Source organism: Streptomyces sp. NPDC048278 (genome assembly GCF_040652195.1).
In the GTDB taxonomy this organism is placed as follows: domain Bacteria; phylum Actinomycetota; class Actinomycetes; order Streptomycetales; family Streptomycetaceae; genus Streptomyces.
The window spans coordinates 113927-171597 of sequence record NZ_JBEZLP010000004.1; the positions used below are offsets into that span (position 1 = coordinate 113927).

48 protein-coding genes and 2 tRNA genes (2 of these 50 running past the window's edge) are annotated in these 57671 nt (G+C 71.2%); 10 read left to right on the forward strand and 40 right to left on the reverse strand.

Going from position 1 to position 57671, the window contains the following annotated elements:
• Both AB0D74_RS09175 and lepA read right to left on the reverse strand, forming a co-directional pair.
• On the reverse strand, positions 1-416 hold the start of the coding sequence (locus AB0D74_RS09175) for an AMP-dependent synthetase/ligase (protein ID WP_362582180.1). It extends 1459 nt beyond the left edge of the window; 416 of the gene's 1875 nt are visible here — the first part of the coding sequence; the start codon lies at positions 414-416; its stop codon lies off the left edge, out of view.
• Between the two features lie 273 nt (positions 417-689).
• Positions 690-2564 carry a translation elongation factor 4 gene (gene lepA, locus AB0D74_RS09180; RefSeq protein WP_362582183.1) on the reverse strand — a complete coding sequence of 625 codons (1875 nt, stop codon included), beginning with the start codon at positions 2562-2564 and terminating at the stop codon, positions 690-692.
• Positions 2565-2785: 221 nt separating this feature from the next.
• Between lepA and rpsT the strand changes: the two genes are divergently transcribed.
• Entirely contained in the window at positions 2786-3052 is a 267-nt protein-coding gene (gene rpsT / locus AB0D74_RS09185; protein ID WP_089106790.1) for a 30S ribosomal protein S20, read from the forward strand.
• Positions 3053-3255: 203 nt separating this feature from the next.
• Here rpsT and holA read toward each other — a convergent pair whose 3' ends face one another.
• From holA to leuS, 9 genes are all read right to left on the reverse strand, one after another.
• Entirely contained in the window at positions 3256-4248 is a 993-nt protein-coding gene (holA, locus tag AB0D74_RS09190) for a DNA polymerase III subunit delta (protein WP_362582187.1), read from the reverse strand.
• 88 nt (positions 4249-4336) lie between these two features.
• On the reverse strand, positions 4337-4582 hold the full coding sequence (locus AB0D74_RS09195) for a hypothetical protein (protein ID WP_362582190.1): 246 nt from the start codon (positions 4580-4582) through the stop codon (positions 4337-4339).
• 29 nt (positions 4583-4611) lie between these two features.
• Complete coding sequence (locus tag AB0D74_RS09200; RefSeq protein WP_362582193.1) at positions 4612-5493, reverse strand: YceI family protein; 882 nt, start codon at positions 5491-5493, stop codon at positions 4612-4614.
• Between the two features lie 174 nt (positions 5494-5667).
• Positions 5668-6531, reverse strand: coding sequence for an arylamine N-acetyltransferase (locus AB0D74_RS09205; RefSeq protein ID WP_362583043.1), 864 nt, complete (start codon positions 6529-6531; stop codon positions 5668-5670).
• Between the two features lie 13 nt (positions 6532-6544).
• The gene (locus AB0D74_RS09210; protein ID WP_362582196.1) at positions 6545-9184 is read right to left on the reverse strand and encodes a ComEC/Rec2 family competence protein; all 2640 of its coding nucleotides are present in this window, start codon (positions 9182-9184) and stop codon (positions 6545-6547) included.
• A complete protein-coding gene (locus AB0D74_RS09215) occupies positions 9181-10395 on the reverse strand; it encodes a ComEA family DNA-binding protein (protein WP_362582200.1) in 1215 nt (404 codons plus the stop codon). Before AB0D74_RS09215 ends, AB0D74_RS09210 begins: the two co-directional genes overlap by 4 nt.
• Positions 10396-10547: 152 nt before the next feature.
• A complete protein-coding gene (locus AB0D74_RS09220; RefSeq protein ID WP_362582203.1) occupies positions 10548-11393 on the reverse strand; it encodes a DegV family protein in 846 nt (281 codons plus the stop codon).
• A 72-nt stretch (positions 11394-11465) separates the two neighbouring features.
• Entirely contained in the window at positions 11466-12194 is a 729-nt protein-coding gene (locus AB0D74_RS09225; RefSeq protein ID WP_362582206.1) for a hypothetical protein, read from the reverse strand.
• 151 nt (positions 12195-12345) lie between these two features.
• Positions 12346-15225 carry a leucine--tRNA ligase gene (leuS, locus tag AB0D74_RS09230; protein WP_362582209.1) on the reverse strand — a complete coding sequence of 960 codons (2880 nt, stop codon included), beginning with the start codon at positions 15223-15225 and terminating at the stop codon, positions 12346-12348.
• Positions 15226-15652: 427 nt separating this feature from the next.
• On the opposite strand from leuS, the gene AB0D74_RS09235 reads away from it, so the two are divergent.
• A complete protein-coding gene (locus AB0D74_RS09235) occupies positions 15653-16954 on the forward strand; it encodes a cytochrome b/b6 domain-containing protein (RefSeq protein ID WP_362582212.1) in 1302 nt (433 codons plus the stop codon).
• On the forward strand, positions 16951-18564 hold the full coding sequence (locus AB0D74_RS09240) for an NADH-ubiquinone oxidoreductase-F iron-sulfur binding region domain-containing protein (RefSeq protein WP_362582215.1): 1614 nt from the start codon (positions 16951-16953) through the stop codon (positions 18562-18564). Before AB0D74_RS09235 ends, AB0D74_RS09240 begins: the two co-directional genes overlap by 4 nt.
• A 181-nt stretch (positions 18565-18745) precedes the next feature.
• Here AB0D74_RS09240 and AB0D74_RS09245 read toward each other — a convergent pair.
• Positions 18746-18818, reverse strand: a tRNA-Ala gene (locus AB0D74_RS09245).
• A 113-nt stretch (positions 18819-18931) separates the two neighbouring features.
• Between AB0D74_RS09245 and AB0D74_RS09250 the strand changes: the two genes are divergently transcribed.
• A complete protein-coding gene (locus AB0D74_RS09250) occupies positions 18932-20143 on the forward strand; it encodes a glycosyltransferase 87 family protein (protein WP_362582218.1) in 1212 nt (403 codons plus the stop codon).
• Here the strand turns inward: AB0D74_RS09250 and AB0D74_RS09255 are convergent.
• From AB0D74_RS09255 to AB0D74_RS09265, 3 genes are all read right to left on the reverse strand, one after another.
• On the reverse strand, positions 20122-20355 hold the full coding sequence (locus tag AB0D74_RS09255; RefSeq protein WP_006136074.1) for a hypothetical protein: 234 nt from the start codon (positions 20353-20355) through the stop codon (positions 20122-20124). The two genes, AB0D74_RS09250 and AB0D74_RS09255, sit on opposite strands and share 22 nt — an antisense overlap.
• 3 nt (positions 20356-20358) lie before the next feature.
• Positions 20359-20532 carry a hypothetical protein gene (locus AB0D74_RS09260; RefSeq protein WP_107483215.1) on the reverse strand — a complete coding sequence of 58 codons (174 nt, stop codon included), beginning with the start codon at positions 20530-20532 and terminating at the stop codon, positions 20359-20361.
• Positions 20533-20600: 68 nt separating this feature from the next.
• Entirely contained in the window at positions 20601-22070 is a 1470-nt protein-coding gene (locus tag AB0D74_RS09265) for an MFS transporter (protein ID WP_362582222.1), read from the reverse strand.
• A gap of 124 nt (positions 22071-22194) precedes the next feature.
• On the opposite strand from AB0D74_RS09265, the gene AB0D74_RS09270 reads away from it, so the two are divergent.
• Entirely contained in the window at positions 22195-23106 is a 912-nt protein-coding gene (locus AB0D74_RS09270; protein WP_362583046.1) for a helix-turn-helix transcriptional regulator, read from the forward strand.
• Between the two features lie 61 nt (positions 23107-23167).
• Here AB0D74_RS09270 and AB0D74_RS09275 read toward each other — a convergent pair.
• From AB0D74_RS09275 to AB0D74_RS09305, 7 genes are all read right to left on the reverse strand, one after another.
• Positions 23168-23240: transfer RNA gene (locus AB0D74_RS09275), tRNA-Ala, on the reverse strand.
• A 111-nt stretch (positions 23241-23351) separates the two neighbouring features.
• Positions 23352-24020: a histidine phosphatase family protein gene (locus AB0D74_RS09280; RefSeq protein ID WP_362582225.1), complete on the reverse strand. Its 669-nt coding sequence runs from the start codon at positions 24018-24020 to the stop codon at positions 23352-23354.
• Positions 24020-24463 (reverse strand): ribosome silencing factor, encoded by a 444-nt coding sequence (gene rsfS / locus AB0D74_RS09285; protein ID WP_362582228.1) that lies wholly within the window; start codon positions 24461-24463, stop codon positions 24020-24022. The genes AB0D74_RS09280 and rsfS overlap by 1 nt, the downstream gene beginning before the upstream one ends.
• A 101-nt stretch (positions 24464-24564) precedes the next feature.
• Entirely contained in the window at positions 24565-26307 is a 1743-nt protein-coding gene (locus AB0D74_RS09290) for an LCP family protein (protein WP_362582231.1), read from the reverse strand.
• A gap of 16 nt (positions 26308-26323) precedes the next feature.
• Positions 26324-27007, reverse strand: a complete 684-nt coding sequence (gene nadD, locus AB0D74_RS09295) for a nicotinate-nucleotide adenylyltransferase (RefSeq protein WP_093503106.1) — start codon at positions 27005-27007, stop codon at positions 26324-26326.
• Positions 27008-27076: 69 nt separating this feature from the next.
• Positions 27077-27244, reverse strand: coding sequence for a hypothetical protein (locus AB0D74_RS09300; protein ID WP_167450157.1), 168 nt, complete (start codon positions 27242-27244; stop codon positions 27077-27079).
• Between the two features lie 111 nt (positions 27245-27355).
• Positions 27356-27517 (reverse strand): hypothetical protein, encoded by a 162-nt coding sequence (locus AB0D74_RS09305; protein ID WP_089106806.1) that lies wholly within the window; start codon positions 27515-27517, stop codon positions 27356-27358.
• A 98-nt stretch (positions 27518-27615) separates the two neighbouring features.
• On the opposite strand from AB0D74_RS09305, the gene AB0D74_RS09310 reads away from it, so the two are divergent.
• Entirely contained in the window at positions 27616-28731 is a 1116-nt protein-coding gene (locus AB0D74_RS09310; RefSeq protein WP_362583050.1) for a M48 family metallopeptidase, read from the forward strand.
• Positions 28732-28830: 99 nt separating this feature from the next.
• Here the strand turns inward: AB0D74_RS09310 and AB0D74_RS09315 are convergent, their stop codons facing one another.
• From AB0D74_RS09315 to proB, 5 genes are all read right to left on the reverse strand, one after another.
• Positions 28831-29901 carry a hypothetical protein gene (locus AB0D74_RS09315; RefSeq protein WP_362582236.1) on the reverse strand — a complete coding sequence of 357 codons (1071 nt, stop codon included), beginning with the start codon at positions 29899-29901 and terminating at the stop codon, positions 28831-28833.
• Between the two features lie 100 nt (positions 29902-30001).
• Positions 30002-30586, reverse strand: coding sequence for a hypothetical protein (locus AB0D74_RS09320; RefSeq protein ID WP_362582239.1), 585 nt, complete (start codon positions 30584-30586; stop codon positions 30002-30004).
• 188 nt (positions 30587-30774) lie between these two features.
• Complete coding sequence (locus tag AB0D74_RS09325) at positions 30775-32061, reverse strand: glutamate-5-semialdehyde dehydrogenase (protein WP_362582241.1); 1287 nt, start codon at positions 32059-32061, stop codon at positions 30775-30777.
• Between the two features lie 62 nt (positions 32062-32123).
• Positions 32124-32552 (reverse strand): hypothetical protein, encoded by a 429-nt coding sequence (locus AB0D74_RS09330; RefSeq protein ID WP_293995677.1) that lies wholly within the window; start codon positions 32550-32552, stop codon positions 32124-32126.
• 123 nt (positions 32553-32675) lie between these two features.
• Positions 32676-33803: a glutamate 5-kinase gene (gene proB / locus AB0D74_RS09335; protein ID WP_362582244.1), complete on the reverse strand. Its 1128-nt coding sequence runs from the start codon at positions 33801-33803 to the stop codon at positions 32676-32678.
• A 246-nt stretch (positions 33804-34049) separates the two neighbouring features.
• Between proB and AB0D74_RS09340 the strand changes: the two genes are divergently transcribed.
• Complete coding sequence (locus tag AB0D74_RS09340) at positions 34050-35450, forward strand: polysaccharide pyruvyl transferase family protein (RefSeq protein ID WP_362582247.1); 1401 nt, start codon at positions 34050-34052, stop codon at positions 35448-35450.
• Positions 35451-35466: 16 nt separating this feature from the next.
• On the opposite strand, the gene AB0D74_RS09345 is transcribed toward AB0D74_RS09340, so the two are convergent.
• From AB0D74_RS09345 to rplU, 7 genes are all read right to left on the reverse strand, one after another.
• Positions 35467-36627, reverse strand: a complete 1161-nt coding sequence (locus AB0D74_RS09345) for a glycosyltransferase family A protein (protein ID WP_362583052.1) — start codon at positions 36625-36627, stop codon at positions 35467-35469.
• Positions 36628-37013: 386 nt separating this feature from the next.
• Positions 37014-39071 (reverse strand): hypothetical protein, encoded by a 2058-nt coding sequence (locus AB0D74_RS09350; RefSeq protein WP_362582251.1) that lies wholly within the window; start codon positions 39069-39071, stop codon positions 37014-37016.
• Between the two features lie 152 nt (positions 39072-39223).
• Entirely contained in the window at positions 39224-40723 is a 1500-nt protein-coding gene (locus tag AB0D74_RS09355) for a bifunctional cytidylyltransferase/SDR family oxidoreductase (protein WP_362582254.1), read from the reverse strand.
• Between the two features lie 344 nt (positions 40724-41067).
• On the reverse strand, positions 41068-42297 hold the full coding sequence (locus AB0D74_RS09360; protein WP_362582257.1) for a hypothetical protein: 1230 nt from the start codon (positions 42295-42297) through the stop codon (positions 41068-41070).
• Between the two features lie 135 nt (positions 42298-42432).
• Complete coding sequence (gene obgE / locus AB0D74_RS09365; protein ID WP_362582260.1) at positions 42433-43872, reverse strand: GTPase ObgE; 1440 nt, start codon at positions 43870-43872, stop codon at positions 42433-42435.
• A 153-nt stretch (positions 43873-44025) separates the two neighbouring features.
• The gene (gene rpmA, locus AB0D74_RS09370) at positions 44026-44280 is read right to left on the reverse strand and encodes a 50S ribosomal protein L27 (RefSeq protein ID WP_020940020.1); all 255 of its coding nucleotides are present in this window, start codon (positions 44278-44280) and stop codon (positions 44026-44028) included.
• A gap of 14 nt (positions 44281-44294) precedes the next feature.
• A complete protein-coding gene (gene rplU, locus AB0D74_RS09375; protein WP_007381993.1) occupies positions 44295-44615 on the reverse strand; it encodes a 50S ribosomal protein L21 in 321 nt (106 codons plus the stop codon).
• Positions 44616-44962: 347 nt separating this feature from the next.
• Here rplU and AB0D74_RS09380 point away from each other — a divergent pair, with 347 nt between their 5' ends.
• Positions 44963-47002 (forward strand): glycosyltransferase, encoded by a 2040-nt coding sequence (locus tag AB0D74_RS09380; protein WP_362582263.1) that lies wholly within the window; start codon positions 44963-44965, stop codon positions 47000-47002.
• A 97-nt stretch (positions 47003-47099) separates the two neighbouring features.
• The gene (rfbC, locus tag AB0D74_RS09385; protein ID WP_362582266.1) at positions 47100-47693 is read left to right on the forward strand and encodes a dTDP-4-dehydrorhamnose 3,5-epimerase; all 594 of its coding nucleotides are present in this window, start codon (positions 47100-47102) and stop codon (positions 47691-47693) included.
• 105 nt (positions 47694-47798) lie between these two features.
• Here rfbC and AB0D74_RS09390 read toward each other — a convergent pair whose 3' ends face one another.
• The 4 genes from AB0D74_RS09390 to AB0D74_RS09405 all read right to left on the reverse strand — a co-directional run bounded on the left by AB0D74_RS09390 (position 47799) and on the right by AB0D74_RS09405 (position 55136).
• Entirely contained in the window at positions 47799-48593 is a 795-nt protein-coding gene (locus AB0D74_RS09390; protein ID WP_362582269.1) for a class I SAM-dependent methyltransferase, read from the reverse strand.
• Between the two features lie 249 nt (positions 48594-48842).
• Positions 48843-53069, reverse strand: a complete 4227-nt coding sequence (locus tag AB0D74_RS09395; RefSeq protein WP_362582272.1) for an Rne/Rng family ribonuclease — start codon at positions 53067-53069, stop codon at positions 48843-48845.
• A gap of 276 nt (positions 53070-53345) precedes the next feature.
• On the reverse strand, positions 53346-54110 hold the full coding sequence (locus AB0D74_RS09400) for a TIGR03936 family radical SAM-associated protein (protein ID WP_362582276.1): 765 nt from the start codon (positions 54108-54110) through the stop codon (positions 53346-53348).
• A gap of 138 nt (positions 54111-54248) precedes the next feature.
• The gene (locus AB0D74_RS09405; protein WP_362582279.1) at positions 54249-55136 is read right to left on the reverse strand and encodes a hypothetical protein; all 888 of its coding nucleotides are present in this window, start codon (positions 55134-55136) and stop codon (positions 54249-54251) included.
• Between the two features lie 171 nt (positions 55137-55307).
• Here AB0D74_RS09405 and AB0D74_RS09410 point away from each other — a divergent pair, with 171 nt between their 5' ends.
• The gene (locus AB0D74_RS09410; protein ID WP_362582282.1) at positions 55308-55661 is read left to right on the forward strand and encodes a DUF805 domain-containing protein; all 354 of its coding nucleotides are present in this window, start codon (positions 55308-55310) and stop codon (positions 55659-55661) included.
• A gap of 75 nt (positions 55662-55736) precedes the next feature.
• Here AB0D74_RS09410 and AB0D74_RS09415 read toward each other — a convergent pair whose 3' ends face one another.
• Positions 55737-56252: a hypothetical protein gene (locus AB0D74_RS09415; protein ID WP_362582285.1), complete on the reverse strand. Its 516-nt coding sequence runs from the start codon at positions 56250-56252 to the stop codon at positions 55737-55739.
• A gap of 105 nt (positions 56253-56357) precedes the next feature.
• Positions 56358-57671: the end of an HAD-IC family P-type ATPase gene (locus AB0D74_RS09420; RefSeq protein ID WP_362582288.1), read on the reverse strand. It continues 1416 nt past the right edge of the window; only the last 1314 of its 2730 coding nucleotides appear in the window; its start codon lies beyond the right edge, outside the window; it ends in the stop codon at positions 56358-56360.

Below are 57671 nucleotides of genomic sequence, written 5' to 3' on the forward strand. Positions count from 1 at the left end.
TTCTCGACGGCCTTGGCGACCTGCGCCGCGTCCTCCGCGATCAGTACGCGGCTCTCGGAGTCGGAGAGGATGAACGCCGATTCCTCGGCGTTGGTCTGCGGATAGACGGTCGTGGTGGCCGCTCCGGCGCACAGGATGCCGAGGTCGGCGAGGATCCACTCGACACGGGTGGAGGAGGCGAGGGCGACCCGCTGCTCGGGCTGGATGCCGAGCTCGATGAGACCGGCCGCGATCGCGTAGACCCGCTCGGCCGCTTGGGCCCAGCTCAGCGACTTCCAGTCGTCGGGGCCCTGTCCGGAGGCCGCGGGCACCGGGTAACGGTAGGCCTCGGCGTCCGGTGTGGCCGCCACGCGATCCAGGAAGAGGGCCGCCACGGACGGCGGTCGGTTCTCGATCAGTGTCTGTGTGTCGGTCACGACATCCTCCGGGGCCCGCGACGGTGCGGCTGGCTCAGTGCGGCTGGGGTTTACTCACGGTGGGGTTCGCGCTGGTTGTTTAACTCGCGAGTAACTATCGAGCAGGGATCAGAGTAAGCCGCGACCGGCCTGTACGTAAGGGGCTTCGGCCTGTCTGTTTCGCCGCACGGTCCACGCAGAGCGACGCTACGCACGCGTAGGGGTCCGCCGCACTTTCGTACGGCGAACCCCCGTTGTACCCGATTTGCGGCCGCGACCGACTATTACCCGCGGTTACTTCTTGCTCTTGGCCGATCCCGCGCTGTCATCGCTGGACAGCACCGCGATGAAGGCCTCCTGCGGAACCTCCACGGAACCCACCATCTTCATCCGCTTCTTGCCTTCCTTCTGCTTCTCCAGCAGCTTCCGCTTCCGGGAGATGTCACCGCCGTAGCACTTGGCGAGGACGTCCTTGCGGATGGCGCGGATGGTCTCGCGGGCGATGACCCGGGAGCCGATGGCCGCCTGGATGGGCACCTCGAAGGCCTGCCGCGGAATGAGCTCGCGCAGCTTGGCGACGAGCCGCACGCCGTACGCGTAGGCCGCGTCCTTGTGGGTGATCGCCGAGAACGCGTCGACCTTGTCGCCGTGCAGCAGGATGTCGACCTTGACCAGGCTGGAGGTCTGCTCTCCGGTGGGCTCGTAGTCCAGCGAGGCGTAACCGCGGGTCTTCGACTTCAGCTGGTCGAAGAAGTCGAAGACGATCTCCGCGAGGGGCAGCGTGTACCGGATCTCGACCCGGTCCTCGGACAGGTAGTCCATCCCGAGCAGCGTGCCGCGCCGGGTCTGGCACAGCTCCATGATCGAGCCGATGAACTCGGTCGGCGCGAGGATCGTGGCCCGTACGACGGGCTCGTACACCTCGTTGATCTTCCCCTCGGGGAACTCGCTCGGGTTGGTGACCGTGTACTCGGTCCCGTCCTCCATGACGACGCGGTAGACCACGTTCGGCGCGGTGGCGATCAGGTCGAGCCCGAACTCGCGCTCCAGCCGCTCCCGGATCACGTCCAGGTGCAGCAGCCCGAGGAAACCGACCCGGAAGCCGAAGCCGAGGGCGGCGGAGGTCTCCGGCTCGTAGACGAGCGCGGCGTCGTTCAGCTGAAGCTTGTCGAGGGCCTCGCGCAGCTCGGGGTAGTCGGAGCCGTCCAGCGGATACAGACCGGAGAAGACCATCGGCTTCGGGTCCTTGTAGCCGCCGAGCGCCTCGGTGGCGCCCTTGGTCTGGCTGGTGACGGTGTCACCGACCTTGGACTGCCGGACGTCCTTCACACCCGTGATCAGGTAGCCCACCTCGCCGACGCCGAGGCCGTCGCCGCCCAGCATCTCGGGCGAGTTCGTACCGATCTCCAGCAGTTCGTGGGTGGCGCCCGTCGACATCATCTTGATCCGCTCACGCTTGTTGAGCTGGCCGTCGATGACACGGACGTAGGTCACGACACCGCGGTAGGAGTCGTAGACCGAGTCGAAGATCATGGCGCGGGCGGGCGCGTCGGCGACACCGACCGGCGCCGGGATCTCCTTGACGACCTTGTTCAGCAACGCATCGACGCCGACACCCGTCTTCGCGGAGACCCGCAGCACGTCGGACGGGTCGCAGCCGACCAGGTTCGCCAGTTCCTCGGCGAACTTCTCCGGCTGCGCGGCCGGCAGGTCGATCTTGTTGAGCACAGGGATGATCGTGAGGTCGTTCTCCATCGCCAGGTAGAGGTTGGCGAGGGTCTGCGCCTCGATGCCCTGGGCGGCGTCGACGAGGAGGACGGTCCCCTCGCAGGCCGCCAGCGACCGCGAGACCTCGTAGGTGAAGTCGACGTGCCCCGGGGTGTCGATCATGTTGAGGATGTGCGTGCTGCCCTGGTCCGGGCCCTCGGTCGGGGCCCAGGGCAGACGCACCGCCTGGGACTTGATCGTGATGCCGCGCTCGCGCTCGATGTCCATCCGGTCGAGGTACTGAGCACGCATCTGCCGCTGCTCGACCACGCCGGTCAGCTGGAGCATCCGGTCGGCGAGCGTGGACTTGCCGTGGTCGATGTGCGCGATGATGCAGAAATTGCGGATCAGAGCCGGGGCGGTACGGCTCGGCTCGGGCACATTGTTAGGGGTCGCGGGCACGCAGGGTCCTGTCTCTTGAGGCGCCTTATGCCTCGGGTCGGATCAATACGTAGCCTCCATGGTCCCATGGAGAGGGACCGGGGACCGGTTTGGGCCATTCTCCTGCCCGCTGGTAGTGTGGGCAGCTGTGTCTCATGCCCTCTCAGCGCGAGGCACGACTTCAAGAAATCATCGGCACGGGACCTTCGCGGCCCCGTACCAGAACCTGAAAAGGCTCATTCGTGGCGAACATCAAGTCCCAGATCAAGCGGATCAAGACCAACGAGAAGGCTCGGCTGCGCAACAAGGCCGTCAAGTCCTCCCTGAAGACCGCGGTCCGCAAGGCCCGTGAGGCCGCTGCCGCGGGTGACGTCGAGAAGGCCACCGAGCTGCAGCGCGCTGCCGCGCGTGCGCTCGACAAGGCCGTCTCGAAGGGCGTCATCCACAAGAACCAGGCCGCCAACAAGAAGTCGGCGCTTGCTTCCAAGGTTGCTTCCCTCAAGGGCTGAACACTTGATTTGACGCCGGAAGGACCCGGGCGGGCCCTCTCTCATCCGCCCCCGACCGGCACCCTAGGATCGACGCGCGGCCTGCGTTCGCCACGCGGGCGTCGATCGGCAGCTTGAACCGAAGGCCCCGGCCTCTCGCCCTTCCCAGGGCGGACGCCGGGGCCTTTCGGTATGTCCCGGTACCTGCTCCTACCCGCAACCCGCTACACACGGCCGCGTGACCGCGCCGCCCGCGCGATCGTCACCACGGCCTTCTCCAGGGCGTACTCGGGGTCGTCCCCGCCGCCCTTCACGCCGGCGTCCGCCTCGGCGACGGCCTGCAGCGCGACGGCGACCCCGTCCGGGGTCCACCCCCGCATCTGCTGCCGTACCCGGTCGATCTTCCAGGGCGGCATCCCGAGCTCCCGCGCGAGATCGGCGGGCCGCTGGCCGCCCCGCGCGCCCGCGAGCTTCCCGATCGCCCGGACGCCCTGCGCGAGCGCACTCGTGATCATGACGGGGGCCACCCCGGTCGCCAGCGACCAGCGCAGCGCCTCCAGCGCCTCCGCGGTGCGCCCCTCCACGGCCCGGTCGGCCACGGTGAAGCTCGACGCCTCGGCCCGCCCGGTGTAGTAGCGGCCGACGACCGCCTCGTCGATGGTGCCCTCGACGTCCGCGGCGAGCTGGGTGACCGCCGACGCCAGCTCCCGCAGATCGCTGCCGATGGCGTCGACGAGGGCCTGACAGGCCTCGGGCGTCGCGGACCGCCCGAGCGCCCGGAACTCGCCGCGCACGAACGCGAGCCGGTCCGCCGGCTTGGTCATCTTCGGGCAGGCCACCTCCCGCGCCCCTGCCTTGCGCGCCGCGTCGAGCAGCGCCTTGCCCTTGACCCCGCCCGCATGCAGCAGCACGAGCGTGATCTCCTCGGCGGGCGCCCCGAGATACGCCTTCACGTCCTTGACCGTGTCGGCGGACAGGTCCTGCGCGTTGCGTACGACCACGACCTTGCGCTCCGCGAAGAGCGACGGGCTGGTCAGCTCGGCGAGGGTGCCGGGCTGCAACTGTTCGGGGTTCAGGTCCCGTACGTCCGTGTCGGCGTCGGCGGCCCGGGCAGCGGCCACCACCTGCTGCACGGCACGGTCGAGCAGCAGGTCCTCCTGCCCCACGGCCAGCGTCACCGGGGCAAGCGGATCGTCATCAGCAGTCTTCTTGGCCATCGCGCCAAGCATCCCACGGCCCACTGACAACAGGCCCGACCCCACCTTCCCCGCCGGGGGCCGGCCGTGCTCCTACGGCTCCTCGCTCCTAAGGCTCCTCCCGCCAGCCGTCCCACTCGCCCGCGAACTCGTCCAGCTCCGCCGGGTCCAGCCGCCCCTGCTCGTCCCTCAGCAGCACCAGCCACTGCGCGTCCTCGGCGTCGTCCTCCCCCGCCAGCGCGTCCCGCACCAGCCGCGGCTCCTCGGCGACCCCGAACCGCGCCCCGAGGGCCTCGGCGGCCTCCTCCGCCGCGTCCCGGTCGGGCAGCACCAGCACATGTCTCACATCGCTCACGGCCCCATTCTCGGGCACCGCGGGCGGGCTCAGCCCTTGGGGACGATCTGCACGTCCAGGTCGACGCGGATGCTCGGCCCGACCACCGCGATCCCGCGCGCCAGCATGCTCTGCCAGCTCACGGTGAAGTCGTCCCGGTGGAGTTCGGTGGTCGCCCGGCAGGCGGCCCGTACCTCGCCCTCCATGCCGTTGCCGATCCCGAGGTACTCCGCGTCCAGGGTGACCGTGCGCGTCACGCCGTGCAGGGACAGCGCCCCGGTGACCGCCCACCTGGTGCCGCCCCGGTGCGCGAACCGGTCGCCGTAGAACTCCAGCGTCGGGAAACGCTGCACGTCCAGGAAGTCCGCCGAGCGCAGATGGTCGTCGCGCACCCGCACACCCGTGTCGATGGTCGCGGCGTCGATCACCACGTGCATCGCGGAGCGCTCCATCCGGTCGGCGATCCGCACCGCGCCCGCGAACGAGTTGAACCGCCCGTGGATCCGGGCGAGTCCGATGTGCCGGGCGGTGAAGCCGATCGAGGAATGCGTCGGCTCGATCTCCCAGTCGCCGGGGGCCGGGAGTTCGGGCGGCTGGGCCACCTGGAGGGTCACGTCACCGAGCGAGGCGAGGGAGTTCTCACCGACCTGCGCGGTGGCCCGGTACGGCGTGAACCCCTCGGCGGACACCGCCAGCCGGTACTCCCCGGCCGGCACGGTGGTCATGAACGACCCGTAGGGATCCGTGCCCCCGCTGACCACCGTGCGACCCATGGCGTCGCTGACCGCGAACTCGGCGTTCGGCACCGGTTCGTTGACCGGGTCGAGCACCCGGCAGCTGAGCACCCCCGCGTCGGGCGGGGTCCGGACCGCCGCGAGGGGGCCGGTCCGCTGCGCCCGGTTGGTTCGGTTTCCCATCACGCGGCCGAACATCCTCGCCACCCCTGTACGCCTCGCCATCATCCGTTACCGAAGAAGCATTCGATCACTGATGCGGCTTTCGGGGCAACACGGGCCCACATCGCGGGAATCCAGCACATGCGCCGGAACTACGCACGAGTAGCACGCTACGCGCCAGTAGAAACGCGTTCTCCCGCGAAACCCGAATTAACCATTCCGGTTGATTTTCCCCTGATTTCGCACAGTCGGCACACAGTCCAGCCCGATCCCGAACCGCTCCCGGTAGACCCCGAGCACCTCCTCGTCGTGCTCCAACTCCCTCACCGCACGGGTCCCGTCGGCCGCCGTCTCCGTCAACGTCCGCCCGCCGAGCGTGATCCGCCCGCCGTCCTCGGTGACCCGGGAACAGACCAGCGACTGCGTGAAATGCGACGACGGCGACGTGCTGTGCCACCACGCCCCGGCCGTGAAGTCCCCGAGCAGCCGCGGCCGGACCTCCAGCCGGTACTGCGGCTGCCCGTCACGCAGCACGTCCAGGTCCCCGCCCGCCCCTCGGCCGCCGCCCCCGACCCCGCTCCCGCCGGTCGCCCCCGCCGCGTCCGGCCCGGCCTCCGCGATCCGGAACGTCCCGCCGGGATCGTCCTGCTCACCCCGCTCCCCGAAAGCCAGCGGACAATGGCTGTGCGCCCCGAATCCCACGTCGGCCAGCCACTCGTCCCCGTCCACCGTCCGCACCCGCAGCGCGAGATGGTCGTACGGGATCCCGAGCCGCCCCTCCTCCCCGTACACCCGCCCCGCGAGCGGTGTCACCCCGAAACCGAGCGCGGTCAGCAACACCGAGAACGCGCCGTTGAGTTCGTAGCAGAACCCGCCCCGGCCCGCGCCCACCACCTTCTCCAGCAGCCGCTCCTCGGCCAGCACGATCTCCTCGCCGAGGTGGATCGACAGGTTCTCGAAGGGCACGGTCCGCAGATGCCGCAGATGCAGGTCGCGCAGGGCGTCGGCGGTGGGCCGGGCCGGGCGGGCGGCTCCGAGCCGGCGGAGGTAGGCATCGATCTGCGCGGGGTTCACCGGGTTCATGGCCTCAGTCTCGCGCCACGCGCAGTCCGCCCGCCTCCCCGCCCGTGCCGCCACCGGTCACCGCGAGCGCACCGTCCCGGTCGGTCCGCAGCACCACCGCCCCCACGGCCCGCAGCTCGGCCACCGTCCCCGGTGCCGGATGACCGTACGGGTTGTCCGCCCCGCAGGAGATCAGCGCGACCCTCGGCGCCACCAGCCGCAACAGCTGCGGATCCTGGTAAGCGGACCCGTGATGAGCGACTTTCAGCACGTCCACGTGGCCCAGTGCGACGGCGGCCGGTGATCTCAGCAGCTCCTGCTGGGCCGGGGGTTCGAGGTCCCCGAGCAGCAGCATCCGCAGCCCGGCCGAACGGACCAGCAGGGCGACACTGGCGTCGTTCGGTCCGTCCGGCTCCGGTGCCGGGCCCGGAGGCGGCCACACCACCCGCCAGTCCAGCGGCCCGGTCCTGCGCCGCTCCCCGGCGACCGCCCGCGTCACCGGAACGTGATGCCCGGCGGCCTCCCTTCTGACGAACTCGGCCTGGTCCGCGGGTTCCTCGAACCCGGTCGTCTCGATCTGCGCCACCTCACGGCCGCGCAGCACCCCGGGCAACCCCGCGACGTGGTCCGCGTGGAAATGGGTGAGGACGACGAGCGGGATCCGGGTGATGCCGAGTTCCCGCAAGCAGTGGTCGACCAGCGTCGGATCGGGTCCGGCGTCCACGACCACTCCCGTGCCCGGGCCCGCCGCGAGCACGGTCGCGTCCCCCTGCCCGACGTCGCACATCGCCAGCCGCCAGCCGGGCGGCGGCCAGCCCGTGACCACCCGCGCCAGCGGCACCGGACGCACCACCAGCAGCACGAGCAGCACTCCCAGCACCCCGCACCACCACGGATGCCGCAGCAACCGCCGCCCCAGCAGTACGGCGACCACCGTCACCCCGGCCAGCAGCAGCGCACCCGACCAGCTCCCGGGCCAGTCCACGCCCGCTCCCGGCAGCCCGGCCCCGGCCCGGGCGATCCCCGCGATCCACCCGGCCGGCCAACTCGCGCACCACGCCAGCACCTTGGCCACCGGCATCGCCACCGGCGCCGCCGCGAGCGCCCCGAACCCCAGGACCGTGGCCGGCGCGACCGCGATCTCCGCGAGCAGGTTGCAGGGCACCGCCACCAGACTCACCCGCGCCGACAGCACCGCGACCACCGGACCGCACACCGCCTGGGCGGCCCCGGCCGCCGCCAGCCCCTCAGCCAGCCGCTCCGGCACCCCGCGCCGCCGCAACGCCTCGCTCCACCCGGGCGCCAGCATCAACAGCGAACCGGTGGCCAGCACCGACAGCAGGAACCCGTAACTGCGGGCCAGCCACGGGTCGTACAGCACCAGCAGCAGAACCGCCGTGGCCAGCGCCGGGACCAGAGACCTGCGGCGGCCGGTCGCCAGGGCGAGCAGGGCGACCGCGCCGCAGGCCGCGGCCCGCAGCACGCTGGGGTCCGGCCGGCACACGACGACGAAGGCGAGCGTGAGCGCCGACGCGAACAACGCTGTCGCCCGCAGCGACAGCCCGAGGCGCGGAGCGAGGCCCCGCCGCTCGGTCTGCTGAGCCAGCCCCGGCGGTCCGATGAGCAGCGCGAGCAGGATGGTGAGGTTGCTGCCCGACACCGCGAGGGTGTGCGCGAGGTCGGTCGCCTCGAACGCCTCGTCCAGTTCCGGGCTGATCCGTGAGGTGTCCCCGACGACCAGCCCAGGCAGCAGCGCCCGCGCGTCCTCGGGCAGGCCTTCGGTCGCCTCCCGCAACCCGGCCCGCAACCGTCCGGCCAGCCGCTGCGGCCCGCTCGGCTCCCCCACCACCACCGGCGCGGGACGTTCCCGCACCCGCAGCATCGCCGCGACCCGGTCCCCGCCGGCGGTAGCCGGCGCCAGCCGCCCGCTCACCCTCAGCCGTGTGGAGGGCAGCAACCCGAGCCACCGCGCCCGGCCGCCGCCACCGGGCGCCGGTACCCCCGTGTCCACGGCCATCAGCACCGGTGAGCGCGTGGTCACCGCGGTCCCGTCGCTCTTCTCCACCCGCAGCACCTCGCCGCGCACCAGTACGGCGGCCGGAGTGGCGTGGTCCCCCCGCACTCGCGGCCTGGCGGCCCAGGGGTCGCCCGTGAGCTCCACCTCGGCGGTCACGGTGGCGTACGCGCGGGCCAGACCCGGAACCGGTCCACGGCGTACGTCCGCCCCGTGCAGCCCCGCGGAGGCAGCCGCCCCGGCGACACAGAGAAGCAGCGCACCGGCCGAGGCCCGCCGCCAGGCCGGCCGGGCGGACCCGGCACCGGCACCGGCACCGGCACCGGCATCGGCATCGGCATCGGCATCGGCATCGGCATCGGCATCGAGATCGCCGGTCGCCGTCACCTGCCGGGGACGCGTCCGGCCGAGCCGCAGCAGGATCACTCCGGCGGCCAGGCAGACGGCGGCGACCGCGGCCGTCTGCCCCGGCGGCGTGTCCAGTGCCAGGGCCGCCGTGGCCCACACGGCCAGCGCGGGCGGCACCAGCCGCAGGTCGGCGCGCGCGTCCTGCCGGGCGTGCGTTGAGTCGCCCCGCTGCCCCTGGCCGGCGCGCACCGACCGGCCCACGGCAGCGGGCCCTGGTGCCGCTCCGCCGGGTGCGTGGCTCATGGCCGAACCAGGTCCCGCAGGTCGGAGTAGCGGCGGTCGCCGATGCCCCTGACCTGGCGGAGTTCGTCGACCGACCGGAAACCGGCGTGCTGGGTGCGGAAGTCGAGGATGTGCTGGGCCAGTACCGGGCCGACCCCGGGCAGGGCGTCGAGCTGCTCGACGGTCGCGGTGTTCAGCGAGAGCGGGGCGGCCGGGCCCGCTCCCGTCGTGGCGCCACCCGCGGCCTGGCCCGGTGCGGCCGGCGGAGCGGGGCCCCCGACGACGATCTGTTCGCCGTCCGTCAGGAAACGGGCGCGGTTGAGTCCGTCGGTGTCCGTACCCGGCTGTACCCCGCCCGCCGCCCGCAGCGCATCGGTCACCCGGGAGCCGGCGGGCAGCGTGTGGACCCCCGGTTCACGGACCTTCCCGGTGACATCCACCACAATCTCCGCACCGGGCCCACCGGTTCCGGCGGTACCGGCGGCTCCGGCGGCTCCGGCGGCTCCCGCGGTCGTGCCGGAACCGTCGAGCGCACCGGGCGCCGCTGCGGTACCGGTTCCGGCGGCGGTACCGGCGGCCGGGGCCTGCTCCTCGTTCTTCCCGTACGGCGCCTCCGCCCGTACCACCTCCGGCGCGGCCACGGACTCGGTCCGGCCCGTCCAGAAGTGCTGCACGGCCACTGCCGCGGCCACGACGAGGACCACCCCCAGGGCAACCGCGCCCCGGCGTTCCAGCCCGCAGCGCGTCTGGAGCCACACCGGCATCCGCTCCCGTACCGCGAGCCCGACCCGGGAGCGCAGTCCGGGCAGCGCGGGCTCGCGGCGCGCGGTGGCCTCGCCGGCCAGTGCGCGGGCCGACGACATCACGGCCGCCGCCGTGGACAGCGCCGCCGCTGCGGTGCGCACTCCGGCCGTGGCCGTGCGCACCGCGGTCGTGGCCGCGGTCAGTCCGGTGGCCGCGCCGGTGCCGGCCACCGTTTCCGCGGCGGGCGGTCCCTGCCGTGGCTCCGGTCCCGGCCAGGGCCCCGGCCCCGGTGCCGGTCCCGGCCTGGCGACGGCGCCTGCGCCGAAGATGAGTTCCGCCCGGCGGCGCAGTTCGTCCGCCGGCGCGGGGCGGTGGCGGGCGCGGGCCCGGACCGGGGACCGCCGGTGCCGGGTGCGGCCGTCGGAGGTGGGGCCCCGGCCCGGGCCACTGGTCGCATGTGTCTCGTGTGAGCGTGATCGAAGTGCCATGCGACGAGGATCGGGCTTCCCGCCGATCCGCGACGATCTTGCTCAGTTTCCGTGGACGACGACCCGGTTGTGGAAAACTCCGTCACCCGCACGAGTGATCGTGCCGAGGCTCGTGCCCTCGGATCCACAGGTCACCGCGGTGGACCCCCGGGTCACCGCAGTGAGACGACCGCCCCGAGCAGCCCGGGTCCGGTGTGCGCGCCGATGACCGCGCCGACCTCGCTGACATGCAGCTCGGCCAGCCCGGGCACCCGCGCCCGCAGCCGGTCGGCGAGGGCCGAGGCCCGGTCGGGGGCGGCGAGATGGTGGACGGCGATGTCCACCTCGGCGCCGCCCGCACGCTCGGCGGTGAGCTCCTCGAGGCGGGCGATGGCCCGGGACGCCGTCCGTACCTTCTCCAGGAGCTCGATCCGGCCGCCGTCCAGCTGGAGCAGGGGCTTCACGGCGAGCGCGGAGCCGAGCAGGGCCTGTGCGGTGCCGATGCGACCGCCGCGGCGCAAATAGTCGAGAGTGTCGACGTAGAAGTACGCGGAGGTGCCGGCGGTCCGCTTCTCCGCCGCCGTGACGGCCTCGTCGACGGTGCCGCCCGCCTCGGCCGCCTCGGCCGCCGCGAGCGCGCAGAAACCGAGGGCCATCGCGACCATCCCGGTGTCCACCACCCGCACCGGGACGGGCGCCTCCCGGGCAGCGACGACAGCCGCGTCGTAGGTGCCCGACAGCTCGGCGGAGAGGTGGAGCGAGACGATTCCGGTGGCCCCCGACGCGGCTACCCTCCGGTAGGTTTCGGCGAACACCTCGGGGCCGGGCCGGGACGTGGTGACGGGCCGCCGCTTCTGCAAAGCCTGGGCCAGCGAACGGGTCGAGATCTCGGTGCCCTCTTCGAGCGCCCGGTCGCCGAGGACCACGGTCAGGGGCACCGCGGTGATGCCGTGGCGCTCCACCGTCCGCGGCGGCAGGTAGGCCGTTGAATCGGTGACGATCGCGACATGGCGGGACATGAGCTGGAGGTTACCTGGCGTAGCCCGGGCGCGGCAGCCCGCCCCCGGCCGCCCGGACCGGGACCCGCCGGATCAAGTGGTGCTCTCCGGCCGGGGCTTCTTCTGCCAGGGGTACGCCCGGGGCCGGCCGGGCGGGGTGATCGCGGACCGCACCGGGTCCTCGGCCGCGGCCGACCGGGGTTGTTCGGGCCAGGTCTGGCGGTCGCCGGGGCCGTCGGCGGCCTCGGGCCACGGCGGGGTCTGCGCGGCCGGGTCCGGCCGGGTCCAGTGCCGCAGAGCGTCCGCCTCGACGCCGATCTGGCTGCTCAGGGTGTCCAGGTCGTCGTCGGCGAAGCGGCGGGCCCGGTCGCGGGCCGCCCAGCGCAGCGCGTCCGCGGACTCCGTGATGCGCTCGGTGCGGCGGCGCAGCTCGGGCAGGCGGGTGGCGAGCGTGGCCCGGTCCGGTTCGACCTCCAGGCGCCTGAGTTCGCCGTCCAGTTCGTACCCGTGGGCGCTGAGACGCTGGAACAGGCTGAGGGACTCCTTCAGCGACTCGTCCTCGGCGACGCCCGCGTGCAACGCGTCCTGGGTGGCCCGCATCGAGGTGCGCAGGGCGAGCCGGAGCTGGGCGATCTCGCCCGCCGGCCCGATCTGGACCATGGACTTGGCGCGCAGCGTGTGGTCCTCGACGGTGCGCCGGGCCTGGGTGATCGTGCGGTCCACGCCGCGCTTGGCGGCACCGACCGCCTTGAACGTGACGTACGCCCCGCCGGCGACGAAGAGCAGGAAGAGCACGGCGAATACGGCGATCACTGTTTCCACGGTGCTCCTCCTCGCTGCCCGCCACCCCGGCCGCCCGCGGGCACGGCGTGGGTGGCCGTGCTCCTCAACGGTAAACGCAAAGGGCAGGCCCGGAGTTCCGGAAGAACCCCGAACCTGCCCGTAGGGGACCACTCGGAGATGGCCGTGGGTGTCACGCCGTGACGATGTTCACCAGCTTCGGCGCGCGCACGATCACCTTGCGGATCCCGGCGCCGCCCAGCGCCTTCACGACCAGTTCGTCGGCCAGTGCCGCCTTCTCCAGCTCCTCGTCGGAGATGTCGGGCGACACTTCCAGGCGGGACTTGACCTTGCCCTTGATCTGCACGACGCAGGTCACGGTCTCGTCGACGACGTACTCCGGGTCGGCGACCGGGAAGTCCCGGTGCACGACCGAGTCGGTGTGGCCCAGCTTGCGCCACAGCTCCTCGGCGATGTGCGGGGCCAGCGGAGCGATCATCAGCACCAGCGGCTCGGCAACCGGTCGCGGCACCGCGCCGCCCGCCTTCGTCAGGTGGTTGTTCAGCTCGGTGACCTTGGCGATGGCCGTGTTGAAGCGCAGCCCCTCCAGGTCCTGGCGGACCCCGTCGATCGCCTTGTGCAGGGCGCGCAGCGTCTCCTCGTCGGCCTCGGCGTCGGTCACGGTGACCGCGCCGGTGGCCTCGTCGACGATGTTGCGCCACAGCCGCTGCAGCAGCCGGAACTGGCCCACCACCGCGCGCGTGTCCCACGGCCGGGACACGTCCAGCGGGCCCATCGCCATCTCGTACAGGCGCAGCGTGTCGGCGCCGTACTCGGCACAGATCTCGTCCGGAGTCACCGCGTTCTTCAGGGACTTGCCCATCTTGCCCAGCAGACGGGAGACCTTCTCGCCCTGGTAGTAGTAGTCGCCGCCCAGTTCCTCGACCTCGGTGGCGGGCACCGGGAAGCCACGGCCGTCGCGGTAGACGTAGGCCTGGATCATGCCCTGGTTGAACAGCTTGTGGAACGGCTCGGCGGACGAGACGTGCCCCAGGTCGTACAGGACCTTCGACCAGAAACGGGCGTACAGCAGGTGCAGCACGGCATGCTCGGCACCGCCCACGTACAGGTCGACACCGCCGTGCGGCATGCCCTCGCGCGGGCCCATCCAGTACTGCTCGATCTGCGGGTCGACCAGCTGCTCGCTGTTGTGCGGGTCCAGGTAGCGCAGTTCGTACCAGCAGGAACCAGCCCAGTTGGGCATGGTGTTGGTCTCGCGGCGGTACTTCTTCGGTCCGTCGCCCAGGTCCAGGGTGACGTTGACCCAGTCCTCGTTGCGCGACAGCGGCGTCTCGGGCTGGGTGTCGGCGTCCTCGGGGTCGAAGGTGCGCGGCGAGTAGTCCTCGACCTCCGGCAGTTCCAGCGGCAGCATCGAGTCGGGCAGCGCGTGGGCGACGCCGTCCTCGTCGTAGACGATCGGGAAGGGCTCGCCCCAGTAGCGCTGGCGGCTGAACAGCCAGTCGCGCAGCCGGAAGTTGACGGTGCCCTCGCCGATGCCCTTGCGGGCCAGCCATTCGGTGATGCGGGCCTTGGCCTCGGCGACCGGCAGGCCGTCCAGCCTGATGTCGTCGTTGGAGGAGTTGATGATCTTCGCGTCGTACGAGGCGAAGGCGTCCTCCCACGTCGACGTGTCGGTGCCGCGGCCGTCGGTGGGCTCGACGATGCAGACGATCGGCAGCTCGAAGGCGCGCGCGAACTCGAAGTCGCGCTGGTCGCCCGCCGGTACAGCCATGATCGCGCCGGTGCCGTAGCCCATCAGCACGTAGTCGGCGATGAAAACCGGGACCTTGTCGCCGTTGACCGGGTTCGTCGCGTAGGCGCCCGTGAAGACGCCGGTCTTGTCCTTGGCCTCGGCCTGCCGTTCCACGTCGGACTTGGCGCCGGCCTGCGCGCGGTACGCGGCGACGGCGTCGGCGGGGGTGGCATGGCCGCCGGTCCACACCTCGTGGGTGCCCTCGGGCCAGGCGTCCGGGACGAACCGGTCGACCAGCGGGTGCTCGGGGGCCAGCACCATGTACGTCGCACCGAACAGGGTGTCCGGACGCGTGGTGAAGACGGTGATCTTCTCGCCGTCGATCGGGAAGTCGACGCGGGCACCCTCGCTGCGGCCGATCCAGTTGCGCTGCTGCAGCTTGATGGCCTCGGGCCAGTCCAGCTCGTTCAGGTCGTCCAGCAGCCGGTCGGCGTAGGCGGTGATGCGCATGTTCCACTGGCGCAGCTTGGCCTTGAAGACGGGGAAGTTTCCGCGCTCGGAGCGGCCGTCGGCGGTGACCTCCTCGTTGGCCAGCACGGTACCCAGGCCGGGACACCAGTTGACCGGCGCGTCGGAGGCGTAGGCCAGGCGGAACTCGCCCAGGACGTCGCCGCGCTCGGTCGCGGTCAGCTCGTTCCACGCGCGCGTGTGGCCCGGTACGGCACGTTCACCGGACTCGAACTGGGCGATCAGTTCGGAGATCGGGCGGGCCTTGTCAGCCTCGTCGTCGTACCAGGAGTTGAAGATCTGCAGGAAGATCCACTGGGTCCACTTGTAGTAGTCCGGGTCGATCGTGGCGAACGACCGGCGCTTGTCGTGGCCCAGGCCCAGCCGGCGCAGCTGGACCTTCATGTTCTCGATGTTGGCCTCGGTGGACACGCGCGGGTGCGTGCCGGTCTGCACGGCGTACTGCTCGGCGGGCAGACCGAAGGCGTCGAAGCCCAGGGTGTGCAGGACGTTGTGGCCGTTCATCCGCTGGAAGCGGGCGAAGACGTCGGTGGCGATGTAGCCCAGGGGGTGGCCGACGTGCAGGCCCGCACCGGACGGGTACGGGAACATGTCCATGATGAACTTCTTGGGCCGGGCGACCACCTCGGGGTCGCCGGCCAGGTCGCCCGTGGGGTTCGGCGCCGCGTAGGTGCCGTCGACGTCCCAGAAGTCCTGCCAGCGTGCCTCGATCTCGGCCGCCAGGGCGGCCGTGTAGCGGTGCGGCGCGGCCTCCGCCGACGTGGCGGCGGCAGCGGGGTTCGTCTCGCTCATGATCCTCAAAGCTCCATCGGTCGTCTCTGCCAGCGGCTGCGAACGTTCTAGAAACGAAAAATCCCCTCGCACAGGAGGGGACGCCGCGCCGATGCCGACCAGCCGTTTCGTGCGGCGGTCGGGACTGATCAGCGCGGCCCGCTAAGCAGAAGGCGTACGGCACGCATGGCGTCAGGGTACCGCAGCGCTTGAGCAAGCTGCGACGCGCTTACGTATCAATGGTTGACACGTGTGTCTGAGGCGACCATCGGGACGAGAGTTGAACCAGGTTCAAGAATTACTTCGCGTAACGTCCGCTAAGGGACACCGCTAGGGCTGTACGGCTCTTTGATAACAACGCAATAACTCAAACCTCGTACTGATCGGTATGGCGCCACTTAGGCTGCGGCACCGGGACCGCTTTCCCGAACTGCTCGGAGTTGCCCCCATGAACCCTCGTCGTAGTAACAGCTCGCTCCCCAAGCCAGGCCGTTCGGCCTGGGGGGTGGCGTCCGCTGTCGTTCTGTTGCTCATACCCGTGGTTGTGCTGACCGGAGGCAGCCAGTTCCAGTCGTTCCTGAACTTCGGCGCGGGCGTGCTCTCGCTCGTCTCGCTGAGCTGCTCGGTGATCTGGGGTCTGATCTCTCAGGACCGCATCTTCCTCAACACCCGCCAGCGGATCGTCGCCCAGGCGGTGCACCGGACGACCGCGGTCGCCTCGATCGCGTTCCTGCTGGTGCACATCGTCACGAAGATCGCGCTGGATCACACCGTGGTGATCGCCGCGATCATTCCGTTCTCTCTCGGCATCACCGGAAGCGCCGGCCTGATCGGACTCGGTTCGCTGGCCGGACTGCTGATGATCTTCGTAGGCGTCACCGGCGCCCTGCGCAGCAACTTCGCCGCCCCGGCCGTCGTCGCGGCCCGCTGGCGGGCCATGCACATGCTGGCCTACCCGGCCTGGTGCGCCGCGCTGATCCACGGCCTGTACGCGGGCCGCGCGGCGAAGCCGTTCTTCATGATCTCGTACGACCTGTGCCTGATCGGCGTGATGGCGGCGCTGGCGCTGCGCGCCGCCCCGCGCCCGTTCAAGCGGAGGGTCGCCGACCGTCTCGTCTCCGTCCTCGGCAGCTCGGAACGGCCGGAGCTGGACGATCTGGACGCCAGCCGCGCCCGGGTGGGCGAGTCCGGGCTGCCGGGCTACGAGTCCCTGCGGGAGCGCGAGCCGAGGCCGTCGCGCGCCGACACCGCCGCCTCGCAGCCGAACCCGCTGTTCCCGTCCGGGGCTGCCGCGGCCCCCGGCCCCGATCCGGCATCCGGCTTCGCCGCCGCCTACCGGGCGACAGCCGCGCCCGGCCAGCCCCAGTCGCCGTTCGCGGCCGGCCAGACCGCGCGCATGGAACGCCTGGACATGCAGGCCACCCAGGCCAACCCGCGTATGGACGGCCCGTCCAGCACCTCGGGCAGCTGGCCGATCCCGTCGCCGCCGCCGGTCGGCGAGGCGCCCCGGTCCACGTACGACCCGATGCAGGACACCGGATACAACATCCCGGCCTATGGCAATCCGGGCGCCGGCGGCGCGGGTGGACGTGATGTGTACGACACGGGTGAGACGAATGCCCGGTACGGGACGTACAACTCGAATGACACGTACAACAGCGGTCCCGCCAACGAACCACCGCCCGGTGCGTCCTTCGACGCCCCGGGTTCGGGCGAACCTTGGAACACGCCTTCCGGAGGCTATAGGTGAACGAGGCCCTGCCCGACGTCCCAGAAGTCCGCGTGGTCGGCCTTCCGCAGCTCACGTCGGGCTTCGACCTTGTCGAAAGACTCGATCTGCCCATGCACCTCAAGGTGCACGGGCCGCTCGAACCCCTGGGCGGTGAGCAGCTCGCGCAGCTCTCCGAACGCATCAACCTGAAGGGCCGCGGCGGCGCGGGCTTCCCCTTCCACAAAAAGCTGCGCTCGGTCGCCGAAGCGGCGATCAAGCGCGGCGTACGGCCGGTCGTCGTCGTCAACGGCAGCGAGGACGAGCCGGCCTGCCGCAAGGACACGGTGCTGATCAACCGTGCCCCGCATCTGATCCTGGACGGCGCGCTGCTGTGCGCCGAGGCGCTGGGTGCCCGCACGCTCGTGGTGGGGGTCACCCGGGAATCCACGCAGCGCTCCATGGAGCAGGCGCTCGCCGAGCGCGGTCTGAGCAACGGCCGGCGTTCGGCGTTGAAGGCGTTCGTCCAGCGCAACCCGGTCCGCATGGTCACCGGTGCCGCCGCGTCGCTGATCCGCTCGATCGACGGCGGCCCGGCGATCCCGCCCGGCCGCAAGACCAGTGCCTCGCAGAACGGTGTCGGCGGCGCGCCCACGCTGCTGTCGAACGCGGAGACGTTCGCGCAGCTGGCGATCGCCGCCCGTATCGGTCCGGAGCGCTACGGCAACACCGGCCTGTACGACGAGCCGGGCACCGTCATGCTGACGGTCTCCGGCGCGGTCGCCCGCCCCATGGTGATCGAGGTCCCGACGGGTGTGCCGCTGCGTTACGTCCTGCAGCTGGCCGGCGCTCCGCCGGTGCCGCAGGGTGTGCTGACCGGCGGCTACCACGGCAGGTGGATCGACGCGGCCACGGTCAACGAGGCGATCGTCTCCCGCAACTCGCTCGACGCGGTGGGCGGTGCGCTGGGCGCCGGTGCGATCCTGCCGATCACGCAGGAGACCTGTCCGCTGGGCGAGTCGCTGCGGGTCGCCCAGTGGCTGGCGGAGGAGAGCGCGGGACAGTGCGGTCCCTGCTACCTGGGTCTGCCCGCTGCCGCGCGCGGCATGGAGGACATCCTCAACGGCGGCGGACCGGCCGCCCTGGAGGCGCTGAAGCAAGTCGCGAAGAACGTGAAGCGGCGCGGGGCGTGCTCGCACCCGGACGGCTCCGCGATGTTCCTCGAGTCGACGATCAAGGCGTTCACCGACGACCTCGCCGCGCACGTGCTCGGAAACGGCTGCGGACGGCCCGTGGAGGGCGTTCTGCCGCTCTTCGAGGACGGCAAGATGCCTTCGGGCATCCCGGGTGGCGGAGAGCCCGAGGACAACGGCGGCGGCAGCCGGCAGAAGATCTACGTCGACTGGACGTTGTGCCGGGGGCACGGTCTGTGCGCGGACATCCTTCCCGAGGTCTTCGAGCTGGGCGCGGACGGGTTCCCGACGGTCGCGCAGGCGAAGGTGCCCAGGTTCGCGGAGGCCAAGGCGCTACGCGCGGTGCGCCGCTGCCCGGCGCTCGCCCTGCGCCTGGAGGAGGACACGCGCTCGCAGGCGCCGGCCAAGAACCTGCCGGTTCTCTCGCAGGGCCGCGGTCGCCGGGCGCTGGGCCGCTGATCGCACGTTCACGCATACGTGGGGCGGGCCGCCGAAGAGGGTGGCCCGCCCCACGCGCGCGTGAGGAGTGCGCCGCGGAGGGAAGTTCCGTGGAAGGGTTTCCGTGTGCTTTCGGGACAATGCCGACCGCGACAACGCCGAAGGCGGACCATCCGTTCGGATGATCCGCCTTCGACTTCTGTGGAGCTAAGGAGAATTGAACTCCTGACCTCCTGCATGCCATGCAGGCGCTCTACCAACTGAGCTATAGCCCCGTGTTTTGGTCCGCCCGGCTTCCCCGGCGGCTTCGCCAACATTACACGGTCGAAGGGGTGCACCACCAAATCGTTTCCGTTCTGTGCGGATACGGACGCTACTGTCGGACTTCGTGACCGTGATCGCGTTCTCCGAGACCCGGCGCCGGGTGCCGGTGGCCCTGGGGGCGTGTCTCCTGTCGTTCGCGGCGTTCTGGGTGGCCCAGCGGGCCGCGCACGTGTCGATGATCGACCTGATGGTCTACCGGGCGGAGGGGGCGACCGTCCGCGCGGGCGGCGACCTCTACGCGCTGCGTACGACGGCGGCTCATCTGCCGTCCACCTACCCCCCGTTCGCGGCGCTGCTGTTCGTCCCGCTGACACTGCTGGACGTCACGGGCATGCGGACACTGGCGACGGCCGGGAACCTGGCCCTGCTGCTGGTGTTCGTCGGGCTGTCGATGCGGCTCGTCGGGCACGCGCGCGTGGAGCACGTGCTGTGGGTCGCGGCGGCGGCGGTGTGGTGCGAGCCGGTGTGGACGACCGTGCGCTACGGGCAGGTCAATCTGCTGCTGGCCGTACTGGTGCTGTGGGATCTGTCACGTCGTCCCGCTGAACGCCCGGACCGCTGGGCGGGGGTGGGCGTCGGGCTCGCGGCGGCGGTCAAGCTGACCCCGGCCCTGTTCGCGGTGTTCCTGCTCGTCAGCGGCCTGGCCGCGCGGCTCGCCGGACGGGACGGCGGCCCGTGGCTGCGGCACGCGCGCGGGGCGGCCGTCGTCTTCGCGGGGACGACGCTGCTGGCGGCGGCCGTCCTGCCGTACGACTCGTGGCGGTTCTGGACCGGGATGGTGTTCCGGACGGGACGGGTGGGGCGGGCCGAGGAGACCGCGAATCAGGCCCTGCGCGGCGTTCTGGCGCGTCTGCTGCACACTCCCGACCCGGGAGCCCTGTGGGCCGCCGCGGCGGCCCTGACGGCCGTCCTGGGGCTCGCGGTGGCGGTGACGGCGGAGTTGCGCGGCCGGCGGGCCTGGGCGGTGGTCGCCTGCGCGGTGACCGCGCTGCTGATCAGCCCGGTGTCCTGGTCGCACCACTGGGTGTGGTGCGTGCCCGTGGTGCTGCTGCTGTGGACCCGCGGGCACCGGACGGTGGCCGCGGGCACGCTGCTGGTCTTCTGCTCGTACGCACTGTGGTGGGTGCCACACGGGAACGGGCGGCCCGAACTGCACCAGAACGCCGTCGCCTTGACCTTGTCCGCGCTCTACACGGCAACCGGGGTGCTGTTCCTCGCGCTGGCCCGGACGTCGTTGCCGAAGCCGGGCCCGGGTCAGGCCGTGACGAACGAATAGAACCGTTTGAGTGTGCAGTGCTCTTCGAGGAGACGGCCGTAGATCGGCTCGCCCTCCAGCTCACGGTAGGTCTCGATCGGGTCGCCTTTTATGATCAGCGCCCGTGCGCATTCCTCGCACCAGTACTGGTAGTCGGGATTGATCGGCTCCATGTCGCGGACGATGGGGGTACCACTCCCGCACCAGTCGCACTTCCGCCTGTGTGCACCCATCGATCAGCTCCAGCTGTGGCCGCAGGCCGTGCACACGTAGGAGATCCCGCCGTTGTCGCCGAGTACCTGGGCGACATGCACGGAACCGCAGGAAGGGCAGAGCAGCCGGGTGATCGTGTCCCGTATCAACGCCGCACCGAGGAGGTGGCCGCCCTCCTCAAGGATGCTCGCAGGCATCGCTACTCCTCCCGTCGGGCCGCGCCCCCTTCCGGCCGTTTGATTCTGCCACGGCCGGACCAATACGGTCAGCGACGCCTCAGTACCAGTCCGGACACGGCACCCGCGACGGACGTCGCGGCGAGCGCCCATGTGCAGGCTGACAGCGCCTCCGCAGAGGTATACGCCCGCGGGCCCCCAACTGACTCAAGCCGGTTCAAGAACAGTGTGCCGAACGCCGCGACCCCGATGAGCTGGCCGAGCTGGGTGACGGTGGCGAGGAGTCCGCTGGCGTCCGCCGCGTCCTCGGGGCGCACGGTTGCGAGCGCGCCGGTGAGGGTGGGACTGAACGCGAGCGCGAGCCCCGCGCCCACACCGGCGTACGCCACATAGAGCTGCGCGCCCCCGTCGCCGCCCCCGTGGAGGGCCAGCCCGACCCCGGCCACGCCCAGCGCGGTGAGCGCGAACCCGGCCGGGGGCAGTGCCCGCTGCCAGGCGGCCGGCCACCTGCGCCAGGTGAGGGCGACCGCACCGAAGACGACGGCGGTCGGCGCGAAGGTGAGGCCGGCGCGCAGCGCGCTGTAGCCGAGGCCGCTCTGGACGTGCAGGGTGAGCGTGAAGAGAAATCCGGCGTTGACGGCCATGACGGCGAGGATCCGCAGGACGGCCAGGCCCATGCCGGGGTGGCGCAGCACGCGGGGTGCGACGATCGGGGCGCCGCCGCGCCGGGCCAGCCTCGCCTCGTACCCGCAGAACAGCGCGAACAGGAGCACGGCGGCGGCCAGGGACAGCCAGGACCACAGCGGCCAGTCCTCCTCCTGGCCGAGCACCAGCGGGACCGTCAGCAGCGACACGGCGGCCCCCAGCAGGACCAGGCCGGGCAGGTCCAGGCCGCGGGCCCGTTCGGGACCGGATCCGCCGCCGGGCGGCAGGACACGCCGGCCGAGGACGAGGAGTACGGCCCCGACGGGCACGTTGACGAGGAACACCGGCCGCCAGCCGGTGCCGAACAGGTCGGCGCTGACCAGGACGCCGCCGATGATCTGGCCGGCGGCGGCGCCGACCGCGAGGACCGCGGAGTAGGCGCCGAGCGCCCGTATGCGGGCCTCGCCGGTGAAGGCGCGCTGGATGATGCTGAGGACCTGCGGGATCATCACCGCCGAACCTGCGCCCTGCACGAGCCGGAACACGATCAGCTCGGTGGCCCCCTGGGCCAGGCCACAGGCGAGCGACGCCGTGGTGAACAGGGCGAGGCCTGCGAGGTGGACGCGGCCGTGGCCGAGCCGGTCGCCGAGCCGGGCACCGGTGATCAGCAGCACCGAGTACGTGATGGCGTAGCCGGCCACGACCAGTTGCAAGTCGGCGCCCGAGGCGTGGAGTTCGGAACCCATGGTGGGGGCCGCGACGTTCACGATGAAGACGTCCAGCACGGCCATGAACAGGGCCGCGAGGACGACCGCGAGGAGCAGCCGGGGCTGGTTGTCAGTGCCGGGTGCTTCACTTTTCGCAGGGGTCGGAGCGGGTGCGGGACCTGGTCCGGTCCGGGATGTCGTCGTCATGCGACCGAGCGTGGCGGCGGTCCGGTACGGGTGCCGAGAGCCCGCCGATGCTGGTACTGGCAGCACCTGGCAGAGGACGGGGGCTGCGCCGACGATGGATGACGTGACGACGGGGGACGTGACGATGGCGACGACAGCACACCGCCGCAGGCCGGAGCTGGCCGCGTTCCTGCGCGGCAGGCGGGCCCGGGTGCAGCCGGCGGACGTGGGGATGCCGCCGGGGCTGCGGCGGCGCACGCCCGGGCTGCGCCGGGAGGAGGTCGCCCAGCTGTCCGGGGTCGGGGTGACCTGGTACACGTGGCTGGAGCAGGGCCGGCCGATCAACGCGTCGGCGCAGGTGCTGGACGCGGTGGCGCGGACCCTGAAGCTGGACCCGCCCGAGCGGGAGCATCTGTACCGGCTGGCGGAGGTGCCGTTCGCCCCGGTGCCGGAGGGGCTGTCCCGGACGGTCGGCGCGGAGGTGCAGGGCATCATCGACGCGCTCGACCCGCTGATGGCGGTGGTGTACACCTCGCGCTACGACGTGCTGGCCACCAATGCCGCCTACCGGGACCTGTTCCTGGTGCCGGAGACGGTGCGGATCGGCGTGCCGAACGTGCTGTGGACGCTGTTCACGGTCCCGGAGGAGACCAGCCCGGTGGTGCACGTGCAGCGTGAACTGCCGGTGATGGTGGCGACCCTGCGTTCCTCCTACGGCAGGCATGTCGGCGAGCCGGCCTGGGAGGACTTCATACGGGCGCTGTCCCAGGCGAGTCCGTACTTCGCCCGGTTGTGGGCGAGCGGGGCGGTAGCGCAGCCGGGCCCGCGGGTGAAGACGTTCCGTCACGGGGCGGTGGGCGAGCTGCGGATGACGTCGCAGTCGCTGTCGGTCGACGGGATGCCGGAGGCGCGGATCGTGGTCTACACCCCGGAGGACGAACGGACGCGGGAGCGGGTCGCGTTGCTGCGGGAGCGCAGGCAGCGGCTGTGGCCGGTGACGGAGGAGGAGGCCACCGAGATTCTCCGGGAGTGGAACACAAGAAATCCCGCCCTCTGAAGAGGACGGGATTCTCATCACCGATCTTTGACAACTCGACAGTGTGTGGAGTGTCGATCTGTGGAGCTAAGGAGAATTGAACTCCTGACCTCCTGCATGCCATGCAGGCGCTCTACCAACTGAGCTATAGCCCCGTGCGTTCTTCCCGTCTTTCCGCTCGGCGGGGTGAACAAGAAGAACTTTAGCCTGCGACCTGCCGGAAAGTGAAATCCGGGCTCCGGGCGGGCCGGGTGGCCGCAGGTTCCTCAGTCGTCGTCGCCGAGCACGGGTTCCGGGAGGGTGCCGGCGTTGTGCTCGAGGAGCCGCCAGCCGCGGGCGCCTTCGCCGAGCACGGACCAGCAGCAGTTGGTGAGACCGCCGAGGCTCTCCCAGTGCTGGGACTCCAGGCCGAGGAGGCGGCCGATGGTGGTGCGGATGGTGCCGCCGTGGCTGACGACCACGAGGGTGCCGTCCTCGGGGAGCTTCTCGGCGTGCCGGAGCACGACGGGGGCGGCCCGGTCGGCGACCTCGGTCTCCAGTTCGCCGCCGCCGCGGCGGACCGGCTCGCCGCGCTTCCAGGCGGCGTACTCGTCGCCGTGGCGGGCGATGATCTCCTCGTGGGTGAGGCCCTGCCACACGCCCGCGTAGGTCTCCCGCAGTGCCTCGTCGCGGATCACGTCGAGGCCGGTGAGGGCGGCGAGCTGGGCGGCCGTGTCGGCGGCCCGCTTCAGGTCGGAGGAGACGATCGTGTCCGGGCCGAGGGAGGCGAGCAGGCGGGCCGCGCGGCGGGCCTGGCCGATGCCGGTCTCGGTGAGCTCGACGTCGGTGGAGCCCTGGAAGCGGCGCTCCACGTTCCAGGCGGTCTGGCCGTGCCGCCACAGGATGACGCGGCGACCGCGGCCTGCGCGGTCGGTCACCTCGCCCGTGGCGCTCATCACCAGTCTCCGCCCGGCTCGCCGGAGTCCTCGGCGGCCTGCAGCGCGGCGTGGGCCGCCGCCTTGCCGCGGGTGGCCTTGGCGTCGGCGGGCAGCTCGATCTCGGGGCAGTCCTTCCACAGCCGTTCCAGGGCGTAGAAGACGCGCTCCTCGCTGTGCTGGACGTGGACGACGATGTCGACGTAGTCGAGCAGGATCCAGCGGGCCTCGCGGTCGCCCTCGCGGCGTACCGGCTTGGCGCCGAGTTCTTTCTGGAGGCGTTCCTCGATCTCGTCGACGATCGACTTGACCTGCCGGTCGTTGGGCGCGGAGGCCAGCAGGAAGGCGTCCGTGATCGACAGGACGTCGCTGACGTCGTAGGCGATGACGTCGTGGGCGAGCTTGTCGGCGGCGGCCTGGGCTGCGGCGGTGATGAGCTCGATGGAACGGTCGGTTGCGGTCACTGCGTGGCTTTCCGTCGGCGGTCGTTTGACCTCAAGGGTCTCACGGACCGCCGGGCGCACCCCACGTGATTACCGGGTCACGTGGGGTGCGGCGGGCCGCCTCAGGAGGAGGACGGCTTGTAGTCCTGGCCGAGGACGACCGAGACGTCCGCGCCGGAGCCGACCGTGCCCTTCCGGACGGCACCGGTGCCGAGGCCGAGGGTCTTGGCGACCTCGGTGGCGTTCTCCTTGTCGGCCGCGTCGGAGTAGAGCACCTCGGAGGTGGCCCGGGTGCTGGAGGCCGTGCCGCCCTCCAGGAAGGTGTAGCCGCCGTTGACGAGGACCACGCGGGCCTTCTCGGTGTCGTCCTTGACGCCGGTGGCGTTCTGGACGGAGACGCGCACCGCGGATCCCGCCGACGGGCTCTTGGCGGTGCCGCCGAGGATGTCCTTGACGACGCTGGAGCTGGTCTCGGCGCTGAGGGTGCCGTCGCTCTGGACCGGCAGCAGGGCGGTCTTGTAGTCGCCGTCCTTGGCGAGGTCGGCGAGCTTGGCGAGGAAGGTGCCGAGGTCCTTGTCGGTGAGGGACGGGTCGAGGATCTGCGCGAGGGTCTGCACGGTGGTCGTCGCGGCGGAGGCGTCGGAGGACAGCTTGCGCAGCACGCCCTGCATGACCTGCCCGAACCGCTCCAGCTGGGCGTTCTGGGCCTCGCCGGAGGCGCGGTAGGTGGCGTAGGCGACGGCGGCCTTGCCCCCGAGGGTCTGGCCCTTGCCCTTGTTGACGAGGGGTTCCGCGCCCTTCTTCTTGGTGTCCGGGTCGGGGACGTCGGCGTTGGTGTCGATGTCGATGTTGCCGACGAGGTCGACGAGGTTCTGCAGGTAGGGGGTGTCCAGGCGCCAGGTGCCCTCGATGCTGGTGCCGAGGACGGTGTCGAGCTGGTCGCGGGTACCGGAGGAGCCGTCGCCGTCGACGGACTTGGCGAGGGTCGTGGTGGTGCCGTCGTCGTCGCTGAGGGCGAGGGAGTTGGGCAGCAGGACGGTGCTGCCCTGCTTGGTGGTGGTGTTGTCGACGAGCAGCACGGTCGAGGTGCCGCCGCCACCCGTGTTGTGCAGGTGGACGACGACCACGTCGCGTTTCTGGGCGGCTGCCGGGGTCGTCGTGCCGCTCTTGGCGGCGGTGGAGGACAGGCCGGGGATCTTTCCGGCGTACCAGAGGTAGCCGGCGCCGCCGACGGCGACCAGGGCGAGGACGACGACCAGGGCGACCATCCGGCTGCGGGCGCGGCGCTTGGCCTCCTCGCGGCGTTCGGTGCGGTTCTCGGTGAAGTTCAGCCAGTCGATGACGTCCTCGGAGTCGCCGTCGGGCTGTTCGACGAACGCGAACTGGGCGGTGTGGTACTCCCGTTCGTCGCCGTCCTGCCCGGGACCGGCGGCCTGCCCGGGACCGGCGGCCTGGTCGGCCGGCTTGGCCTGCCGCGGGATGTGCGCGGTCTGCTCGGCGACCCGGGGCTGCCGGCCGCTCGTGGCCGCCTGCCCGTAGGGGTCGTAGGCGGCGTGGCCGCCGGTGCCGTACGGGTCGTACGCGGGCGTGACCGGCTGCCGGCCGGTGTCGTGGACGGGAGCCTGCTGCCCGGTGTCGTACGACGGCGCGGCCTGCTGCCCGCCGCCGGCGTACGGGTCGTAGCCGTAGCTCTGCCCCTGCCCCTGCCCCTGCCCCTGCCCCTGCCCCTGCCCGGCGTACGGGTCGTACGTCTGCTGCTGCTGCTGTTGTGCGGGGATCTGGCGGTACACCGGCTGCCCGTACTCGTCGTAGCCGACGAGTACGTACTGGTCGCTTCCGTATCCCGCGTCGTATCGGTCGTTCACCGGTGCCCCTCTCGGCTCACTCGCCGCGGTACAGCTCGCGCTTGTCGATGTAGCGCACGACTCCGTCCGGCACCATGTACCAGATGGGGTCGCTCTTGGCGACTCTCGCACGGCAGTCTGTGGAGGAGATGGCGAGCGCGGGAACCTCCACCAGCGAGACTCCACCCTCCGGGAGACCGCGGTCGGTCAGGTGGTGGCCGGGCCGGGTGCAGCCGATGAAGTGGGCCAGGGAGAAGAGTTCCTCCGAGTCCCGCCAGGTGAGGATCTGGCCGAGCGCGTCGGCGCCGGTGATGAAGAACAGGTCGGTGTCGGGGTTGAGGGCGCGCAGGTCGCGCAGGGTGTCGACGGTGTAGGTGGGGCCGCCGCGGTCGATGTCGATGCGGCTGACGGAGAACTGCGGGTTCTCGGCGGTCGCGATGACCGTCATCAGATAGCGGTCCTCGGCCGGTGAGACGGCGCGGGAGGTCTTCTGCCACGGCTGCCCGGTGGGCACGAAGACAACCTCGTCGAGGTGGAACTGGGCGGCGACCTCGCTGGCCGCCACGAGGTGCCCGTGGTGGATCGGGTCGAACGTTCCGCCCATGACACCGAGGCGGCGTTTGCCCGTGTGCGCGGGGCCCGCCGGCGTGTACCGGGGCCGTGTCGCCATGTCGTCGGCCTCGTCAGCTGCCGGACCGGTAGGCATGTCCTGCTCTCCCATGCGTGCAGACCCTACCGGCCCGGCCCGTGGGCCCTGCCCCGAGGACCGGTGCCGGGCTCGGCGTCCGGCTCAGCGGTCGCGGTTGAAGCGGGTGGTGATCCACAGCAGGAGCAGCAGGATGACGAAGGCGCTGCCGCCGGTGACGGCCGGGTTGAGGCTGTTGTGGTTGCCGCCGTGCTCCTCGCCCTCTGCGGCGAGGGTGACCAACTGGGCAGCGGCGCTGTGGAGATTCATCATCTGCGGCAGGACCAATCGCGTGTGGGCGGGATAAAAGATGTCGGCTCATCGTATGCGGGCGCCCCGGCGGCGATCACGCCGACTCCTCCATCGGGGAACGATCCCGGCGGCTCAGTCGTCCTTCTGTTTGTACCCGCGCAGCAGGAACCAGGCGGTCAGTGCGCAGCCGACGAACATGACGACGATGACGACCCGGAGCAGATCGCCCGAGCTCTGGTGCTGGGCGGCGCTCGCGGCCTGGGTGAGCCAGGCGGCCGGGGGGTGGTGCTCCATGCGGACTCCTTCGGCTGTACTGCCCGTCCACGGTATCGCCGCCTAGGCTGGGCCCTGCCCCGGGGGCACGGCAGACACTCACGCACATGGGGGATGACATGTCCGACGACGGCCACCAGCACAACGGGCACGAGCAGGACGGGCACGAGCGGGTGCCGAGCAGGCAGCGCCGACGGTTCCCGGGGATCTCCTCGCGTGCGTACGAGCATCCGGCGGACCGTTCGGCGCTGGTGGCGCTGCGCAAGCTCAGCGGCTTCGACGCGGTCTTCAAGGCGCTCAGCGGGCTGCTTCCGGAGCGGAGCCTCAGGCTGCTGTTCCTGTCCGACTCGGTCCGGGTGTCCGACCAGCAGTTCGCACACCTGAACGACATGTTGCGGGACGCCTGTTACATCCTGGACCTGGAGAAGGTCCCGCCGATGTACGTGACGCAGGATCCGCAGCCGAACGCGATGTGCATCGGCCTGGACGAGCCGATCATCGTGGTGACGACAGGCCTGGTGGAGCTCCTCGACGAGGAGGAGATGCGGGCGGTCGTCGGCCACGAGGTGGGGCACGCGCTGTCCGGGCACTCGGTGTACCGGACGATCCTGCTGTTCCTGACCAGCCTGGCGCTCAAGGTCGCCTGGATCCCGCTGGGCAACCTGGCGATCCTGGCGATCGTGACGGCCCTGCGGGAGTGGTTCCGCAAGTCGGAGCTGTCCGCCGACCGGGCCGGGCTGCTGGCGGGCCAGGATCTGCGGGCCTCGATGCGCGGCCTGATGAAGATCGCGGGCGGCAACCACCTGCACGAGATGAACGTGGACGCGTTCCTGCAGCAGGCCGAGGAGTACGAGGCGGGCGGCGACCTGCGCGACTCGGTCCTGAAGATCCTGAACGTGCTGCCGCGCTCGCACCCCTTCACCACGGTCCGCGCGGCCGAGCTGAAGAAGTGGGCCGAGTCCCGCGACTACCAGCGGATCATGGACGGTCACTACCCGCGGCGCGCCGAGGACAAGGACACCTCGGTCGGCGACTCGTTCAAGGAGTCCGCGGCGAGCTACGCCAGTGACGTGAAGACCTCCAAGGACCCGCTGATGAAGCTGGTCTCGGACTTCGCGGGCGGGGCGGGAAACCTGGGCGGCCGGGTGAAGCGCGGCTTCGACGGCTTCACCAGCGCGCCCCCGCCGAAGGACGCGCCGCCCCGGGACACTCCCCCGGAGGACGACGAGGCGTAGCGGGGCCCTGACCTGTCACGGGATCGCTGGACGTCCGGATCGCTGGATGTCCGGATCGCTGGATGTCCGGATGGTCGGACGTCCGGTATGGCCGGCCGCTCAGACCTTCGGTTCGGCCGCGGTGGACAGCGTCCCGCACAGGGCGGTGGCGCCGTCCGTGGCGAACGGGTCCGTGCCCGCGGGGCCGCCTGCCTTGGCGGTCTGGCCGGCCAGCAGGGGGTGCAGGTGGTCGGCGGCGTCCTCGGCGCAGGACAGGGGGCCCGCCTGGACGTAGGAGACGACCAGCTGGGTCTGGTGCAGGCGCAGGTCGTCGCTGTCGAAGCGGAAGGTCAGCTGGCGGCGCACGGTGAACAGGGAGGCCTGGGCGCCGGCCGGGGCGCCGGTGGGCCGCAGCGCGTAGACGAAGGTGTGGTCGGCGGTGACCTCCAGGGTGGCCGGGTCGGCCTCGGTGGCCGTCAGAGTGCCCTGGACGCGGATCCTCGGGTCGGCGAGTTCGGCCCGGGTGGGGTCGAAGCGGACCAGCCATCCGGTGGGGGCGTGCCGGCCGTCCGCCGCGGGGTGGTCGACGCTCTGGTCGAACTGGTCGAGCTGACCGGGGTCGAGCAGCGCCCGTGCGGGCCGCACCGCGCTGCTGTCGAGGACCTCGGGGTAGAGCGAGGAGCGGACGAGGTAGTCCTTGACCGTGGTCAGGGCGGTGACGACCTGGCTGTCGGAGAAGTGCGCGGTGCTCCGGGCGGCCGGCAGGGGTATCCCCTCGGCGCCGACCTCGTACTGCGCGGCCGGGCTGTGCGCGAACAGCGTCTCGGCGTCGGCGGCGCCGGGCACCTTGCCCTGCGGGGAGAGCGGGATGACGGTCATCCGCAGGGGTTCGACGGGCGGCTGGGCCTCGTCGGTGCCGTAGGGGTGGCGGACGCCCATGTAGATCGCGGTGCCGAAGGCGACGAGGATCAGTACGACGAGGATCAGTGCCTGCCGGGTGAGGCCCCGGCGCAGGGCCGGGCGACGGCGTACGGCGGGCGCGTGGTCCGTCATGCGTTCGCGTGCGGAGGACTCCTGGAGGCGGGCAGCGCGGACGAACGATTCGTCGAAGACGACGGATCGGTACTCGTCCTCGCCACCCACGGGGGCGCCCTCGGGTGTCCCCTCAGGTGGGTCTCCTGGCCCGCCCATACTTTCAGAGTAGGTCCCGGGAGCCTCAGGTAAACGCCCTGCTACACGACAACTTCTGACAGGTTCTCACCAGGACCGCCACCAGGGCGACCGCGACCGGTCAGGGGGTGCGCGGGACCACGGAGACCGCCGGCTTGGCGGACTGGGAGTAGTCGGCGGACACGGAGGGTGCCGCCGCGGTGCCCTGTTCCTGGCCCGTGGAGGGGGGCCTGGGGACCTGGTCGCGGCTGCCGCCCGAGGAGGCGCTGCGGTAGACCGCGGCGAAGGCGAGCGCGACCATGCCGATGCCCATGACGAGGGCGAGCACCCAGGCGACCGGACGGTGCCAGCGGACGTGTTTGCCGTAGGTCCCGGCGGCGCCGTACCGGTCCTCGACCAGGTCGGTGTCGTCCAGGTCGTCGAGTTCGCCGGCGCGCCCGAACTCGGGGCCGTCGGGGCCGAAGGCGTCGTCGTAGCGCTCGCCTCTGGTGCGGGCGCGGCGGGCCTCGGCCTCGGAGGCCTCGGCTCTGGCCTGGGCGGCGGCAAGGAGGCGTTCGACGGCGGTCGGCTCGTGGACCACTGCCGCCTTCACGAAGGCCTCGTCGAAGACCACGGAGTCGAATTCTTCGTCCGACTTTCCGTGGTCATGGTCGTCGTCGGGCTCCCAGCCGTCAGGGAACGGCGTGCCCCCCACGTCCTCCGGCACGGATCCAGAGTAGACCTGGGGGGTCAATTTGGGCAGACGGTATGGAAATTCATAGGTCCGGTGAGACGCCTCTCACGCCGGCCCGGGTCCGCGTACGCCCTGCCGCGCGCCCGCACGCCGTACGGGCCGCGTACGCCCTGCCGCGCGCCCGCACGCCGTACGGCGTGCGCGGTTGGGCCGTACGGGTGTCAGCGGCGGATGTGGCCGTCGCCGGTGACGATGTACTTGGTGCTGGTCAGCTCCGGCAGGCCCATGGGGCCGCGGGCGTGCAGCTTCTGGGTGGAGATGCCGATCTCGGCGCCGAAGCCGAACTGGCCGCCGTCGGTGAAACGGGTGGAGGCGTTCACGGCGACCGTGGTCGAGTCGACCAGCTGGGTGAAGCGGCGGGCGGCCTGCTGCGAGGTGGTGACGATGGCCTCGGTGTGCCCGGAGGTCCACAGCCGGATGTGTTCGACGGCCCGGTCGAGGGAGTCGACGACGGCGGCGGCGATGTCGTACGACAGGTACTCGGTCTCCCAGTCCTCCGGGACCGCCTCGACGACGGTCGCCTTGGAGTCCGCGGCGTAGGCGAGGACGCGTTCGTCGGCGTGGACGGTGACGCCGGCCTCGGCGAGGGCGTCCAGGGCGCGCGGCAGGAACTCGGCGGCGATGTCCTGGTGGACGAGGAGGGTCTCGGCGGCGTTGCAGACGCTGACCCGGTGCGCCTTGGAGTTGATCAGGATGTCAACGGCCATGTCGATGTCGGCGTGGGCGTCGACGTAGACGTGGCAGTTGCCGGTGCCGGTCTCGATGACGGGGACCTTGGACTCCATGACGACGGTCTGGATGAGGGAGGCGCCGCCGCGCGGGATGAGGACGTCGACGAGGCCGCGGGCGCGCATCAGCTCGTGGACGGAGTCGCGGCCCTCGCCGGGCACCAGCTGGATCGCGTCGGCGGGCAGCCCGGCGCCGCCGACGGCGTCGCGCAGGACGCGGACGAGGGCGGTGTTGGAGGCGTGGGCGGAGGCGGAACCGCGCAGCAGGACCGCGTTGCCGGACTTCAGGCAGAGGGCGGCGGCGTCGACGGTGACGTTCGGGCGGGCCTCGTAGATGATGCCGACGACGCCGAGCGGCACGCGGACCTGACGCAGGTCGATGCCGTTGGGGAGGGTGGAGCCGCGGACGACCTCGCCGACCGGGTCGGGCAGCTTCGCCACGTCGCGGACGTCGGAGGCGATGGTGCGGACCCGCTCCGGGGTGAGGGTGAGGCGGTCGACGATCGCCTCGCTGGTGCCGTTCTCGCGGGCCTTGGCGACGTCCTTGGCGTTGGCCTCGACGATCTCGCTGGTACGGACCTCCAGGGCGTCCGCGATGGCCAGCAGCGCGTCGTCCTTCACGGCACGCGGCAGCGGCGCGAGGTCGGCGGCGGCGGCCTTGGCGCGGTAGGCGGCCTGCGTGACCGGGGACATGGCGTCGTACGGCGAAAGCGTCGTCATGAGGGAAGGGTAGTGCGCCCCGGCGGGCCGTCCACGCGTCATCCCACACCGCGAGACGTGGATCAAAACGGGTGAATACCGACCGGGGTCGCGGGCGGCGGCCCGTAGCCCTCGGCGACGCGCTGGTGGTAGGTGGCGCGGTCGATGACCTCGAGACCGACGATCTCCCAGGCCGGCAGACCGGCGGTCTGGCGGTGCTCGCCCCACAGGCGCAGGGCGACGGCGGCGGCGTCGTGCAGGTCGCGGGCCTCTTCCCAGTAGCGGATCTCGGCGTGGTCGCAGGCGTAGCGGCTGGTGAGGAGGAACGGGTGGTCGTGGGCCAGCTGTTCGAGTCCGCGGCGCAGTTCCGGCAGGGGGACCTCGGCACCGCAGACGCTGAGGGTGACGTGCCACAGGCGCGGCAGGTCCTTCGGCTCCTCGTAGGTGTCCCCGGCCGCGACGCTCGTCAGAGCACCGCGGGAGGCCGCAGCCCCAGGGCGCACTCGTCTCACGACGGCCTCCTTCAGCTGTGCTCGTGCGGAACGTGGTCCTGAGACAAAGTTGAGCAGGCCGCAAGGGTTCGTGTGGCGGTTTTACGGAACGTCCCCCACCGGGGTCCGTCGTTACGCCCCGTTTTACGGGTGCAGGATCACCAGGTCGTCCCTGTGTACGACCTCGCGTTCGTACGCGGGGCCCAGCTCGCGTGCCAGCTCCCTGGTCGAACGCCCGATCAGCTGGGGGATCTCCTTGGCGTCGAAGCTGACGAGCCCGCGGGCCACCGCGCGGCCTCGGGTGTCGCGCAGTTCGATCGGGTCGCCGGCGCCGAACTCGCCCTCGACCGCGGCGATCCCGGCCGGCAGCAGCGACTTCCGGCCTTCGACGACCGCGCGGACGGCGCCGTCGTCGAGGGTGAGCGAGCCCTGCGGGGTGGAGGCGTGCTGGAGCCACAGGAGGCGGTCTGCGGACCGTTTGCCGGTGGGGTGGAAGTAGGTGCCGGTGTCACTGCCCGAGAGCGCGTCGGCGGCGTGCACGGCGCTCGTGAGGACCACCGGGATGCCCGCCGCGGCGGCGATCCGGGCGGCCTCGACCTTGGTGACCATCCCGCCGGTGCCGACGCCGGCTTTCCCTGCGCTGCCGATCTCGATCCCCGCCAGGTCCTCGGGCCCCCTCACGTCCGCTATCCGCGAGGTGCCGGGCCTGCTGGGGTCGCCGTCGTAGACGCCGTCGACGTCGGAGAGGAGGACCAGCAGGTCGGCGTGGACGAGGTGGGCGACGAGGGCGGCGAGGCGGTCGTTGTCGCCGAAGCGGATCTCGTCGGTGGCGACGGTGTCGTTCTCGTTGACGACCGGCAGCGCGCCCATCGCGAGCAGCTTGTCCAGGGTGCGGGAGGCGTTGCGGTGGTGGGCGCGGCGGCTCATGTCGTCGGAGGTGAGCAGGACCTGGCCGACGCGGACGGCGTAACGGGCGAAGGAGGCGGTGTAGCGGGCGACGAGCAGGCCCTGGCCGACGCTGGCGGCGGCCTGCTGGCGGGCCAGGTCCCGGGGGCGGCGGCGCAGGCCGAGCGGGGCGAGTCCGGCGGCGATGGCACCGGAGGAGACGAGGACGATCTCCTTCTCCCCGCCGCTGCGGATCTTGGCCAGGGCGTCGACGAGCGCGTCGACGCGGTCGGCGTCCAGGCCGCCGGAGGCGGTGGTCAGCGAGGAGGAGCCCACCTTGACGACGATCCTGCGGGCCTCGCCGACGGCCTGCCTTGCCCTTGCCACGTCCTGTCCCCACTTCCTTGCGCGTGGCAGCAATCTACGCGAAGGGGACCCGCGCCCGGCCCGGGCGTCCAGCCCCCGGACAGGCGACGGGCCGGTGGCTGGCCGATGGCTGGCCAATGGCGGCCGGAACAGTACGTGACGCTTCGTTCACGTGACGCGCACGGCAAAAAGGTTGTGTTGACTCTCTATAGAAATCGAAACGAACTCAAAGTTAACTTGAAGTTTGTGTCATCTAAAGATCGCAGCGTGAAGCGCATCCTCCTCCGGTCGGGAAAGAGTCCCTACGACGTCGTCACCGTCGAGGAGGCCCTGCACCGGGACGTCATCGCCACCAATTCGGGCAACCTGATCTTCAGCGATGCCGCCCACAAGATCCTGGAGACGCCGGGAACCGAGGTCGTCTCGAACGGCATGCCCTCCGACGTCTCCGCCGCCGCCCGCATCAACGAGGAGTACGACGCCTTCGTCGTGCCGCTCGCCAACGCCTTCCGGCCGTCCTTCGAGAGCGCGCTGAAACGGATGACCCGGCTGATCTCGAAGCTGGACATCCCGGTGGTCGTGCTCGGCGTCGGTGCGCAGACCGGGGTGAACTACAACCCGGAACGGCTGAAGCGGATGGAGCCGACCGTGCGCGAGTTCTGCGCGGCGGTGCTGGAGCGCAGCGCGTCCATCGGCGTACGGGGCGAGTTCACCGAGCAGTATGTGAAGAGCATGGGCTTCAAGGACGTCGAGGTCATCGGCTGCCCTTCGCTGTTCATGCACGGCGAACGGCTCCCCGTGCACAAGAAGGCGCTGGAGCTGACGCCTCAGTCGCGGATCGCGATCAACGGCTCGCACAGTGCCGTGCGCGCGCAGGGCCTGGACCGGATCATCACGCGCACCCACGAGCGCTATCCGAACCTGCGTTTCGTGGGCCAGAACCTCAGCGACGCACGGCAGCTGCACTGGCGCGACCTGTCGGATCCCAACGCCGCGCTGACCGGGATACCGACCCATCCGGACCACCCGATGTTCCGCGAGGACAAGGTGCGGGTCTACGTCGACCCGGTCACCTGGATCGACGATCTGCGTTCGTTCGACTTCTCCTTCGGATCGCGCATCCACGGCAACATCGCGGCGCTGCTCGCCGGTACGCCGGCCACCGTGCTGTGCGGTGACTCGCGGACGCTGGAACTGTGCCGCTACTTCGAGATCCCGCACCGGCGGCTGGACCTGGCGGCGAAGGATCCCGAGTCGGCGGACCCGGCGAAGCTGTACGCGGAGGCCGACTTCGGCGGACTGGTCGGCGGCCACCGGGAGCGTTTCGAGCGGTTCACCGGGTTCCTCGACAAGAACGGGCTGGAGAACACCTTCACGCACGGCGACGGCGGAGCGGCCTTCGAGGAGCGGATGCGGACACTGGCGTTCCCGGCGGGAATCCGCCCGTGGAACGACGCGGACGTCGACTCCCTCACCTCACGGTTCGGGTGGCTGCACAGCCGGATCGACGCACTGTCGCTGGACAACGCGCGGCTGGAGAGGGAACTGGCGCGTGCCGGGGCCCGTGCCGCGAAGGCGACCGGCGCGCCGCAGCCGGCCTCGGTCTACCGGCGGGCCCGGCGGGCCGTCGGCAAGCCGATCCGGCGGGCGCTGGGGTCGGGCGGCTAGGAGCGCCGGGGCCGGGTCAGGCCGCCGCGGGTTTCACGTCCCGGGTGGGCAGCGACCGCCGCAGCTTGCGCAGCGCGCGCCGCAGGAAGGTGTTGGCGGCATCCTCGCGGTACCCCTCGACGGCGCGGGCCTCACGGGGTTCGGCGAGGTAGATCCAGTCGGGAACGCCGGCCGCCTCGGAACGGAAGTGCGGGTAGCCGAGGTAGACGCTGGTGCCGCGGTTCTCCAGGACCGGCGCGGGCTGCTTCCCAGCCCGTACGAACTCGAGCACGTCCGGGAGGAGTTCGGTACGCCGGACGGCGACCAGATGCAGCTGGAGCCGCTCGTGGACCTTGAGGCGGCGGGCCACCCCGGGGTTCCAGTGGGCATCCAGCAGCGGCTCGGCGAGTTCCCGTTTGTGCCGCCGTACCTCGTCGGTGTCCTTGAGGAACCGGGGGCCGAACTGCGGGAGCAGCGTGACCTTGAACGGCCGGACCATGAGGCTGTCGCGTCGCGGCCCTGCCGGGACCATCTCGGCGATCAGGCCGATCAGGGCGCGCGCGGAGTCGAAGCGGAGGGTGTAGCCGCCGCTCTTGGTGACGTGTTTGCCGTCCTCGCGGCCGACGAGGTAGTAGCAGGGGTAGTCGGCGACGACCGAGACGCCGTCGGCGCGCAGATAGGCCTCCATGGTGAACAGCGCGTCCTCGCCGGTCCACAGGGACTCGTCGAACCGCATGCCGTGGCGTTCCAGCAGGGTTCGGCGGAAGAGTTTCTGGGCGCTGAGAGTGAATTTGATGTTGGAGGAGAAGACGTCGGTACGGTCGAGCGTCTTTCCCCACATCGACTGCGGGGGTTTGCGGTTGATTCCCTCGACCTTGCCGACGACGACGTCGGTGCCGTTCTTGTCGGCCATGGCGACCATGCGTTCCAGGGCTTCGTCGCCGAGCCGGTCGTCGGCGTCCAGGAAGAACACGTAGCGGCCGGCGGCCTTGGCGAGGCCGACGTTGCGCGGGCCGCTGGGGCCGCCCGAGTTCTCCTGGCGGATCACGGTCACCGGCATGGCGGCGCGGCCAGCGAACTCCTCCAGGCACTCCCCCGTGCCGTCGGTCGATCCGTCGTCGACGGCGATGACCTCCATGCGGGCCGGGTCGAGGGTCTGGCGCTCGACGGAGGCCAGGCATTCGACCAGGTACGGCATCGCTTCGTACGCCCCGATGATCACGGTCACATCAGGCTGCGCAACGACGGTCACGTTTCCCCCTAGTCAATGGTGCATTCCCCCTGCGTCACCTCGATCGCAACGTCTTAGATGACCGATCGGTGCGACAGGTTGCCCTGGGAGGCGCGTCCAGTGGTCCAGCTCACATGACGAACGGACAGCCTGATGGTGTACAGCGGGTTACACGGGACAGTACGGGCGCACGGTAAGAGCTGCTCAACGCGAACGGCGAAGCATGGGTAAGAAGACATCCGCACATTCCTAAGCAGAGGTAAGGGAACGCGGCGCGGGAACGGGAACGACGAACGGGCTCGGTCCCGGGGAGAAGTCCCCGGGACCGAGCCCGTTCGCTGCGGTGGCTGAGGTCAGCCGGCGGTCGCGCTCTCCGCCTTGGGGTCGCCGGCCGCGATCCCGGCCTCCTGGCCCAGGTTGCGGGTCTCGGCCTTGCGGGCGAGGGCGGCCACCGCGTCGTTGAACTGCTCGATGGAGGTCGGCTCGTCCGGCCCGAGCAGGTACCGCTTGAGTTCGTCCCGGTCCGCGGCCAGTGGATCGGCCGACGGGTCGCGTACGGCGTCCAGCAGGCCGCCGAGTTCCTTGGCGCTGTTGGAGAGGATCACGGCGGCGCGCACGGCGGTGTTGGCCCGCTTGAACTCCTCCACGCCGACGCCGGCCGAGTCGGTGACGGCGTACGGCTTGCCGCTCGCGATGAAGTCGGAGACCACGCTGGAGATGTCCGAGACCATCGCGTCGGAGACGTTGAAGCAGTCGTACAGGCGGGGTTCGGCACCCGCGATGACGGCGTGCTGGTACGGCGGCAGGGCCTGCCAGTAGGAGTCGTTCCAGGCGGCGCGCAGCCGGGCGATCTCCTCGTGCTTCTTCAGGTCGACGACGTCGTCGCGGCTTGCCTCGGCCTCGTCGCGCCGGTCGTCGCCCGTGCCGGCCAGTTCGGTCAGACGGGTCTCGATACGGGTCAGTTCGGCCTGCGCCGCCGCCTGGGCGGCCGGGTCGGCGGTGAAGCGGGCGTCGGTGGCGCGGGCGGTGGCGGCCTTCTGGACGAGGGCGGTGACGCGCCGGTGGGCGGCGCCCGCCTCGGCGCTCACGGTGCCGGTGAAGGGGTGCGGCTTGTAGAGGACGCGGACCGGCGGGTCGGCCTTGACCAGCTTCTTCACGATGTTCTCGCCGGCGAGCACGAGGGAGGTGTTGCCGGGGTTGCCGTCCCAGCCCTCCCAGGTGGGCGCGTAGAGCACGGTGGGGATACGGCCGTCGGGGACGCCCTGCCGGCTCTGGATGGGGGCCAGCTGGGGGCGGCCGACCTCGACGATGTCGTCGTCGCGGACGCCGACGTCGGCGATGGCGTAGCGGTCGCGGCCCGCGCGGCCGGCGGTCCACACCTCGTCGTACACCTTGCTGAACGGGTTGACGCTGGCCAGCTTGTCGCTGTCGCCGTGGCCGATGAAGACGTGCTTCATCGTGGGGACGCGGAGCAGGTGGATGTTCTTGCCGACGTTGGCCGCGTAGAGGGCGACGCGGACCGTGGAGAGGTCCATGTTCATCAGGTGCACGCCGCCGGGCACGCAGATGACGGGGACGGTGGTCGGGGCGAGGTTCTGCAGGATGACCCGCTCGCGCAGCAGGATCAGCGGGCGGGACTCCAGCTGTTCCATCGTCTCCAGCCACATGTTGAGCTGGTAGGTGGAGTCCTTGGAGCCGGAGAAGTACAGCACGGTCCCGGGCCGGTACTCGGCCAGCCAGTCGTCGACGGCCGCGAGGACGGTGTCGGCGTCCGGCGGGGTCTTGCGACCGCGCACGTAGGGCGTCAGCACCAGTACGTACAGGCACCCCAGGGCGAGGGTGATGCCCATGCCGACGAAGCCGGCGACCACGTCGTCCGTCGTCGCCGAGACCAGCAGGCCGACGACGGCCGCGAGGTCGAGGTGGAGCATCTTCTCGGCGGACCGGTCCAGCAGTCCCTGCGGCGGGGCGTCCGGGATGCGGATGCGGGACTTCAGGTCGACGTTGCGGGTGGCGACCGGCATCCGGCGGCGGTTGCGGATCAGGGTGACCAGGGCGCCGTGCGGGGCCTGCAGGCCGTAGAAGGCGATGAAGCAGGCGATCGCGCCGTAGAAGACCAGACCGTTGGAGAGGTCCATCCTGGCCAGCAGCAGGATCAGCAGCAGCTGCCGGATCAGGAAGCGGATCGACAGGCCGGCCCGGACCTTGCTCAGGCGGTTGACGAGGTAGCTGCCCTTGCGGTGCAGGTAGTGGTCCGCCAGGTACGTGACCGCAGCCGCGGCTGCGAAGGCGTAGACGCTCGGGACGAGCGCGGCGACCATGAGGACCGGGAAGCCCAGGATCATGAGTGCCGCCGCGGCCAGCTCGGCCGCGCTGCCCACACGGGCGACGCGAATAGCGGTGGATATCACGGAGAACCTTTTGCTGACAAAAAGGCCTGAATTCGACCTTGCGGACAATCTGAGAGGTGGTCGATCCGGGTTCTACGGGTTCAGGCCCCTGCGATTGCTCCGCGAACGCGCAACCACAGAGGCCTGAATTACAGATGACTAATGGCTGTCGATTATGCCACGCCGTCCTGTCGGTCCAGGACACTGGCCAGGGCCTGCTCGAAGCCGGAGGCCTGGCCGGCGGCGGCCGTCGGGTCCTGCTGGCGGACGTCGATGACATGGCCGGTGAGCTCGGAGAGCAGCACGTCGAGGGAGGTACGGGCGACGGCCTCGGAGGAGAGCAGCGAGCCCGTCGGCTCCTGGCCGAACGCCTTGGTGCGCATGGGGGTGGCGGTGCGCTCGGGGTTGATGCAGTTGACGCGGACGGCGTCGCCGGCCCATTCGTCGGACAGGGCCTGGGTGAGGTTCACCATGGCGGCCTTGGTCGAGGAGTAGAGGCTGTACTCGGCACGCCCGCGGGTGTAGCTGCTGGAGGTGTAGAGCAGCAGCTGGCCCTGGGTCTCGGCGAGGTACTTGTAGCTGGAGCGGGCGATCTGCACCGGGGCCAGGTAGTTGACCTTCAGCGCCTCCTCGATGGTGGCGTTGTCGGTCTCGGCGAGCTTGCCGATGCGCAGCACACCCGCGGTGTTGACGACGTAGTCGATCCGGCCGGTCTCGGCGTAGGCCTTGGAGAGCGCGTCGTCGACCTCCTCCGGGTTCTCCACGTGGGTGCCGGTGGTGGAGCGGCCGAGCGCGTAGACGTTCGCGCCGTAGGACTCGGCGAGTTCGGCGATGTCCTTGCCGATGCCGTACGAGCCGCCGAAGATCACCGCGGTCTTTCCGGTGAGGAGCGCGCGGTAGGCGTCCTCGCCGTTCTGTTCGGGGGCGGCGGTGGAGGCGAGCTGGAAGAGCTTGTCGGCGATGAAGACGTCGACGGGCTGGGTGACCTTCATGTTGTACTCGTCGCCGGCGACGACGTGGATCGGTACGTCCGGCAGGTACTTGAGGACGACGGAGCAGTCGTCGGTGGCCTGGAAGTTGGGGTCGCCGTCGGCGACCTCGTAGGCGCGCTTGATCGTGGACAGCCTGAACGCCTGCGGGGTCTGGCCGCGGCGCAGCCGGGAGCGGTCCGGGATCTCGGTGATGAACTCGCCGTCCCCGCCGTGGGTCCGCGTGACGATGATGGTGTCGGCGGACGGGATGGCGACGTCGACGGCCTGGTAGCGCTCCAGTGCGGTCACGCAGTCGTCAATGACGCGCCGTGACAGCAGGGGGCGTACGGCGTCGTGGAAGAGGACGTTGAGGTCCTCACCCTCGGCCAGGCCCTCGCCGAGGGCCGTGATGGCGCGCTCGGTGGTCTCGTTCCGCGTGTTGCCGCCCTCGATGATCTTCTTGACCTTCGCGAACCCGGCCTTGGCGACGATCTTCTCGACGTCCGCGACGTAGCCCGGTGCCATCAGCACGATGATGTCGTCGATCGAGTCGGCCTTCTCGAAGGTGGCCAGGGTGTGCTCGATGACGGCCTTGCCGGCGATCTTCAGCAGCTGCTTGGGGATCGACAGACCCACCCGCTGGCCGGTGCCACCGGCCAGGATCACTGCGGTGGTTCGGGGCTTGGCTATGTGCTGGGACACAGGTGACCTACCTTGGGGCATCAGGGAACCTGGAAATGGTCCCACTTCCGGTAACCGCTGTGCAAGGTGAGCGCCGTCCACTGCATATGTGCCCGCAACCTTTCATTCACCTTGCGTCGCTGGTGATGGGCGCCGCCCGCCGGACCGTCGGAAGAGTTCCGTGAATTTGCTGTGAGTAACTACACAGGGCATTCCGATTGCTGTGCGTGACCCGATCCACGTCTCAGCGGCGCTACGCCGTGCCGCGGGAACTACTTAGCGTGACTAAGCCGTCCCCGTGACTACGCCGTCCCCGCGACCAAGCCGTCCCCGCGGGCGCGGTCCGTGGCAGGGCTCCCGGCATCTCAGCGCCGTCGCAGCTTCTTCAGACATCGGTGCCCCAGGACCCGCACCAGTTCCTTCGACGACGTCTGATGCACGGTGCGGGACTTCGCCTCGGCGGTGTGGCGCACCGGGGCCGCAGCCGCCGCGGCGAGCACGCCGTAGAGGGCCTGGGCGGCGACCTCGGGGGCGATGCGGGCCTCGGCGTCGGGCGGTCCCGGCTGCGTGGGGATGGCGGGCAGGGTGTGGAGCAGGGCCGGTTCGCCGATGACGCGGACGCCCATGGCGCCGATGCGTTCGACCATCTCGGCGCCGATGCGGCCGGCGGCCTCGACGGCCCAGGCGGGGGTGGAGATCTTCACGTCGGCGGCGGTGGGGCTGCACGAGTTCTTCATATGCATGACGGCGCCGTTGCGGACGAGCTTGGAATACAGCTCGTCGGGGAGTCCATTGCCGCGGAATTCCACGTTGAGCTTTCGCAGCATTTCGGTCTCGGCAAGGGTGAGGGAGCGGTTCGCCGTGTCCGGGACGGGCTGAAGAAGTTTTTCGGGAAGTCCGAGGAGGGCTTCGAAGGTGCGCATCAGGCCGTCGCGGTCGCGGTCGTCGACCACGACGACGGTGACCCGGCCGGCGCCGACCGCGCGGACCCAGCGTTCGACGAGCCGGTCGTGCCGGTGCCGGTGCCAGAAGCTGGGGTTGGGCTTCTCGTAGGGGGCCTTGCGGAGCATGTGGTGCAGCCAGTCCTCGTAGCCCATGCGCAGTCCGTTCTGCACGTACTGCTGCCACTGGGAGGGCATGATCCTGGCGAGCGGGCGGAGGGTGACGAGGACGTGGACGCGTTCGCCGCCGAGCTGCTCGACGATGCGGGCGACGGTCTCGTCGTCGGGGGCGTCAGCGAAGAACTCGCTGCTGATCACCGAGGTGCGGGTGCCGGTGGCTTCGACCTGGCCGATCAGCCGTGTCCAGTGCTTCTCGGTGGGCACGGTGTCGCCCATCATCGCCGGCCGGGCGCAGGCGGCCAGGGCGGCTTCCATCGGGTGCCGGGTGGCCGCCGGGAACTCCACGCCGTGTTCGGGCAGTCCGTCCTTCGCGGCGAACAGGGCGCCCTGGATGGCCGTGGTGCCGGTTTTGTGCGGGCCGATGTGCAGCAGGCGGGTGCCGGCGGGCAGGGCGGCAAGGGGACCGGTGGGGCCTGCGGGGTCCGTGATGGCGTTGTTCACCGGGGCTTCGCCTCTCGTACAGTCCGTCTCCATGGTGAACGGAAGGTAAGACGTTTACCTTAGGTTCACCTGAGAGAAGCCTGGGACACAGATGAGTCCCAGGCTTCTGTTACACAGACTTGACTTTCGGCGCAGCCGGCGGCGGTGCGCCCGAGGCGGCCGGCGGGCCTACTCGAACGGGTCGAAGTCGCCGTACTCCCGGAGGGACTCGTCCCGTTCCGCCTCCCGGTCGCGGCGGCGCTGCACGGCGGGCCGCTGTTCCTCGAAGCGGTGGTCCTCGCCGCGGCGGCCGAGCATCTCGGCGCCGGACATCATGGTCGGTTCCCAGTCGAAGACGACGGCGTTGTCCTCGGGGCCGATGGCGACGCCGTCGCCGGCCCGGGCGCCGGCCTTCATCAACTTCTCCTCCACGCCGAGGCGGTTGAGGCGGTCGGCGAGGTAGCCGACGGCCTCGTCGTTGTTGAAGTCGGTCTGGCGGACCCAGCGTTCGGGCTTCTCGCCGCGTACCCGGAAGAGGCCGTCGTCCTCCGGGGTGACGGTGAAGCCGGCGTCGTCGACGGCCTTCGGCCGGATGACGATCCGGGTCGCCTCCTCCTTCGGCCTGGCGGCGCGGGCCTTGGCGACCAGGTCGCCGAGTGCGAACGTCAGCTCGCGCAGGCCCAGGTGGGCGACAGCGGACACCTCGAAGACGCGGTAGCCGCGGGCCTCCAGGTCGGGGCGGACCATCTCGGCGAGGTCCTTGCCGTCGGGGACGTCGATCTTGTTGAGGACGACGATCCGGGGCCGGTCGCCGAGGCCGCCGTACTGCTTGAGCTCCTCCTCGATGACGTCGAGGTCGGAGACGGGGTCGCGCTCGGACTCCAGGGTCGCGGTGTCGAGGACGTGGACGAGGACGCTGCACCGCTCGACGTGGCGGAGGAACTCCAGGCCGAGGCCCCGGCCCTGGCTGGCGCCGGGGATGAGGCCGGGCACGTCGGCGATGGTGTAGACGGTGGAACCGGCGGTCACCACACCGAGGTTGGGGACCAGGGTGGTGAACGGGTAGTCGGCGATCTTCGGCTTGGCGGCGGACAGCACGGAGATCAGCGAGGACTTGCCGGCGCTCGGGTAACCGACCAGTGCCACGTCGGCGACGGTCTTGAGCTCCAGGACGATGTCGTCGAGGTCGCCGGGCTCGCCGAGCAGCGCGAAGCCGGGGGCCTTGCGGCGGGCGCTGGCGAGGGCCGCGTTGCCGAGGCCGCCGCGACCGCCCTGGGCGGCGACGTAGGAGGTGCCGTGGCCGACGAGGTCGGCGAGGACATTGCCGGCCTTGTCCAGGACCACGGTGCCGTCGGGCACCGGCAGGACGAGGTCCTGGCCGTCCTTGCCGGCCCGGTTGCCGCCCTCGCCGGGCTTGCCGTTGGTGGCCTTGCGGTGCGGGGAGTGGTGGTAGTCGAGGAGAGTCGTCACCGACTGGTCGACGGTCAGGGTGACGTCTCCGCCACGGCCGCCGTTGCCGCCGTCGGGGCCGCCGAGCGGCTTGAACTTCTCCCGGTGCACGGAGGCGCAGCCGTGGCCTCCGTTACCCGCGGCGATGTGCAGCTCGACGCGGTCCACGAAGGTGGTCATGGTGCTGTGCCTCCAGATACGTACGGGTAGTACCGATGTCCGGTAATACCAATGTCAACACGCGAAAGGCGGACCCGCCTTCCCGATCGGGAAGTGAGGTCCGCCTCGCGAAACGTCCGGCCTGAAGCCCTGGATGAAGGGCCTAGATCAAGCTCAGGCGACCGGAACGATGTTCACGACCTTGCGGCCACGGTGGGTGCCGAACTCCACCGCACCGGGCTGGAGCGCGAACAGCGTGTCGTCGCCGCCGCGGCCGACGCCCGCACCCGGGTGGAAGTGGGTGCCGCGCTGACGGACCAGGATCTCGCCCGCGTTGACGACCTGACCGCCGAAGCGCTTCACGCCGAGGCGCTGAGCGTTGGAGTCACGACCGTTACGGGTGGACGATGCGCCCTTCTTGTGTGCCATCTCTCCTCAGTCCCTTACTTCGCAGCCGCGGGGATCTCAGTGACCTTGATCGCCGTGTACTGCTGGCGGTGGCCCTGACGACGGCGGTAGCCGGTCTTGTTCTTGTAGCGAAGGATGTCGATCTTGACGCCCTTGTGGTGGTCCACGACCTCGGCCTGGACCTTGATGCCGGCCAGGACCCACGGGTCGCTGGTCACAGCGTCGCCGTCGACAACGAGCAGGGTCGAGAGCTCGACCGTGTCGCCAACCTTGGCGGTGGAAATCTTGTCAACCTCAACGATGTCGCCGACAGCAACCTTGTGCTGGCGACCACCGCTGCGCACGATGGCGTACACGCGGATCTCACTCTCTCGCTCGGGAACGGCACCCCCGCAGTCCAGCCACCCGGCGAACGCGGGCGGCCTCTCCGGGGCAGGGTGCGCCCCGGAGGAAGAGGTTTACGGGGATGTGGCACGTCCTCATATCCATGGACACGCCGACGGTCAAGGTTACGGGGCCGCGCGGAGGCGGTCAAACCGGGCCCGTGCCGACCGCCCCGGGCGACCCTCCCGTCGACCCGGTCGCTGCTGAGAAGCGGCTGCGGTTACCCTGTGACTCCACTCGTGCATCAGTTGGTCACCGGCTGTACACGGTTCATTCAGGTCGTAGGCAGCTTCCCCAAAACTGGAGCCAGGTAACAGAGATGTCGATCAAGGTGAGCGTCATCATCCCGGTGTACAACCCGGGAAAGTACATCCAACCCTGCATCGACTCCCTGTTGAGGCAGACGCTTCCCGCGAACGAGTTCGAGGTCCTGTTCGTCGACGACGGCTCGACCGACGAGAGCCCCGCCGAACTGGACGCCCTGGCCGAGAAGCACCCGCACTTCCGGGTCATCCACATACCGAACTCGGGCTGGCCCGGCAAGCCGCGGAACATCGGCGTGGGCGAGGCGAAGGGCGAGTACGTCCAGTTCGTCGACCAGGACGACTACCTCGCCTCCGACGCTCTGCGCCGACTGTACGAGATGGGGCACCGCAACGGCTCCGACATCGTCATCGGCAAGGTGGCCAGCAACTTCCGCGGTGTGCCGCACGGCGTCTTCAAGACGGACCGGGAGAAGTGCACCATCCACGACGCGCCGCTGTACGACAGCCTCACGCCGCACAAGATGTTCCGCGCGGAGTTCCTGCGCGAGAACAAGATCGCCTATCCCGAGGGCAAGCGGCGCCTGGAGGACCAGCTGTACATGATGGAGGCGTACTTCCCCGCCAAGGTCGTCTCCATCCTCGGCAGCTACACCTGCTACTACTACTCGAAGCGTGACGACGGCCAGAACGCGGGTTCCGCGCGGATCGTCCCGTCGGGTTACTACGGAAACCTCCGTGAGGTGCTCGACGTCGTCATGGCGAACACCGAGCCGGGCGCCTTCCGCGACCTGCTGCTGCGCCGTTTCTACCGGGTGGAGATGCTCGGCCGGCTCAGCGAGCCCAACGTCCTCAAGTACGACGAGGCCTACCTCGGCGAGATGCTGGAGGCCGTACGGCCGCTGGCCGAGGAGTTCATGGGCGAGGGCGTGCGCGACGGGCTCGGCGCCCTCACCCGCGTCCGCTCGACGCTGCTGCGCCGTGACGACGGCGACGGCCTGCTGCGGTTCGCCCGCTTCGGGCTCTCCGTCAAGGGCACGACCCGGCTGGAGGCGGCCGAGTGGCGGCCCGACGGCAAGCTCGGCGTCACCGTCAGCGCCCGGCTGGTGCACGGCGACGACGCCGCGCCGGTCCGGCTGCTGCGCCGCGACGGCCGCTTCTACCTGCACCCCGAGCTGGTCCAGGACGTGCTGGCCGCGGACGACCTGGTCGACGTCACGGACGAGATGGACCAGTTCAAGGCCGAGATGTCGCTGCGCAACCGCGAGACGGCCGTCGAGTGGCCGTGCGCGGCCGAGTTCACCTCGCACGTCGAGGACCTCGGCGACGGCGCCTGCGAGGTCGTCCTGCGCGGCAGCGGCGTGGTCAGCCCCCAGGGCGTGAAGGGACGCGGCCCGGTCTCCAAGGGCTTCTGGGACATCTGGATCAGCGTCCGGGGTCTCGGTCTGGTGCGCAAGGCCCGGCTCGGCGCCGACCGCGTCGCCGGTGTGGAGACGGAGCTGCGCCCCGCGCTGCTCGGCTCCCCCGCCCGCGCGGTCATCCCGTACTTCACCGACCCGCACGGCAACCTCACCCTGGACGTCGCCCGCCGCAGCAAGAGGCTGGCGCCGTACCTGGAGAACCGCCCCGTGCAGCGGATGCCGGGCAGCCGTCCGGAGCTGCGGCTGGACGTGTTCACCCGCCCGAAGACCGCGCCGAAGAAGACCGAGCTGGTCCTCAGCTCCGGCTCCGGGGACGGCGGCGGTACGCACGTGGTGACGGCCGAGATCCGCAACGTGGCCGGCCGCGCCCACATCGCCGTTCCCGCGCGTGCGGCGTCGGTGCCCGCCGGCCGCTGGAGCCTGGCGGCCCGGCTGGACGGCGCGAAGGACGCGGCGCTGCCGCTGTGCACCGTGACCGTCAGGAGCAACGGGCGGCTGCGGCTCGACGACGCCCTGCCCGTGGTGGACGCCGAACTCGTCCGCACGACGGTGTCCAAGCGCCGCAAGGCGGCCCTGCGGCGGCGGCTGCGTGCCGTCGGCGGCCCGGTCGTGCGCAGGCTGCCCGCACCGGCCCGCAGGAAGCTGCGCGGCCTGGCGGCGAAGCTGACCGGCTGATCCGCCGGCCCGCCACGGACGCCCAGCACAGCCGCGGCCACACAGACGGCCACGGCCGCACAGCACGGACACGCAGTACGACAAGGATGTGATCGACATGCGGGAGCTCGGCATCGCCGGCGCCTGGGTCCATGAACCGAAGGTCTTTCCGGACGCCCGCGGGAGCTTCCACGAGTGGTTCAAGGGACCGGACTTCGCCGAGGCCACCGGCCACCGGCTGAACCTGGCGCAGGCCAACTGCTCGGTCTCCAGCCGCGGCACCCTGCGCGGCATCCACTTCGCCGACGTGCCGCCCAGCCAGGCCAAGTACGTCAAGTGCGTACGGGGCGCCGTGCTGGACGTCATCGTCGACATCCGTACCGGCTCACCCACGTACAAGCAGTGGGAGGCCGTACGGCTGGACGACGTGGACCACCACTCGGTCTACCTCTCCGAGGGGCTCGGGCACGCCTTCATGGCGCTGACCGACGACGCGACCGTGGTGTACCTGTGCTCCGAGGGGTACGCCCCGCAGCGCGAGCACGGCATCCACCCGCTCGACCCCGAGCTGGGCATCGAGTGGCCGGCGGACCTGGCCCCGGTGCTGTCCGAGAAGGACGCGGCGGCGCCGTCCCTGGCCGTCGCCGAGGCCGAGGGCCTGCTGCCGTCCTACGACGCCTGCCAGGCCTATGCGGCGCGGCTGCGCGGCTGAGACCCGTACGACCGGCACGACGGCACGTACGACCGGTACGACAGGACCACGAGGAGGGGCCCCGCGGATGATCCGCGGGGCCCCTCCTCGTGGTGGTGCCGCCGTTCAGCCGCCCAGGGCCGCGATCCGCCCCCGCAGCCGCTCGAAGCCCGCGCGCGGACGGCGCAGGTTCCGGGCCCGGACCAGGGTGGGCCAGAAGTCCGCCGCCAGCAGTGCCTCCGGCCGCGCGGCGTGCTTGCGCACCAGCACCTCGTCGGGGACCGCCTGCGGATCCGGGGTGACGTACTCCGCGATGATGTCGTCGTAGGCGTCCTTGAGCACCGTGTTGTCCGGGTCGGCGCCGAAGACCACGGCGACGCCGGTCGGCTCGGTGTCGACCTCCACGACGACCAGGTCGGGGCGGTACTTGCGCAGGACCGTCACCAGTTTGTAGACGTCGCCCGTCCAGTACTTGGTGTGGCGGTCGCGGGCCGCCTCGTCGACGTCGCGGGGCAGCATGTCGTCGAGGACGATCACGCTCGACCAGCGTGAGTGGCGTTCGACGTTCATGAAGTCGCGCAGCGCGTACTCGAAAAGGTGCATGCCGTCGATGAACGACAGTTCCAGCGTGGGATCGCCTCCGAACACCCCGAGCGGGTCGCGGCGGGCGAGGGCGCGGAAGGGGTTGCGGCCTCGCCGCAGGTGTACCAGCGGGTCCTTGCGGGCGAAGAAGTCGTCACTGGTCGACTGGACCAGGTGGACGTCGCAGCTGATCGACGTCACCACCTTGAAGGCCGGGTCGATCGCCACGGACGCGACACGCGAAAGCGCCAGACTGCGACCGTCGTTGACGCCGATCTCCAGATAGTTGCGCGGGTGGTAGACGCGGTGGAGTCCACGCAGCAGTTCATGACGGTTCACTGGAGCGGCCTTTCGTAGTGATTCCGCTGTTCGGGTTCCCGGCGAAGTTACTCGTACGACAAGCGTGCGCGTAACCTTTCCCGTCAATTTACCGAGCGTTCCCTGTGAACGGGCCGGTACCCTCGGCCACCGTTCTCGTCCGACCGGTCACTCTGTGTGTGCACGCTGCGGCGCGGGATCCGGCGGAAACGCGATCGGCTCCCGGCCGTGGGGCCGGGAGCCGATCGCTGGTGTGCAGGCCTGGGCCCGTCAGTCCTCGTCGGAGGCGGTGGCGACCGTGGTGGTCTTCTTCGCCGTGGACTTGGCGGCGGCCGTCTTGGCGGTCTTGACCGCCTTCTTGGCCGTCGTCTTCTTCGCGGCCGTCTTCTTGGCCGTCGTCGTCTTCTTTGCGGCCGTCTTCTTCGCCGCGGTCTTCTTGGCCGCCGTCTTGCGGGCCGTCTTCTTGGCCGGAACGGCCTCCTCGACACCCTCCTCGACGCCCTCCTGGGCAGCGTCAGCGGCCCCGGCGGTCTCGCCGGGGGCCTCCTCGGCCGCCGCCGGCGTCTCGGCCGACGGTACGACCACGACGGCCGTCTCCTCCGACGCGGTCGGCGCGGTGGCCTTGCGTACCGCACGGCGGCGCGTGCGGGCCGGGGCGGCGCTCTCGGCGGCCACGGCCGCCTCGGGCTCGGCGGCCGGTTCCGGCGCCGTCCCGGCCGCCGTCTCCGTCTGCGTCACCGCTTCCGCGACGTTCTCCGCCACCGGGGCGCTCTCGGCGACGACCGTCACCACGGTCGCCTCGGCACCGGCCGGGGAGCCGGCGGGTGCCGACACCTTCCGGGTGGCACGCCGACGCGTACGGCCCTTGGGAGCGGCCTCCTCGGCGACCGGAGCCTGCGGGGCCTCGACCACCGCGGGCTCGGCCACCGGGGCCTCGACGGCGACCGGCACGTCCTGCGCGGCCGGTGCCTCGGCCTCGCCGGCCCCGACGCCCCCGACGGCCGCCGCAGCGGTCTCCGTGCGTGCCGTACGGCCCTTGGGCGCGCCGGCCGGAGCCGAGGCCCTGCGGCTCGCGCGGCGGCGGGTACGGCCGCGGCCGGCCGCGGCCTCCGCCTCGGCGACGCTGCTGTACAGCTCCTCGTCCGGCGCGAAGTCGGGCGCGGGCAGCGCGATGGGTCCGGCGGCCTCGGCCGCGACCTCCGCCGCCGTCTCGACGGCGTGGACGGCCTCCGCGTGCTCGACGGCCCCGTCGGCCACGACCTCGTGGGTCTCGTGCACGTCGTGCTCGTGGTCGTGCTCGTGCCCGTCGCCGCCGCGCCCGCGCTTCTTGCGCTTGCCGCCGCCACCTCCGCTGGAGCCGGGCTGCTCCATGTGGACGATGACGCCACGGCCGTTGCAGTGCACGCAGGTCTCGGAGAAGGACTCCAGGAGGCCCTGTCCGACGCGCTTGCGGGTCATCTGGACGAGCCCCAGCGAGGTCACCTCGGCCACCTGGTGCTTGGTCCGGTCCCGCCCGAGGCATTCGAGCAGGCGCCGCAGCACCAGGTCCCGGTTGGACTCCAGGACCATGTCGATGAAGTCGATGACGATGATGCCGCCGAGGTCGCGCAGCCGGAGCTGGCGGACGATCTCCTCGGCCGCCTCCAGGTTGTTGCGGGTCACCGTCTCTTCGAGGTTGCCGCCCTGGCCGGTGAACTTGCCGGTGTTGACGTCGACGACGACCATCGCCTCGGTCCGGTCGATGACCAGCGAACCGCCGCTGGGCAGCCAGACCTTGCGGTCCAGCGCCTTGGACAGCTGCTCGTCGATCCGGTACGTGGCGAAGACGTCGACCTCGGAGGTCCACTTCGACAGCCGTCCCGCGAGGTCGGGCGCGACGTGCGAGACGTAGCCGTGGACGGTCTCCCAGGCCTCGTCACCGCTGACGACGACCTTGGAGAAGTCCTCGTTGAAGATGTCGCGGACGACCCGGACGGTCATGTCCGGCTCGCCGTACAGCAGCGACGGCGCATTGGAGCTGCCGCCGTTCTTCGACTTCTTCTGGATGTCCTCCCACTGCGCATGGAGCCGTTCGACGTCGCGGCGCAGCTCGTCCTCGCTCGCGCCCTCGGCGGCGGTGCGCACGATGACGCCCGCGTCCTCGGGGACGATCTTCTTGAGGATGGTCTTCAGCCGGGCGCGCTCGGTGTCGGGCAGCTTGCGGCTGATGCCGGTCATCGAGCCCTCGGGGACGTACACGAGGTAGCGGCCCGGGAGGGAGACCTGGCTGGTGAGGCGGGCGCCCTTGTGGCCGATCGGGTCCTTCGTCACCTGGACGAGCACGGACTGGCCTGACTTCAGGGCGGCCTCGATGCGGCGCGGCCCGTTGGCCATGCCGAGCGCCTCGAAGTTGACCTCACCGGCGTACAGGACGGCGTTGCGGCCCTTGCCGATGTCGATGAAGGCGGCCTCCATGGACGGCAGGACGTTCTGGACCTTGCCCAGGTAGACGTTGCCGACGTACGAGGTGGCCTGCTCCTTGTTGACGTAGTGCTCGACGAGCACGCCGTCCTCCAGGACGCCGATCTGGGTGCGGTCGCCGTGCTGGCGTACGACCATCACGCGCTCGACGGCCTCGCGGCGGGCGAGGAACTCGGCCTCGGTGATGATCGGGACGCGGCGGCGGCCCTGCTCACGGCCCTCGCGGCGGCGCTGCTTCTTGGCCTCCAGGCGGGTCGAGCCCTTGATGGACTGGACCTCGTCGGACGGCTCGGAGGGCTTGCGGGGCTCGCGGACCTTGACGACCGTGCGCTCCGGGTCGCCGTCGCCGGGCTCGGTGTCGGGGCCGTCCCCGGCACGCCGGCGGCGGCGCCTGCGACGGCGGCTGCTGGAGGAGGACATGCCAGCCTCGTCGTGGGCCTCCTCGTCGTCCTCTTCCTCCTGCTCGGCGGTGTCCTCAGCGTCCTCGTCGGTCCGCCCGCCGTGCTCGGCGGCGAACTCGTCGGTGCCGTCGTCGCCGTCGGCGGCGTCACCGCGACGGCGGCGTCGGCCACCGCGGCGGCGGCGCCGACGGGAGCCGGACTCCTCGGCCTCGTCCTCGCCGTCGGCGATGTCCTCGGCGGACTCCTCCGGCTCCTCGGCCTCGTCCTCGGCGGTGGTCTCGGTGACCGGGGCCTCCTCCACGGCGCCCCGGCGGCGGCGCCGGCGGCGCGAACCGGCCTCGGCCTGCTCGACCTGCTCGGCGGGTTCCGCGGTCTCCGCGGTCTCCGCGGTCTCGGCGGTCTCGGCGGCGAAGGACACGGGAGCAGACGAAGCGGCGGAGGCGGACGGGGCGGAGGCGGCGGGGGCCGCCGCGAACTCCTCCGGCTCCTCGGCGACGACGGCCGAGGCTGCCGCCTCGGCGGCGGCGCGCTGCGGGGTCTGGAACCTCGGTTCGGTGAACACGGGCGCCTGGAAGACGGCGACGGCGGGCCTGGCCGGGCGGCGCTGCGGCTCCTCCTCGGCGCCGGCCCGGGCGGCGGGCTCGGAGAACCCGGTGGCGGCCTGCCGCACGACACGGCGCCTGCGGCGCGGCGCCTCGGCCTCGGCCTCGGCGGGCTCGGCGGCCGGGGTCTCGGCGGTCACCGGCTGCGGCTGCTCGGCGGCGGCCGTCTCGGCGGCCTCGGCCTCGGGCGCACCGGCGGGCGCGGACACCCGGCGGGTGGCGCGGCGGCGGGTGCGGGGAACGGACGCGGTCTCTTCGGGAGCCTCGACGGGCTCAGGTGCCTCGGCCGCCTCGGCGGACGCGGCGGTCTCCGCACCGGCCTCGGCGGCGACGGCGGGGGCTGCGGCTTCTTCGCCGCCCTCGGCGGGAGCCGGGGCGCCGGCGGGCGCGGACGCCCGACGGGTGGCACGGCGACGGGTCCGCGGAGCGGGCGCGGCCTCAGCGGCCTCTTCCGCGGCTTCAGCGGCCTCGGCGGTCTCGGCGACTTCTTCCACGGGCTCCTGCGTCGCTTCGGTGGCGGACGGCTCCGCCACCTCGGCCGGAGCCTCGGCGGGCGCGGAGACCCGGCGGGTGGCACGGCGACGCGTCCGCGGAGCGGGCGCCGCCGCCTCCTCGTCGCCGTCAGCGGCGGCGGCCTCGGCCGAGGCCGCCGTCTCGGCGGGCTCGGTCACGGCACCGGCGGCAGCAGCAGCAGCAGGCACAACGGTCTCCGCGGTCTCGGCAGTTTCGGCGGGGGCGCCGGCGGGCGCGGACGCCCGGCGGGTCGCGCGGCGACGCGTCCGCGGAGCGGGCGCGGCCTCAGCGGCCTCGGCAACCTCCTCCGGGACCTCTTGCGTGGCCTTTTCCGTCGTTTCGGCGGCGGACGCGAAGGTCTCGGCGGCCGGTACGGCCGGAGCCGTGGTCTCGGCGGCGGCCTCGTTCCCGGCGGGCGGTCCCGCGGGGCGGGACGCGGCACGGCGACGCCTGCGCGGCGGCAGGGTGTCGCTGGGGGTGTTCGGTTCGGAGCCCTCGGTGGGCTCGGTCGGTTCGAGCATGCGGGCGTTTCTCCCGTCAGGCTCCCGGGCGCCGCGCCTGGTCCGGTGTCGATCGGTTCGAGCGACCACCGGTGACGTCCACGGCTCGCGCGATGCGCGGTGCCGCCGTGTGGGGCGCGGGCGCCGCACAGGAGCTCTCTGTGTCCTGTCTCGCCGGTTCCGTACGCCTTGTCGCGGACGGCCTGGCGAAAGTCTTCTGGTCGGTGCGCTGCCCGACCCAGGTGGCTCCCGAGTACGAGGGCGGCGCTACGACGTCCGTCCTTCGCGGGACCTTCCTTACGCCGGCACCGTCGCGGCGGCAGTCGGTTCGGCCTTCGAAAGGGCCTCGGCTGCCTCGCGGTCGGGCGCGAGCGGGTCGGTCACCGTGCCGGTCTCTTCATCGAGCAGCCCCTGCGCCAGCCTGGTCACCGCTGCGGGGACCGGCGGCGTCAGGTCGGCCACGGCGCGGAGACCGGACAGGACGTCGTCGGGTCGTACGGCAGGCGTCACGTGCCGAACAACCAGCCGCAGTATCGCACAGGCCTGGTCGGTCGGCCTATCAGCCGTTTCACTCTGTGTTTCAAGTTGTACGACGGCGGGGCGGGCGTCGAAGGTGCGGACGCCGTTCTTGGTGGTGCGCCGGACCTCGACGGACTCGGCGGCGTTGAACGCGGCGACGGCCTTCTCGGCCTCCGCCGGGTCCTGGCCGGCCAGCCGCAGCTCCCACACGGATGCGGTGAGCCGGTCGGCCAGTCCGGACGTGTGCACCTCGACCGCGTCGACGATGTCGAGCCCGGCGGGCATGGACTCGTCGAGGAGGGCGCGCAGCCGCTCCGGGTCGCGGGGTGCGGTGAGCGCGATCTCCAGGTACTCGGCCTCGCTGCCCGTGCCGGTGGGTGCGGCATTGGCGTACGACACCTTCGGGTGCGGTGTGAACCCCGCCGAGTACGCCATGGGCACCTCGGCGCGGCGCAGCGCACGCTCGAAGGCGCGCTGGAAGTCACGGTGGCTGGTGAACCGGAGGCGGCCACGCTTGGTGTAGCGCAGTCGGATGCGCTGCACCGCGGGTGCGGGCGGCGGGCCTTCGGGCTGTCGCTTGCCCAGTGTCGTCAGTCCTTCGTGGTTCTTGTGCGTGCTGTTGCGTTCTTGGCTGTTCTGCTGCGAGGGCCGTACCGCTGTGGGCCGTACGGCAGGGTGCTGCTATCCATCAAGAGTACGTGTGTCGCGGCCCCGGGGTTCCCGGCGCTCCACGGGCGCGGGCCGTCGCGGCTCGCCGAAGAGGGCGCGGCGGACGTCGGCGCGGGCCTGGCCGACGGCGCGGCCGATCGCGCGGGCGGCCTGGGCTGCGGGGCGCAGGACGAGGTCGCGGACGACGTGTCCGACGGGGGTGAGGACGGTCCGGTAGGCCCAGCGTGCGGGTTCCAGGAAGATCCACCGGAAGAGGGTCCCGAGAACCCGCCCGGCGGCACGTGCGACGTACCCGGCGGCCCGCCAGGCGTGGCCGAGGGCCTCCCCGATCTCGCGCAGGACGATGCCGAGGACCCGGGCGACGGGGGCGAGGATCCAGCGCCACAGGGCGAGGGCGGGCAGGACGAGGAGCACGCGCGCGGTCCAGTACAGGCCGACAGTCAGCTTCCCCGCCAGCCAGGCGATCTTTCCGGCCACCCAGACGACGGCTGCCGCCACGGCCTGCGCGACGGGCGTGAGCAGCCGTACGAGCGCGCGGCCGAGCGGGGTGAGCACGCGCGCGTGGAGCCACAGAAGGGCGTGGCCGAGCGGGGTCAGCAGGTGGCGGTACGCCCAGATCAGCGGGACGACGAGGAGGGCGCGCAGGAGCAGGCCTACGGCGCGGCCCGCGGGGGCGAGGAGGTAGCGCCACAGGAACCGTGCGACGGCGGCCAGGGCGTCCCAGAGCAGGCGTATTGGCAGCACCACGAGGAAGGCGAGGATCCGCACGGGGATCCTGATCGCGACGACCAGGCAGCCCTCGTCAGGCGCCGGTTGCCACGGGGGCTGCGATTGCCGCGGTTGCTGTGGTTGCTGTGGGGGCTGCGACTGCGAAGGCTGGGGCTGTTTCTGCATGTCCATGGCCGAAGAGACGCTATCGCGTACCGCGCGGATGCGATCGGCCGGCGTTGATCACCGATCGGCGGCGAGACGGTAACGGTTGACCCGCACACGCCAATCTGAATGGAACCGGCCACGTCGGCTTGATTTGCTGTGGAACCAATCAAGCCTTGATCCCCGGGGGGACGAGTAATGAACTGGTACGTGGACGTACTGAAGCAGTACGTGGTGTTCAGCGGACGCGCGCGTCGGCAGGAATACTGGATGTTCACGCTGATCAACACGATCATCGCGATCGTGCTCATCGCCGTCGGCGCGGCCATCCACTTCAGCGCCCTCGCCGCGATCTACGACCTCGCGGTCCTGCTGCCCAGCCTCGGTGTCGCGGTCCGCCGGCTGCACGACACCGGCCGCTCCGGCTGGGCGATCCTGGTCGGCATCATCCCGCTGGTCGGCTGGATCTTCGTGCTCGTCTGGCTCGCCTCCGACGGCAAGCCGGAGGAGAACCAGTACGGCGTCAACCCGAAGTACGCGGCTGCCGTCTGACCCGCCGTCACCCCGAAGGCCCGCCGGAACCGTCCGGCGGGCCTTCGCCGGTTCCGGCCGCGCGGCGCGCTTCGGCTACGCGGCGGACGACGAACTCTTGTTGCGTTCGGTCTGCAGGTGCAGGACCAGGAAGAGGACGCGCAGGAGGTCGTCGGGAAGAGCGTGCATCCCTGCCGGCAGGACGACACGGCGGGGCCGTCCGCCCAGCAGGTCGTACTCCACGGAGAGCGGGCCGATCCCGCGCACCCGGCCGCTGAACCTGGGGTGGTCGACCGGGTACGGCCCGATCTGCCGCGGGATCCCGGACCAGGCGGCGCAGTCGACGTCCCAGGTCCCGAACGTCCTGGGGACGCTGCTGAGGCGGCCGTAGCCGATCTCGACGTCGCCGATCCGGCGCAGCCGGCTGCCGAGCAGGTCGTACTCCAGCGGATGCGGCCCGAGCGCGCGGGGCCGGCCGCCCCACCGGCCGTAGGTGAGTTCGACCTCCCCGATGCTGCGGAGCCGTCCGCCGAGCAGGTCGTATCCCAGTTCCAGTTCCATGTCCGCCAGCTCCCCCGCGGTCCGTCGGCGTTCGGCCGTGTTCGGCTGCACACCCGTGTTCGGTTTTCCTGATTGTGCGGCCGGTCCGGTGCGGCTTCCATGGCGGCCGTGTCACGGTTTCGTCGGCGTCCGGAAGCCCGGTCCTCGGCGCGTCGGTCAGGTCCGGGGTGAGGGCCTGCCGTTCCAGCGGGCGAGGAACTTGCCGATCTCCCACAGTGCGAGCAGCGCGAGCGCCGGGAGCAGCGTCCAGGCGAACTGGGCGAGGTCCAGTTCGGTCGTGCCGAGCAGCCTGCGGAAGGCGTCCATCTGGGTGACCAGGACCGCGAGAACGAACTCGATCAGCATGGCCCGGTTCATCTGCTTGCTGTCGAAGCTGGCCGTGGTGAGCACGGTGTCGCGTTCGCTGCGGCACTCCAGGGCGGCCACGATCAGGCAGAGCGCGAAGGACGTGAACGCCATCGACTGCCCGATCGCGACGCTGCCGTAGCGGGAGGTACCGAGGTCGATCAGGCAGAGCAGGCCGATGGTGATCACCAGGCCGGACAGTCCGACGGTGACCATGACGCCCCGGGTGAGCACGTGCGCGCCGCGCGGTCGCGGGCGGCGGGCCATCAGACCGGGGCTCTGCCGGTCGAAGCCGAGCGCGAAACCGAACGCCGCGTTGACGAAGAAGTGGATCCACAGCACCTGCGCCGGGGTGAACGGTTCACCGGCGGCGATGTCGAACAGGGTCGCGCCGAGGAACGTCAGCACGAAGACGACGAGCAGGACGAGCACGAACCGGATGTACTTGGTGAGGTTGTCGTAGATCTTGCGGCCCTGTTCGACGGCGAAGACGATCGTGGCGAAATTGTCGTCGGCGAGGACCATACGGCCGGCGTTCTTGGCGACCTCGGTGCCGGAACCCATGGCGATGCCGACGTCGGCCGCCTTGATCGCGGGCGCGTCGTTGACGCCGTCGCCGGTCATGGCGACGACGCCGCCCTTCTTCTTCAGTGTCTCGGCGAGCAGCACCTTGTGCTCGGGCGCGACCCGGCCGACGACCCCGATGCCGTCGATCCTGGCGAGCCGTTCGCTCTCCGGCAGGGCGGCGAAGTCCGCGCCCAGCACGGCCTCGCCCTCGATGCCGAGCTGCCGGGCGATGGCGGCGCCGGTGACGACGTCGTCGCCGGTCACCATGCGGACCCTGATGTGGGCTGCCTGCGCGTCGGCTACCGCGGCCTTCGACTCGGCGCGGGGCGGGTCGACCATGCCGACCAGGCTGGTCATCTGCAGGCCGGTGACGTAGTCGAGAAGGTCGCCGTCCGGGTCGAACGCCGCCGGGTCGAGGTCGCGGCGGGCCGCGGCCATCACCCGCAGGCCTTCGCCGCCCATCCGTTCGACCTGTTCCTGCGCCCGCTGCCGCAGCTCCTCGTCCCACGGGAGCGACCTGCCCTGCCCGAGCGCCGTGGCGGCGCGGTCCATCACGGC

Bases quoted from the DNA above. Each gene is read 5' to 3' on its own strand.
- rfbC (WP_362582266.1), top strand. From the start codon at position 47,100: ATGCGGGAGCTCGGCATCGCCGGCGCCTGGGTCCATGAACCGAAGGTC.
- AB0D74_RS09360 (WP_362582257.1), bottom strand. From the start codon at position 42,297: ATGGAGACGGACTGTACGAGAGGCGAAGCCCCGGTGAACAACGCCATC.
- AB0D74_RS09280 (WP_362582225.1), bottom strand. From the start codon at position 24,020: ATGAGCGCCACGGGCGAGGTGACCGACCGCGCAGGCCGCGGTCGCCGC.
- AB0D74_RS09260 (WP_107483215.1), bottom strand. From the start codon at position 20,532: ATGCCTGCGAGCATCCTTGAGGAGGGCGGCCACCTCCTCGGTGCGGCG.
- obgE (WP_362582260.1), bottom strand. From the start codon at position 43,872: ATGACCACCTTCGTGGACCGCGTCGAGCTGCACATCGCCGCGGGTAAC.
- leuS (WP_362582209.1), bottom strand. From the start codon at position 15,225: ATGAGCGAGACGAACCCCGCTGCCGCCGCCACGTCGGCGGAGGCCGCG.
- AB0D74_RS09325 (WP_362582241.1), bottom strand. From the start codon at position 32,061: ATGACGACGCTTTCGCCGTACGACGCCATGTCCCCGGTCACGCAGGCC.
- AB0D74_RS09310 (WP_362583050.1), top strand. From the start codon at position 27,616: ATGTCCGACGACGGCCACCAGCACAACGGGCACGAGCAGGACGGGCAC.
- AB0D74_RS09305 (WP_089106806.1), bottom strand. From the start codon at position 27,517: ATGGAGCACCACCCCCCGGCCGCCTGGCTCACCCAGGCCGCGAGCGCC.
- AB0D74_RS09300 (WP_167450157.1), bottom strand. From the start codon at position 27,244: ATGATGAATCTCCACAGCGCCGCTGCCCAGTTGGTCACCCTCGCCGCA.
- holA (WP_362582187.1), bottom strand. From the start codon at position 4,248: ATGGCCAAGAAGACTGCTGATGACGATCCGCTTGCCCCGGTGACGCTG.
- AB0D74_RS09380 (WP_362582263.1), top strand. From the start codon at position 44,963: ATGTCGATCAAGGTGAGCGTCATCATCCCGGTGTACAACCCGGGAAAG.
- AB0D74_RS09220 (WP_362582203.1), bottom strand. From the start codon at position 11,393: ATGTCCCGCCATGTCGCGATCGTCACCGATTCAACGGCCTACCTGCCG.
- AB0D74_RS09405 (WP_362582279.1), bottom strand. From the start codon at position 55,136: ATGGACATGCAGAAACAGCCCCAGCCTTCGCAGTCGCAGCCCCCACAG.
- rpmA (WP_020940020.1), bottom strand. From the start codon at position 44,280: ATGGCACACAAGAAGGGCGCATCGTCCACCCGTAACGGTCGTGACTCC.
- nadD (WP_093503106.1), bottom strand. From the start codon at position 27,007: ATGGGAGAGCAGGACATGCCTACCGGTCCGGCAGCTGACGAGGCCGAC.
- AB0D74_RS09410 (WP_362582282.1), top strand. From the start codon at position 55,308: ATGAACTGGTACGTGGACGTACTGAAGCAGTACGTGGTGTTCAGCGGA.
- AB0D74_RS09255 (WP_006136074.1), bottom strand. From the start codon at position 20,355: ATGGGTGCACACAGGCGGAAGTGCGACTGGTGCGGGAGTGGTACCCCC.
- AB0D74_RS09345 (WP_362583052.1), bottom strand. From the start codon at position 36,627: ATGCCGTACCTGGTCGAATGCCTGGCCTCCGTCGAGCGCCAGACCCTC.
- AB0D74_RS09200 (WP_362582193.1), bottom strand. From the start codon at position 5,493: ATGTTCGGCCGCGTGATGGGAAACCGAACCAACCGGGCGCAGCGGACC.
- AB0D74_RS09235 (WP_362582212.1), top strand. From the start codon at position 15,653: ATGAACCCTCGTCGTAGTAACAGCTCGCTCCCCAAGCCAGGCCGTTCG.
- AB0D74_RS09395 (WP_362582272.1), bottom strand. From the start codon at position 53,069: ATGCTCGAACCGACCGAGCCCACCGAGGGCTCCGAACCGAACACCCCC.
- AB0D74_RS09215 (WP_362582200.1), bottom strand. From the start codon at position 10,395: ATGGCACTTCGATCACGCTCACACGAGACACATGCGACCAGTGGCCCG.
- AB0D74_RS09265 (WP_362582222.1), bottom strand. From the start codon at position 22,070: ATGACGACGACATCCCGGACCGGACCAGGTCCCGCACCCGCTCCGACC.
- AB0D74_RS09270 (WP_362583046.1), top strand. From the start codon at position 22,195: ATGGCGACGACAGCACACCGCCGCAGGCCGGAGCTGGCCGCGTTCCTG.
- AB0D74_RS09315 (WP_362582236.1), bottom strand. From the start codon at position 29,901: ATGGGCGGGCCAGGAGACCCACCTGAGGGGACACCCGAGGGCGCCCCC.
- AB0D74_RS09210 (WP_362582196.1), bottom strand. From the start codon at position 9,184: ATGAGCCACGCACCCGGCGGAGCGGCACCAGGGCCCGCTGCCGTGGGC.